A 57,671-nucleotide genomic window follows, 5' to 3' on the forward strand; every position below is an offset into this window, starting at 1 on the left:
AGCCCTACCAGCTCCTCGGCGATGCCCGCGACCCACTCCCGGCCCGCCCTGGTCACGACGCCCGCCAGGACAGCGAGTACATCCGCTGCGGCACGTCCTCGATCTTCGTGTGGGTCGAACCCTGCGCGGGTGGCGTCGCGTTCAGGCACTGTCCCGGCGGACCCGGATCGACTGGGCCGGCCAGGTCAAACAGTTACTGAGCGTGGACTACCCCGACGCCGAGACCGTGGTGCTGGTGATGGACAACCTCAACACACAACATCGCCTCGTTGTACGAGGCGTTCGAACCCGAAGAGGCATTCGCCCTGGCCCAACGCCTCGAGATCCACCACACGCCCAAGCACGGGTCATGGCTCAACATCGCCGAGATCGAACTCTCCGCACTGACCCGGCAATGCCTCGACCGCCGGATCAGCGACCTCGACACCCTCAACACCGAACTCTCAGCCTGGCAGAACGCCACCAACACCGACCAGCGTCAGGTGAACTGGCAGTTCACCACCCACGACGCACGCATCAAACTGCGCCACCTCTATCCCAAAAACTAGCCGCGACAGTCTACTAGAAGTTCGATGAAGATCTTGGTGAGGGTTGTCCGGCCGCCAGGCCGGACAACCCCTGTGGTCATGTAGTGGCCGGTGCGATGTGCCAGGTGCCACTGGTGTGGGTGAGTCCGAGGTTGATCAGTCGGCGGAGGTTGAGGGCGGCGGCTCGGGTGTGGAGCCAGGTGTCGTTCTTGATGGTGCCGCGGTAGCGCAGGCGCCGGTTGCCGTGGTGGACGAGCCAGGCGACGGCGCGTTCGACGGGCCGCCAGTAGTCGGCCTCCGCCAGCCGGGTCGGTGGCGGCCTGGCGGCGAGCGGCTGTCTGGAGGTTGTGGTGGGGCCGGATGGTCAGGATGCGTCCGGCCCCGGCTTTGGTGCACCGCTCGCGCAGGTGGCATCCGGCGCATAGGTCCCCGAAAGAGGCTTTTGCGTTGGTGCTGCTCCGCCGGGGTCGGACAGGGCGACGGTGTGTCCGGCCGGGCAGGTCACGACGGCCGTTTCGGTGTCGATGGCGAAGTCGTCGGTGAAGCCGCCGGGGACGGCAGGCCGCAGCGGGGCGGGTTTGAGGAACAGCTGGTGCCCGGCCTCGTGGAGGGTCTGGCGGACATCGCCGGTGGAGTAGGCGGTGTCGCCGAAGACGTCCAGCGGGTTGTCCTCGTCGGCAAGCAGGTCCAGACCGACGGCGGCCTCGTGGTGTTCGGCTCCGGAGCCGGGCCGCAGGGCGACCGCGGTGTATAAGCCGGTCTCGGGCTCGATGGCCAGGTGGGCCTTGAAGCCGTCCTGCTGGTGGCTGCGCGTCTTGTGGACGTGCCGGGCTTCTGGATCGGTGGTGGAGACCATCCGGTTGGGGGCGGTGCCCGGGTGATGCGCCAGCGTCCGTCGCGGCCGTCGGAGTCCTCGGCGGGCTCGACGTCCTGGCCTACGACCAGGGCCAGAATGCCCACCGCGTTTCTCTCCGAGAGTTGCTGTTCGGGCAGGTGGCCCAGCAGCCGCAGCGCGTCTGTGACCAGGGCGTCGACCAGTTCGGCGCGGGCCTGCTCGTCGTTCCAGGCGATGCGGGCTTGCCGGGGTCGGTGTAGTCGTGCGCGGTGCACTGGCAGCGGCGACTGCGCCGGGGACCTCGCGGATCACCGCGCGGACGGCGGCGATGATCTGGGTGACGGTGTCCTGGGTGGCGACCGCGTCGTCCAGCACGGTGGAGTCCAGTGCCCGGCGGTGCTTGCCCTTGAGGACGCCGGTGGCTTTCACGACCTCGCGCACGGCGTCGAAGATCCGGTTCGGGCGGGCGGAGCGGGACAGCCGCATGGCGGAAGTAGGCCAGCAGCGACGGGTCGAATGCCATGTCGTGAAGTCCCAGGCCGCATGCGGCCTTCCAGCGCAGGTCGCACCGCAGTTCCTGGACCGTCTCGAAGTCCGACAGCCCGTGCAGGGCCTGCAAGGTGATCGCGGCGGCCAGGATTTGTGGCGGCATGCTCGGCCGTCCGTTCACCGACGGGTACATGTCCGCGAACATCTCAGCCGGGAACAACTCGCCGCGATGCTCGGCCAGGAACGCGAACACGCTCCCGGCCGGGATCAGATCCCGGCAGGTTTCCCACACGTCCGGCCCGACGGTCTCGCCGACCCACTCGCCCATCGCCACAAGACGAGTCTGGCCGCTGACGCGGCAGGGCCAAAACCCAAGATCTTCATGAGCCTTCTAGGCTTGTTCTTTTTCTTTCGGTCTCGAACGGTGTCTCGAACTGGGTCGCTCACCTGGGGATTCGCCGGACGTGGGGGCGGCCTTCGTCTGATCCTGTGCTCCGACCAAGGTGCACGTGACCACGACGAAGGCCGTGAGGGTGAGTCTGCTGCGTGATGCTGTCCGGAGTGAAGCGTTCGCGGAAGCGTCACGCTTCCGGGGCGAGTTCTACGAGTGTCTGACGGCTCGGCGCGACGAGTTGTTCGAACTCACCGACGCGGTGCTGTGTGCGGAGGGCGGTGAAGTCCCCGGTGGATCTGACGCTGCTGCCCGAGCATCGTCGTGGGCACGGCGCGATGTACGGCGGACTGAACCACGGACGGATCGATGTCGGCCGGCTGCGGACCGTGCTGGCCGGGCTGTCGCTGCCGCGTTTCGACGGCGGGCGCCTGGTCCTGGCGGTCGACGTGTCGCCGTGGCTTCGCTCGGACGCGCCGTGCTCGGCCGAGCGGCTGTTCTGCCACGTATACGGCCGCGCGAAGACGGCGTCACAGTTCATTCCGGGCTGGCCCTATTCCTTCGTGGCCGTGCTGGAGCCGGGCGCCACGTCCTGGACCGCGATCCTGGACGCGGTCCGGCTCGGCCCGGCGGACGACGCGACCGCCATCACCGCCGCCCAGCTGCGGGGCGTCGTGGAGCGGCTCGTCACCGCTGGCCAGTGGCAGACCGGGGACCCGCATATCGTGATCGTCAGCGACGCCGGCTATGACGTCACCCGCCTGGCGTGGGTCCTGCGTGACCTGCCCGTCGAGCTGGTCGGCAGGGTCCGGTCCGACCGCGTCATGCGGTTGCCGAAGCCGTCCCGCCGGCCGGGGACGAATGGCCGGCCGCCCAAGCACGGCCCGGAGTTCCGCTTCACCAGGCCGGAGACCTGGCCCGAGCCCGCGATCACCACCGTCACCGACACCAGCAACTACGGCAAGGCCGAGACTCAGGCATGGGACCGAGTCCACCCAAGGCTCACCCACCGCTCGTCCTGGCTCGACCACGACGGTGAACTACCCCTGGTTGAGGGCACGTTGATTCGACTGAAGGTCGAGCACCTGTCAAAGGAACGAGACGCGCCGCCGGTGTGGTTATGGTCCTCGAAGACCGGCGCCACCCCGGACGATGTGGACCGTTTCTGGCAGGCATTTCTCCGTCGATTCGATCTGGAGCACACCTTCCGCTTCGCAAAACAGACCCTCGGCTGGACCACCCCGAAGCTCCGTACTCCCGAGGCGGCGGACCGCTGGACCTGGATCCTGATCGTCGCTCACACCCAGCTCCGGCTCGCCCGACCGCTCGCTACGGACCTCCGCCGGCCCTGGGAGAAACCCACCACCCCGGACCGGCTCAGCCCGGCCCGGGTCCGCCGGGGGTTCAGGAACATCCGCGCTCACCTCGCCTGCCCGGCCCGCGTTCCCAAACCCCAAGGCGCCGGCCCCGGACGCCCACCCGGCGCCAAGAACAGACACCGGGCACCCCGCTACGACGTCGGCAAGACCGTCAAACGCCCCGAGACCCTCAAGGCCATCGGCAAGCCCGGAAGATCTTGGTAGATAAAGAACAAGCTAGGTGTATTGACCCGCAGGGTTGTTCACGCGGGTCAATACACCTAGGCCCCCGGGTCGGCGATCCGGTCCGCGAGACCGCCGACCTCGCGGACGAAGTAGCGGTGCCCGAGCGACCGGTAGACGTCGTCGCCCCGGACCTGCGAGATCGCCGCGGTCTCCAGCAGCGCCAGCAGGCCCAGGCCGATCACCGCCGCCTCGGCGTCGGAGACGGACTCGCGCGCCTTGCGGATCAGGCGCACCAGCTCGTTCAGCAACTCCGTACGACTCTCCTGGCGCAGCGCTTCCGCTTCCTGGCTCATGCCCGCCGACGACACGAAGAACACGGTGGCGGCGGAGCGGTGTTCGCCCAGCCAGGCCAGCAGCGTGGTGACCGCCGCCCCCACGTCCGAGCCGGGCTCGTAGGCCGCCGTGAGCGCCTCCAACTGCTCGCGCAGCCCGGACGCGAACCCCCGCATGGCTTCCGACAGGACCTGGTCCTTGGAGGAGAAGTGGTAGTACACCGCCGCCGAGGTCATCTCGGCGCGAGCGGCGATGTCGGCCACCGTCACCTCGTCCGGCGGCTGCGTGGCGAACAACTCCGTGGCCGCCTCGATCACCCACTGCTTGCGCGACGGACGATGGGCGGCGCGGGTTCCGGATGTCGTCATGGTGTCAAGTATGCCGTCACCTGGTTCTTCAGGAGGCACGCAGGTTACTGGAACTATGTGGGGTGGGCGGCCGGAGTTACTGGATAGAATCATCAGTACCCAGGGCCCGAGGACGCGGGGGCCACGGCAGTCGGCAGGGAGCAAGATGGCCACCACGAAGAACGGCAAACAGCCTGCCCACCGACCCTCGCGGCGGCAGCACATCATCAGCGCCGCCGTGCGGGTGTTCGGCCGCAACGGCTTCGCCGAGACCAGCATCCAGGACATCGCCGACGAGGCCCAGGTGGTCCCCACAGCCGTCTACTACCACTTCGACGGCAAGGACGAGCTGCTGGAACTCGCCATGCGCCGCGTCTTCGACCAGCTGAACGAGGTCGTGGAGGCGGCCCGGCCGGCGACCGAACCGGGTGACGCGGAGAGCCTGCTCCGAGTCATCGACGCCGTGTGGGAATGGGTGGAGCAGAATCCGGACGAGGCCCGCATCTACCAGGTCCAGGTCGCCTCCGCGAGCGGCAACGTCAAGGTGCTGCGGGACGAGTTCGAACAGCGCCACATCCAGCGCGGCTACGACTATCTGCCCGAGGGCACCACACGCAACCCCAGGACGGCGAAGGCCCGGCACGCCGCGCAGGCGCTCGCCGTCCGCACGCTGATCAGTACGACCATGCTCGTCACCGCCCTGCGGGCGGAGGGAGGCCCACTGTCCCAGCTGCCCTCCCGGGCCGTACTGGAGGCGGTCAGGTCGCTGGCGCTGCGCATCGTCGCCGCCGAGCAGACCCCCACGAAGCCGGCCGGGGCACGCGTCTGAGGCGGCCGTCAGGACCCGTGCACCTCAACCGTCAGGACCGAGCACGCGCTGATGCCGGGTGCCCCGTAGACGTGGGTGAAGCCCACTCGGGGACCGCCCGGCACCTGCAGACCGGGCGCCCTGCCCTGCAACTGCCGCACGACCTCGTGGAACTGCCGCAGCCCCGACGCGCCGACGGGCTCCCCGCCCGCCAGACAGCCGCCGTCGGTGTTGACCGGAATCCGGCCCGTGGGCTCCGTGGCCCCGGCGGCCAGCAGCTCCTCCTGTTCACCGTGGCCGCACAGCCCGGTCTCCGCCAGGTGGATCAGTTCCGATCCGCTGTCGGTGTCCTGCAACTGGGCGACCTGGACGTCCGCCGGCCGCACCCCCGCCGTGCGGAAGGCCGCCCGAGCGGCGTCGACGCTGGGGCTGTGGTGCGGTCCCGGCGGCAGCCAGGGCGAGAACACCTCGAACGAACCGAACCGCCGGGTGCGGAACGCCAGCGACGCCAGTCTGACCGGCCGTTCGCACAGATCGAACGCCCGGTCGCCGAGCGCGAGGACCAGCGCCACCGCGCCCTGGCCGGGCGAACAGAACATGTACTGGGTGAGCGGGGGACTGACCTCGGCGGAGTCCAGGATCTCCCGCTCCGTCAGCGGCTTCCGCCGCCAGGCCAGGGGGTGGTGCGAGCCGTTGCGGAAGGCTCGCGCGGCGACCGTCGCCAGCGCCCGCTCCGAGATCCCGTGCTCGTACAGGTACCGCTGGGTCTTCAGTGCGAAGAACTGTGTCGTCAGCATCATCCCGGTCTCGGCGTACCAGTCACCCAGCCCGTAGCGCGCCGCGGAGACATGGAACGCCCCCCGCTCGTGCTTGTCGAACCCGACCGCCAGGCCCAGGGAGGCCTCGCCCGCCCGGAGCGCGTTGGCCACCGAGAGCACCGTGGAGGCGCCGGTCGCGCAGCCGTTCTGCACGTTGACGAACGGCACCCCGGTCAGGCCCAGTCGGCCCACCAACGTATCGGGCTTGCCGGACACGTCGGAGCCGCCGGCCGCGTAGCCGATGTCCTCCCAGGCGACGCCCGCGTCGGCCAGCGCCTCGCGCACCGCGTGCTCGGCCATGTCCATTGCGGTGACGCTCTCGTCGCGGCCGAAGGGACGCATGCCGCATCCGACCACGTAGACCTCCTGCGCGCGGCTCACCGCCCGGCCTGCCCGTCGGAGCGGAAGGCGAAGGTCAGTACCTCGGTTCCGTCCTCGTCGTGAAACGCCGGGACCGTGGTGAGCCGGACCGGCAGCCCGATCCGGATGTCCGCGCGGGGCACCGCCAGCCGCGCCTCGACCAGCACCGGGCCGAGGTCCACATAGCCGACGTGGTACGGCTGGTAGCCCCCGGCCGGCGGCCGGTACGGCGGCTTCGGTGGGAACGCCTGGAGCGTCCACGACCAGATCCGACCCCGCACCGGCAGCGCGTGCGCGGACATGTTCCCGGCCGGACACTGGGGGCACGAGGCCTGCCGGGGGAAGACGACCGTGCCGCAGTGGCCGCAGCGCGCTCCCACGAGCCGCGCCGGATCCACGCTGTCGAACAGGTTCTCGTCGATGAGTCTGGTGGTTCTCATGCGCCCGCCTTCCACGTCACCAGCCCAGCAGCCCGGCGAGCCGTTCCCGATGGTGTGCGGCGCCGCCCAGCAGGACCGCGTCCGACTGGGCGCGCCGGAAGTACAGGTGCGCGTCGTGCTCCCAGGTGAAGCCCATCCCGCCGTGGAACTGCACGCACTCGGCGGCGACGGAGACGAACGCCTCGCCGCACCACGCCTGTGCCACCGCCGCGGCCTCGGCCAGCGCCTGCGGCGATCCGTCCGCCCGGACCGCGCGGACCACGGCGGACCGTGCGGCCTCGACCTGGAGCAGCATGTCGGCGCAGGCGTGCTTGACGGCCTGGAAGCCGCCGATGGCCCTGCCGAACTGGGTCCGTTCGCGCACGTGCGCCACCGTCATGTCCAACGCGGCCTGCGCTCCGCCCAGTTGTTCGGCGGCCAGAGCCACCAGGGCCACGTCCAGGGCGCGGGAGACGATGTCCGCCCCTTCGCCGCCGACGGTCAGCGGCCGTGCCCGCGCAGCGGAGAAGGTGACCACCGCCTGCCCTCGGCTGAGGTCCAGCGTGGGCACCCGGCGCACCGTGACTCCCGGCCCACGGGGGTCGGCCAGGAACACGTCCACACCGTCGGGCCCGGCCGCGGCCACCACCAGCGCCTCGGCGTCGGCGCCGTCGAGGACGAACGGCGCGGTGCCCTCCAGCAGCGGGACGCCGCCCCGCCAATGGACGGCCACCGGCACGGCATCGGCCCGCCACGCCCCGTCGGGCGCGGCCACCGCCAGCGCGTGCACGGTGCCCTCGGCCAGGGCCGCCGACGCCTCGTCGGCGGTACCGCAGCCGGCCAGCACCTGCCCGGCCAGCACGGTGGAGGAGAGCAGCGGAACCGGTGCGAGTGTCCTGCCCAACTCCTCGCAGACCGCGGCGATCTCGGCGAGGCCGCCGATGCCTCCCGCCGCCTCCGGCAGGCCGAGCGCAGCGAGGCCGACCTGCCGGCCGAGGGTGTCCCACAACCCGGCGTCGATGCCGGGCGCCTCCTCTGACAGCCCGCGTACCGCGGTGGTGCCTCCGGCGTCCGCGCACACCGACCGAACGGTCTCGCGCAGGTCCGCCAGCTCTGTCTCCGACAGGGCAGCCGCCCCGGTCATGGTGCTCGTCATCGTGTGCTCCCGCTCTCGTCGCGCCGTTCCGCGTCCCCCCGTCGGTCCAGGGCACTGTGCGCGGCCGCCATCCGGGCCACCGGCACGCGGTGCGCGGAGCAGGAGACGTAGTCGAGGCCGAGGTCGTCGCAGAACGCGATCGACTCCGGATCCCCGCCGTGCTCACCGCACACGCCCAGCTTGATGCCGGGCCGCACGTCCCGAGCCCGCTCGACGGCCAGGCGGATCAGGGCCCCCACCCCGTGCGGGTCGAGGTGTGCGAACGGGCTGGCGGTCAGGAGCCCGCGTTCCTGGTACGCGACGAGCACCTGCCGTTCGACGTCGTCCCGGGAGAACCCGTAGGTGAGCTGCGTGAGGTCGTTGGTGCCGAAGGAGAAGAACTCGGCGTGCCCGGCGAGTTCACCGGCCAGGAGCGCGGCCCGCGGGGTCTCGATCATCGTGCCGAGCCGGTACGGGACCCGCACCCCGGTGCGGGCGGCGACCGTGTCGGCGGCACCCCGCACATATGTGGCGGCGGCCGCGAGCTCCTCCGGCAGGCTGACGAGCGGGATCATCACCTCCAGCTCCGGCCGGACCCCGGTGGCGGCGACATCCGCCCAGGCGGCGAAGAGGGCCTCGGCCTGAGCCGGGTAGAGCCTCTCGTGCAGCAGGGCCAGCCGCACACCGCGCAGCCCGAGCATCGGGTTCGCCTCGCGCAGCGCGGCGGCCCGCCGCTCCTCGTCCGAGTCGAGGGCCTCCCCGGGGGCGGGCAGGAACTCGTGCAGCGGGGCATCCAGCAGGCGCACGGTCACCGGGCGGTTCCCGGCCGCGGCCAGCAGCGCGCGGAAGTCCTCGTGCTGGGCACGCTCCAGCGCCGACAGCGCCTCGTCGCGGGCGGCTGGGTCGGCGGCCAGGAGCACGCGCCGGATCAGCGGCAGCCGCTCGCCGAGGAACTGGTGCTCCGTACGGCACAGCCCCACACCCTCCGCGCCCAGCGCCAGGGCCGTGTCCACCTCGGCGGCCGTGTCGGCGTTGACCCGCACACCCAGTCGGCGCACGCCGTCCGCCCACTCCAGCAAGGTGGACAGTTCGGGTGGCGGTCCGGCCACACTGACGCGCAGCGTGCCCGCGTACACGGCGCCGCTACGGCCGTCCAGCGAGATCGGGTCGCCCTCACGCAGCACCCGCTCCCCGATGCGGACCGTCCCGGCGGCGAGGTCCACGCGCAGCCCCTCCGCGCCGCACACCGCCGGTGTGCCGGCGCCCCGAGCCACGACGGCGGCATGCGAGGCGATACCGCCGCTGCCGGTCAGCACGCCGGCGGAGACCAGCATCCCGGGGACGTCCGCCGGTGTCGTCTCACCGGCCACGAGCACGACCCGCGTGCCGTGCGCGGCCAGTTCGAGGGCACGTTCACTGGACAGCACGGCAGCTCCGGTCGCCGCCCCGGGGGACGCGGGCAGACCCCTCGTCAGGAGCTCCTCCCCACCGGTCAGCCGTAGTTGCGGGTGCAGCAGTTCCTGCACCTGCGCGGGAGTGATCCGCCGGACGGCCTCCGCGCGGCCGAGTGCCCCGTCACGGGCCAGGTCCGTGGCGAGGCACACCGAGGCCCGCAGCGGAGGGCGCAGCTGCGGCGAGGCGGCGAGCAGGGAGATCTCGTCGTCGCGCACCTCGAAGTCGACCGACACCGGCGCGCGCAGATGCCGCTCCAGGGTGAGCAGGGAGTGCTCGAGGAGCGCGGTGCCACCCGCGAGCCGGTCCAGTGGCTCTGCGGTGTCCGGGGGCGGGGCGCTGCGACGCACCCCGCGGAAGAACGAGCCCCGCGGGGCGAGACGCCCGGTCTCGGGGTCGCGGCTGGTCGCCGTGCCGTAGCCGGAGCGGTCGGCCGGGCCGATGCGCAGGGCCTGGACATGCAGGGCGACGGCCAGGTCGGCGGGGAGCCGCTGGGTGCGGCGGGATCTCCTCGCACGCGGCGAGTCCCACCGGGCGAGGAGGGCACGGGCGGCCAGCGCGAGCTGCCCCGCCGGCTCGTCGGGGAACGGGCGGGACCCGTGTTCCGCCGCCAGCGACAGCAGTACCTCCACCCGTGCCCGTGGCGTCGGCGTGTCCAGGAGCGCGTCGTCGAGCACCGCGCCGGGCACGTCCAGGGAGTACTCGGCGATCATGCGCACGGTGTCGGCCCACACCTCGTGCAGCGCGTCCGCACGCCCGATGACGGCGCACAGGTCGTTGGCACGGGCCGGGGTGACGCCGAGACAGGCCAGGTCGGGCGGCAGTCCGGCGATCTCGGTCGGCGCGCTCGCCGAAAGGCGCAGCAGCAGCGGCCGGGACGTGTCCTCGATGCGCCGACCCGAAAGCTGTTCGACCAGGTCGACGGCGGCCCGGGCGGTGTCGGGATCGCACAGCGACCCGGCGGCGCCGGCGGGCACGGTGAGCCCCGGCACGACCGGCAGACCCAGGGCCACCAGGCGGTCCATCGCCGCCCCGTGCGCGCCCAGTTCGTCGGCATCGAGGCCCCGGGTGCGTCCCTGACCGTAGGGCACCAGGGGTCGGCCGGCCGTCCCGGACGGCGCGACGGACAGCCGGGACTGTGCGAGCGGCCCCGCCTCGCGGTCGGTGACGCTCACCCCCTGCTCCCTGTGACCAGCTCCTCTTCGAGGGCCTCGTCCTCGGCCCTGCTGATGCCCAGGACGAGCAGCAGCTCCTGGTGCAGCCGCATCCACACGGTGTGGTAGGAGTCGCACAGCGGCGAGGCCAGCCACTGCGGCGCGCCGTCGTCGAAGCGGTCGAGGGCCTCCTCCAGGGCCGTCAGGTACCGTCCGCTGCCCGTGAGCACCCGGTCCAGCCTGCGCAGCACGGGCTGAATCGCCTCGTGCACGTCTTCCAGCGACTCGCGCACCCCGGCGTCGTACACCTCGTCGTGGTGGTCGTTGACCGAGCCGTCGGGGCGGCACTGCCACGCTGTGCACACGTCACGGATCTTGCGGTTGACCGGCAGGAACGCCTTGTACGCCGCGGTGATCCGGTCCTCCTGCTCGGAGCCCGGGGGGACCCGCAGGATCCGCGCGGCGGCCGTCTTGGCGCGCTCGGTCGGCAGCACCACCGGTCCCTTCACCATCGCCAGCCCGGCGTCGACCAGCGGGCGGTGCTCGGCGTCCGGTCGGCCACGCCACATACCGCGCAGAACGAGGTCGAGGACACCTTCGGTGAGGGTCTCGTCGAATGCGTCCGGAAGGTCCACGGCAGCAGATTGCATCGCCACACCATTTCCCCGGTTCTGTGGTGACCGGTTCCTCGGTTCTGTGTTGCCCGGAGGTTACGCCCCGGCGGGCACGTTAGTGAAGAGGAACTCAAGAAACACTTTCCGTCTGCCTGGCCCCCGCCCGGCCGTCATCCGCCTTCGGACGGCTGCCCGCGGCGAGGAACGACGCCATGCGGTCCTGCGCCTGACGGCCGTCGGCCAGGGCGGCGATCAGCCGCGCCTCCTCGGCCAGACGCAGGCGCAGCTCCTCCCCGTCGCCGACGCGCAGCAGACCCTTCGAGGCCCGCAGCGCGTCCCCGGCGCCGGCGGCCAGATCGGCCGCGATCCGACGCGTCGCGTCGTCCAGCTCCCCGTCGTCCACGGACCGGGAGACCAGGCCCCAGCGTTCGGCTTCGTCGCCGGTCAGGACGCGATTGGTGAGGATCAGGTCCGCCGCCCTGCGGGGGCCCAGCAGGCGTGGCAGGAACCATGAGGCCCCGCAGTCCGGTGTGAGGCCGATCGCCGTGTACGCCAGCCGGAACCGTGCCGACCGGGCCGCCACGACGAGGTCACCCACCAGGGCGAGGCCGACCCCCCCGCCCGCGGCCGCGCCGCGCACCGCCGTCACCAGCGGCACCGGCAGTTCGTACAGGGCCTGTACCGCGGCGTGCGCGGCACTCGCCACGGCGTGCACGTAGCTGCCGGTCCGCGCACCGCGGCCGGCGAAGGCACGCAGGTCACCGCCCACGCAGAAGCTGCCGCCCGTCGATCGCAGCAGGACCGCGCCGCCCGGGTCCGCGGCCACCTCGGCGGCCGTGTCCCGCAGCGCCTCGGCCGTCCCCAGATCCAGGGCGTTTCCCCGGCCGGGATCGTCCAGCCTCATCTCCACGACTCCGTCGGGGTGCCGGACGATCCTGACCGGCTCGGTACCTGCAAGGACGCTCATCACGCTTCTCCTGCCGTCTTCCCGTCGCCGGGTGCTTCCCGGCAAGATACTGAAGACGCTATACAGTTTCCATGATGCGGGCGGGTACCGAAGCCCGTACGCCCGGCGGCGGGAGGCCACGTGCCCATCCAGTTCGATATCGATCCGGCTGTCGCGCAACTTGCCGCGTCCACCGCCGAGTTCGTTCGCGAGATCGTCATCCCCGCCGAGCGCGAATGCGGCGGGTCCGTGCACGACGCCCCCGAGGCACTGCGGGAAACCCTGCAGAAAGCCGCCCGGGAGGCGGGGGTGTTCGCTCCGCACGTACCGAGGCGCTGGGGCGGACACGGGCTCGACCTGCGCGGCCAGGCGGTGGTGTTCGAAGCGGCGGGCTACTCGCTGCTCGGACCGCTGGCGCTGAACTGCGCGGCCCCGGACGAGGGCAACATGCACCTGCTGGAGAAGGTGGCCACCGACGAGCAGAAGCAGAGGTATCTGGCTCCGCTCGCCGCGGGCGAGGCCCGCTCCTGCTTCGCCATGACCGAACCCGCTCCGGGAGCCGGCGCCGATCCCCGCGCCCTGCGGACCACCGCGACCAGGGTCCCCGGCGGCTGGCGCATCGACGGGCGCAAATGGTTCATCACCGGCGCCCAGGGTGCCGACTTCGCCATCGTCATGGCCCGGACCTCCGGCAGCCCCGGCGACCCGGGCGGCGCCACCATGTTCCTGGTCGACGCGGACACCCCCGGCATGCGTCTCGTCCGGTCCATCGAGACCCTGGACGAGTCGCTCTTCGCCGGGCACAGCGAGATCGTCTTCGAGGCCTGTGTGGTGGGGGAGGACCAGGTGCTCGGCGCGGTGGATCACGGCTTCGAAGGTGCCCAGGTCCGGCTCGGCCCCGCCCGGACGACCCACTGCATGCGCTGGCTGGGAGCCGCCCGCCGCGCCCAGGACGTCGCACTGGAGCGGGCCGGCAGCCGGATGGCGTTCGGCTCCGCGCTGGGAGACCTCGGCATGGTCCAGCAGATGCTGGCCGACTCCGAGATCGACATCGAGGCGAGCCGCGCCCTGATCCTGCGCACCGCCTGGGAGCTGGACACCGGCTCCACCGCCGCCTCTCAGCTCACCTCGGTGTCCAAGACCTTCGTCGCGGAGGCGGTGAACCGGGTCGTGGACCGGGCGGTGCAGATCTGCGGAGCGCTCGGCATCTCGGCCGCCGACGCCCCGCTGGCCCGCCTCTTCAGGGAGGTCCGGCCGTTCCGCATCTACGACGGCCCCTCGGAGACCCACCGCTTCGCCATCGCGCGCCGCGCGGTACGGCCCTACCGACAGCCACGCCCGACCACCGCCGACGGCTGACCGTGCAGCGGGGCGCCTGACGAGAGCCCTGCCCGGCCGACCGAGGCGATGTTTCCCCGTTTCCCCACCCGAAGCCCGGCTCGTCCGCCGCAGCACTCCAGGCGATCCGGTGCGCCTGGAGTGCCGACGTGGTCGCGTGACCGTGGCGGGCTCGGCCTTCCGCCGAGCCCGCCACGCCGGCTCCCTCCTCCCGGAGCCGGACTCGTGTCACGCCGTCAGCGCTGCAGTGTCAGCAGACCCGGACGGTAGGGCAGGAGGCCGTAGTCGCCGCCGGAGTTGGGGTTGCGCCCCTGGTAGAGCAACTGCAGATTGCAGGGATCGACGGTCATGGTCTGATCGGCACTGGTGCGGATCAGTTCGCCATGGCTGATGTCGTTGGTCCAGGTGGCGCCACTGTTGGCCTTGCCGGCGAAGGGATTGCTCTCGGTCGCGGCCTGGGGCGTCCATGAACCGTTCAGACTGGTGGCCGTGAACGAGCGGAAGTACCGGCCCTGCGAGCCGATCGCCTCGACGATCATCAGGTAGCGGTTCTGGCCCTGGAGCTTGTACACCTGCGGGGCCTCGAACAGGTTGTTCGTCGTGTCGCTCATGATCGTCGTGTACGAGGATCCGAAGCTGCCCGGGAAGTTCCCGATCGGCATACTGGCCCGGTAGATCTTGCCGTTGTCGCCGGCGAAGAACAGGTACATGTTCGTCCCGTCGGCGATGAGCGTCTGGTCGATGGGGCCGGTTCCGGAGCCGGAGATGCTTCCGGTGAAGAGCGGCTGCTCGGCGGACCAGCCGTTGGGGTTGGTCGGGTCGCTCGACGTCCGGTAGGAGAAGGCGGTCCTGCCCCACTGGTAGGCGAGCACCCAGACGTTCTTCGGCGCGAAGTAGAAGAGCGTGGGTGCGACGGTGGAGGACGACATCGCGTTCTGGCCGGCCGAGCCCATCTCCGACCAGTTGGTGAACGGGCTGAAGTTCATCGAACCCCACCTCGTGCCCGTGTCGTGCGTGGTCGCGTAGACGAGTTGCCTGCCGTTGTGGGGGACGACGGTGAAGTCCTTGAGCGAGACCCAGCCGGACCTGGGCTGTGCCAGCGCGCCCGTCGACGACCAGCGGTACGACGACGGAAGGTCGCACTGGCCGGGGGTGCCGGAACCGACCTTGACGAGCTGCCACTGCTGGTTGGTGCCGCCCCAGTCGTCGTACTGGACGACGTTGGCGTTGTCCGCGGTGGAGGAGCCCTGCACTTCGAGGGCCTTGTTGCTGTGGCGCGAGATGAGCCGGACGTAGCCGTCCGAGCTGTCCGCCAGCCGCCACTGCTGGTTGGCGGCGTTCAGGTCGGTCCACTGGACGATCGAACCGCCGTTGGAGGTGGACCAGTTGTAGAGGTCCAGCACCTTGCCCGAGTGGCGGGACTTGATGCGGTAGTAGCCACCCCCGGCATCGACGAACTGCCACTGCTGCTGGGCCTGATCGTTTCTGGTCCACTGGGTGATGCGGGCGCCGTCACCGGTCGCCATGTTGTATACGTCCAGGGCCTTGCCGCTGTTGCGGTTGACCAGCACATACGAGGCGTTGGGGTCGACGGTCGCCGCGCTCGCGGGCTGGGCGCCGAGGAAGGTGACCACCAGCACCAGAGGCGCGAGAGCAGCGAGTAAGCGTCTCAGGGGGACCGGGGAGGGGCGGCGAAACCGCATCAGGGGCCTCCTTTAGGGGCGGGTGAGGTGACGCCGATGAACCGCGGAGCGGCCGTATCGAAGGCAGGAGGGCTTCGAAACATTCGAAGCTATTCCCGAACCTTGTCGGCACAAGCTAGGAATGCAAAGCCCTCCGGTCAACCCCTGTCGCCGATCTGACCACAAACCGATCCTCTGTTTCGGGCGGCGCGGGGCGACGCTCCGAAAGGGATCGCCCCGGATGTCCGCGGCGCCGCTCGCCCTGGCAGAGGCCGCACTGAGCGGCGGAAGGGCCGGCCGGCCACGGTGGCGCACCCGAAAGTTGCGGACAATGGGCGGAAACTTTCTCGTTACCGAGTATTGACGATCCACCGTCAATCCCTCAATCATCCCTCTCTGGGCGACCGGATGCAGTTCGAGATGTCGAACCGTCTCGACCCCGGGCTCACCCGTGGCCGCACGCAAGATCCACACCCCCCACAGATCAGCGCATCGCGCCACCCGCACCACCCCGGTCCGTCCCGGCGAGGCTCGCACCAGGGCATCCGGGCCTGCATACGCGACACCCCACCGCCGAACCGCGATGAAGTGCCCGCGCCGCAGCGCTGCCCCGCCGTGCCCCACCCGACGGCGGACCGGGCGCCGTCCCGGCACCGCGGCTGCCGGTGAGGTCCGTGCTGCGCGGGTTCCGGCCCGCCCCACGGGTTCGCCGCGCAGGCCCGACCGCCGCTTCCCCGAGCTCCCGCCCTATCCGCGCATATCCGTGACAGCCGCTTTGGAGGAGAGCCATGGGCTTGTACGCCCTTCCCAGACACCAGGTCCGCCGGAAGATCCGCGGCCTGCAGCTGGCGTTCGTCGCCGGCGTCCTCGGTACGGTCGCCGCGCTGGTCCCGCCGCCCGCACACGCCGCCGAGAGCACGCTGGGCGCCGCGGCGGCGCAGAGCGGCCGCTACTTCGGCACCGCCATCGCCTCCGGCAGGCTGGGCGACTCGACGTACACGTCGATCGCGAACCGCGAGTTCAACTCGGTGACGGCCGAGAACGAGATGAAGATCGACGCCACCGAACCACAGCGGGGCCAGTTCAACTTCACCGCCGGTGACCGCGTCTACAACTGGGCTGTGCAGAACGGCAAGCAGGTGCGCGGGCACACCCTGGCCTGGCACTCCCAGCAGCCCGGCTGGATGCAGAGCCTCAGCGGCAGCAACCTGCGCCAGGCGATGATCGGCCACATCAACGGCGTGATGGCGCACTACAAGGGCAAGATCGCCCAGTGGGACGTCGTGAACGAGGCCTTCGCCGACGGCAATTCGGGAGCCCGGCGCGACTCCAACCTCCAGCGGACCGGCAACGACTGGATCGAGGTCGCCTTCCGCACCGCGCGCGCCGCCGACCCGGCAGCCAAGCTCTGCTACAACGACTACAACGTCGAGAACTGGACCTGGGCCAAGACCCAGGCCATGTACAACATGGTCCGGGACTTCAAGCAGCGCGGTGTGCCGATCGACTGCGTCGGCTTCCAGGCGCACTTCAACAACGACAGCCCCTACAACAGCAACTTCCGCACCACCCTGCAGAGTTTCGCCGCGCTCGGCGTCGACGTGGCCATCACCGAACTCGACATCCAGGGCGCCTCGGGCACGACCTACGCCAACGTGACCAACGACTGCCTGGCCGTGCCGCGCTGCCTCGGCATCACCGTGTGGGGTGTGCGCGACTCCGACTCCTGGCGGCCGCAGCACACGCCGCTGCTGTTCAACTCCAACGGCAGCAAGAAGCCCGCCTACACCTCCGTCCTCAACGCTCTCAACGGCGGCTCCAACACGCCCGCTCCGGGTTCCGGTCAGGTCAAGGGCGTGGGCTCCGGCCGCTGCCTCGACGTGCCCGGCGCCTCCACCGCCGACGGCACCCAGCTCCAGCTCTGGGACTGCCACGGCGGCACCAACCAGCAGTGGACGCCCAGCAGCTCCGGCGAACTGCGGGTCTACGGCAACAAGTGCCTGGACGCCGCCGGTACCGGCAACGGCACCAAGGTGCAGATCTACTCCTGCTGGGGCGGCGACAACCAGAAGTGGCGCCTGAACTCCGACGGGACCATCGTCGGCGTCCAGTCCGGGCTGTGCCTCGAGGCCGCCTCGGGCGGCACCGGCAACGGCACCCAGATCCAGCTCAACTCCTGCTCGAACAGCGGCAACCAACGCTGGACCCGCACCTGATGGGGCCTGCCACGGACGAAAGGGCGAATCGATGAAGACCTCCGGTGCGGCTTCCCCCGCCCCTCCACGCAGACATCGTTGGTGGTCCCGGGTCGCGGCCGTGGTGGCGGCGACCCTCGCGATCGGCATGCTGGCCGCGGTGAATCCGGCGCCGGCCGAGGCGGCGACGGTGGACCCCAATGCCTGGTACGTCCTGGTCAATCGCAACAGCGGCAAGGCGCTGGACGTCTCCGGCACGTCCACCGCCGACGGCGCGCGGGTCACCCAGTGGACGCGTAACGACGCAGCCGCCAACCAGCAGTGGCAGTTCGTGGACTCCGGCGGCGGCTTCTACCGCCTCAAGGCCCGGCATTCGGGCAAGGTTCTCGACGTGGCCGGCGCCTCGACCGCGGACGGCGCCGCGATCCAGCAGTGGGCCGACCACAACGGGGCCAACCAGCAGTTCCGCCTGGCCGACTCCGACGGGGGCCATGTCCGGCTGATCAACCGCACCAGCGGCAAGGCGGTGGAGGTGCAGGGCGCCTCCACCGCAGACGGCGGCAACGTCGTCCAGTACACCGACTGGGGCGGCGCCAACCAGCAATGGCAGATGGTCAAGCTGTCGTCCGGTGGTGGCGGTGGTGGCGGATGCGGCAGCGCCCCGACCCTGACGAGCGGTACGCACACGATTCAGAGCGGCGGTAAGAGCCGCAGCTTCATCCTCAGGGTTCCCGCCAACTACGACAACAGCCGCCCCTACCGGCTGATCTTCGCGTTCCACTGGCGGGGCGGAACCGCCGGCGACGTCGCCTCGGGCGGCACGAGCGGGAGCGCCTGGTCCTACTACGGCCAACAGGAACAGTCGAACAACGGCGCGATCCTCGTCGCCCCCCAGGGCCTCGGCAACGGCTGGGCCAATTCCGGCGGTGAGGACATCACCTTCGTCGACGACATGATCCGGCGGATCGAGGGCGGCCTCTGTGTCAACCCGGCACAGCGCTTCGCCACGGGATTCAGCTGGGGCGGCGGCATGAGCTACGCACTCGCATGCAGCCGGGCGAACGTCTTCAGGGCTGTCGCGGTCATCTCCGGCGCCCAGATCAGCGGGTGCAGCGGCGGCACCCAGCCCATCGCCTACTTCGGAATCCACGGCATCAGCGACTCCGTCCTCAACATCGGGCAAGGACGGTCCCTGCGCGACACGTTCGTCAGGAACAACGGCTGCACCTCCCAGAGCCCGCGCGAGCCCGCGCCGGGCAGCCGAACGCACATCACCACCACCTACTCGGGCTGCCGTGCCGGATACCCGGTCCAGTGGGCCGCGTTCGACGGAGGCCACATACCCGGTCCGGTCGACGGTTCCGCCAACGAAAGCGGCGTCACCACCTGGACCAAAGCAGAGATCTGGAGGTTCTTCGCACAGTTCCAGTGACACGCCCGCACCATGGGGTGGAGCCAGGACGACCCTGGCTCCACCCCGTCGACGTCCGTCCCACCCAGTCCGTCCCACTGCGACGGCCTCGAAGAGCTGGTGCAGTTGTGTGGAGACCCCGACACCAGCAGGTACGTCGGTCCCGGCGCCTTCACACATCCGCTCCTCCAGCCCTCGCGTCGCCGGACCGGTCAGCATGCGCGAACCGGTCGGCTCGCGAGGCCGGCCTTCGTCAGCCACTGCTTCGCGACCGTGCCGGCGTCATCCCTGTCGTTGACGAGCTTCTTCGTCAGGTCCTCCTGGAGGTCGGCGGTGGTGAGCTTGGCGGAGACGGCGTTGAGCGCCGCCTCGGCCGTGTCGTCGCCACCACCGCGAGACCGCCGCCGAGCAGCACCGCCAACAGCAGTGCGGCTCCCGTCAGTTGGAGGGTCTGCGGTAGAGCGTCGGCCAAGGTGGCGGTCCCCGGGCGGACCGTGGAGACCGCATCACCGACGCGACCGTCCAGGCGCGCAACGAGGTACTGTTCCGGCGCCTCGGCTGGCAGCGGGTGCGGGACACGACGGTCGCGGGCGTGCCGCACGTCCTGATGCGCTGGCCGATCGGCCGCGTCGCCGCACTCGCGGCGGCCACGAAGTCCCCCCTCGGACCGCTCCTCACCGCGCTGGCTTCGCCCCCGGGCTTCGTCGGCGACGACGGAGCGCCCGTCCCCGGCACCGACGTGATCGCGGCGTGTGACGCGATCGTGCCGTCCATGGTCGAAAGGGACCCCGAGTGGGCGGGCTGGTGCGCGGTCCTCGTGAACGTCAACGATCTCGCGGCGATGGGCGCCCAACCGCTCGGGCTGCTGGACGCCGTCGGCGCCCGCGACGCCGCGCACGCCGCCCGCGTACTGTCCGGACTGACCAGGGCGGCACAGGCGTACGACATCCCGGTACTCGGCGGACACACCCAGCTCGGCGTCCCGGCCGCCCTGTCGGTGACCGCCCTCGGCCGCACGGACCGGCCGGTACCGGGTGGCGGCGGCCGCCCCGGACACGCCGTACGTCTCACCGCCGACCTCGGCGGGAGCTGGCGTCCGGGCTACCGCGGCCGCCAGTGGGACTCCACCACCCACCGCCGAACCGACGAACTGCGCACCATGACCGGGGCGGTGGCCGCCGCGCGGCCCACCGCCGCCAAGGACGTGTCGATGGCGGGCATCGCCGGCACCCTCGGCATGCTCGCCGAGGCGAGCGGCTGCCGCGCGGTGCTCGACGTGGCCGCCGTGCCCCGGCCGGAGGCCGCGACCGTGGGCGACTGGTTCACCTGCTTCCCGGGCTTCGCGATGCTCACGGCCGACGAACCGGGCACACCGCCCCTGCCCGCTGGGCCCGCCACGGGTGCCGTGTGCGGGGAACTCACCGATGGAGAAGGCGTCGGGCTGCGCTGGCCCGACGGAGAGATCACCGAAGCGGTCATGTCCACCGTGACCGGGATGGGGACCGCATGACCACCCTGCGTATGGCCGCCGTCGCCGCCGAGTTCGGCCGCGACCTGGAGGAGGACTTCCACATCGCCGAACGGCTGATCAAGGAAGCCCGGGAGGAGGGCGTACGCCTGCTGGCGCTGCCCGAGGCGTGCCTCGGCGGGTATCTGCTCAGCCTCGATGACCGCGCCGAACTCGACGAGGGCCCGCCCGCGCTCGCTCTCGACGGCCCCGAGCTCCGCCGACTGGCCTCTCTGGCCGGGGAGATGACGGTCGTCGCCGGATACTGTGAAGCGGCCGGGGAAACCCGCTACAACAGCGTCGTCTGCCTCACCGGCGACGGCGTCCTCGGCAACCACCGCAAGGTCCACCAGCCGCTGAGCGAGGACGCCAGCTACGCCTCCGGGGACCGCTTCCGCGCCTTCGACACCCCGGTCGGCCGGATCGGCATGATGATCTGCTACGACAAGGCGTTCCCGGAGTCCGCCCGCGCGCTCGCGCTCGACGGCGCCGCGATCGGGGTCTGCGTCTCCGCGTGGCCGGGATCCCGGACGAACGCGACCGCCAGCCTCGAAGAGGACCGCTGGAAACGCCGCTTCGACCTGTTCGACCGGGCCCGCGCGCTGGAGAACCAGATCGTGTGGCTGTCGGCCAACCAAGCGGGCACCTTCGGGTCGCTACGCTTCGTCGGCAGCGCCAAGGTCGTCGATCCCGGCGGCGAGATCCTCGCCGACACGGGCGTCGCCGCCGGCGTCGCCGTCGCCGAACTGGACGTCGCACAGGCACTGGAGACCGCCCGCCGGTCGATGGGGCACCTGCGCGACCGGCGGCCCGAGACCTACGACGTACCCACGGGAGCAGTCACCGCATGAGCACGATCCGGATCGCGGCCGCGGCCGCCCACTTCGGCCGCGACCTGGAGTTCGACCTCGCCCGCGTCGCCAAACTCGTCGACGACGCGCGTGCCTCCGGCGCCGGACTGCTCGTCCTGCCCGACGCCGCGCTCGGCGGCTACCTCGCCGACCTGCGCCACCCCGACCCCGAGGCCCTGCCGCCGGCCCTGAAGCCGGACGACCCGCTGATCCTCCAGGTCGCCCGCCTGGCCGCCGAGATGGTGGTCTGCCTCGGCTACTGCGAGGACGGCGGCGACGAGCGCTACAACGCCGCGGTCTGCGTCAACGGCGACGGTGTCCTCGGCCGCCACCGCAAGGTCCATCTGCCGGCCGGCGAGGTCGCCGCCTACACGCCCGGTGACCGCTTCGACGCCTTCGACACCCCGGTGGGCCGGATCGGCATGCTCATCGACTACGACAAGACCTTTCCCGAGTCGGCCCGCTCGCTGGCCCTGGACGGCGCGGAGATCCTCGCCTGCCTCTCCGCCTGGCCGACGTCCATCACCAACCGTGCCCCGCGCATGGCCCAGGACCGCCAGGCCAAGCTCTTCGACCTGTACGACCAGGCCCGTGCCGCCGAGAACCAGGTCGTCCTCGCCTCCTCCAACCAGACCGGCGCCATGGGGGGCATGCGGTTCCTCGGCCAGTCCAAGGTGGTCGGCCCCGGCGGTGACATCCTCGCCCGCACCTGGGCCAAGGCCGGCCTGGCGGTCGCCGAGATCGACGTCGCCGAGGAGATCGACCGAGCCCGCCGCATTCTGCGCCACCTCGACGAACGCCGACCCGACGCCTACCGGGAGAACCCGTCGTGAAGATCGCTCTGCTGAGCTACTCCACCAAGCCGCGCGGCGGCGTCGTGCACACCCTCGCCCTCGCCGAGGCGCTCGCCGCGGCCGGGCAGGACGTCACGGTGTGGACGCTGGGCCGCGGCGGTGACGAGGGCTTCTTCCGGCCGGTCGACCCCGCCGTACGGCTGCGGATCGTGCCGTTCCCGGACGGCCCGCCCGAGGAGTCCGTCGGCGAGCGGATCCTGCGCTCCATCGCCGTCCTGGGCACGGCCTTCGAGCCCTTCGCGGCGGCGTACGACATCGTCCACGCCCAGGACTGCATCAGCGCCAACGCGGTCGGCGGCCGCTGCGTGCGCACGGTCCACCACATCGACCACTTCACCACCCCCGAACTGGCCGCCTGCCACGAGCGGGCCATCGTGGAGCCGTACGCGCACATCTGCGTGTCGGCGGCCGTCGCCACGGAACTGGCCGACGGCTGGGGCATCGAGGCGGCCGTCATCCCCAATGGGGTGGCCTACGACCGTTTCGCCACCACTGATCCGGCTGCCCGCGCGAACTGGCGTACCCGCCTGGGCCGTTACGTCCTCACCGTCGGCGGCATCGAGCCGCGCAAGGGCTCGCTGGACCTGCTGGAGGCGTACGCCCTGCTGCGCTCCGCGCACCCCGACGTACGACTGGTGATCGCGGGCGGCGAAACGCTCTTCGACTACCGCGACTACCGGGCCCGCTGGGAGGCACGGGCAGCCGAACTCCGCGTTGAGCCGATCGTTTTGGGGCAGGTCGCCGAGGACGAGCTGCCGCCCCTGGTGGCCGCCGCCTCCGCTTTCGCCTTTCCTTCCGTGAAGGAGGGCTTCGGACTCGCCGCGATGGAGGCACTCGCCGCGGGAGTTCCGCTGGTCACACGCGACCTGCCCGTACTGCGCGAGGTGTTCGACAGCGCCGCCCGTTTCGCGACCACCCCCCAGGATCTGGCCACTGAGCTGGGCGCCGCGCTCACGGACGACACCGCAGCGCGGCGGGATGAGGGCCGCCGACTCGCCGCCCGTCACACCTGGACCACCGCAGCCGAACGCCACCTGGCGTTCTACGTCTCTCGACATGGTGGCCGCCAGGAACGGCCCGCTCCGGCCGCGAGGACGGTGGCGCGGGGCACCTGATCCCTCACGGAACAGGGCCCCTTGACGAAGACGTCGGGAAGGCGGCCGCGGTCGCACGCGTGGGGACCGCGGTTCAAGAGGAGGGCGACGACCGCAGAGTCACCCGTCTGCCGCCGCCGGTGGAGGCGTTGACACCGAAGCACGGGTGCCGGCGGTTCGGCGCTGTTTCCCGGTGTCGACGGATCGCTGCGCTCATGAAAGTCGCGCAGGATGCGTCGCAGCGGACCCGTATCGGGTTCGAATACGAGGTTCGGCATCTGCTGTTGGTGTCCCTGGGGTCGCGGTAGCGGACTTCCGTAGGAAGGGTCCACCTTCCACATGGCGTCTTTCATCTTCTCCAGTCCCAGCTCGTGCTGGGCTGGTCACTCCTCGCGGCGGGCGATCACCCGGAAGGCGTTGGAGAAGCGGCTGCGGCGGATCAGCGGGGCGAGGAGCCGGTCCAGGGCGTACATCGGGAAGCAGAACGGTATGCCCGCCCAGAAGACCGTCTTGGTGACCGCGGCGCCGAGACGGCCCGGGGGCTCGGGCAGCCAGGGCTCGTCGCGGAACGGCAGCAGCCGCAGCACGTACAGCCCTACGAGCGCGGTGAAGTCCACGGGGATATGGGACTCCTCGCGGTCCGTCGCCACCACCGTGAAGCCCAGCTCGGTGAGGGCCCGGCGCAGGTTCCGCATGGTCACGAAGTGCTGGTGCTGAGGCTGGAACCACGGCAGCCAGTACCGGCCGAAGAGCCGGCCGAAGGGCGACTCCGGGTTGGGTACCTCGATGATCAGGTGGCCGCCGGGGCGGAGCACGGTGTGAACCGCGGCCAGTTGGGCCTGCGGGTCCGTGGTGTGCTCCAGGCAGTGGAACATGCTCACCGCGTCGTACTGGCCGGCGAGTTCGTCCGCGAGGTCGGGCAGAAAGCCCTGGTAGGCCCGCTCGATGCGCCCCGACCGCTGCGCCCCGAGCACATGGGCGCCGATGTCGAGCCCGTCGAAGGCGGTGCCGGGCAGTGCTTCCTTGGCCGCCAGGCAGAAGTCACCGCCCGCCGTGCCGACGTCCAGCCAGCGCTTCGGCCGGGCGTGCCGCCGCATGGCCACGGCCCGGTCGTGGTTGCGTTTCCTCGCGGCGTCGCTGTCCAGGGCGCCGCCGATCTTCTCGGCGTACAGGCCGTCGTAGAAGTCCCGGTAGTAGAAGTCCAGTCCGGCCGCGCTGAGCTGCGGGTTCTGGAAGGTGTGCCCGCAGTCGCGGCACTGGTCCAGGGTGAAGGTGCCAGGCTTTCGCTGCAGGTGGTCCTTGGTGCGCAGGCGGCGACGCAGCTGCCGCGCCCCGCACCAGGGGCAGTCGGTGCGGCGCGGCTCGAAGAACCGGGCGATGCCGTCGGCCAGCTCTGCCTGGTACGCGGGGCGCAGGCGGGCGACGCGTTCGGCGTCGGAAGCAGGGGGCGGTGGGGCGGGTGTGTCGGGGGTGTCAGGGGCTGGTTCGTGGTGGCCATGTCCGTGGTCTCCTCTCGTTCCACTCTTCGGCACGGCGGTCGCCCTGCCGGTCGCTCGCTCACCGCTCCCGTGACTCCTGCGGCTCCCGTGGTTTCTGTGCCGCGAACTTCTCCAGGTACGCCGCCGCAGCAGCCGCCCCGCCCGCCGCACGGAAGGAGTCCCCGACGCGCCGGGCCGCCGCGCGGTAGGCGGGCCCGTCGAGTACGGCGTCGAGGGCGGCACCGATCCGTCGGCGGTCGGCGCGCCCGAAGCGCACCCGCACTCCGGCGCCGGCGCCGGTGACCTGGCCGGCGATCAGTGGTTGGTCGTCCCGGATGGGCGCGACCACCAGCGGTACGCCGTGCCACAGGCACTCGGCTACGGTGTTCTGCCCGGCGTGGCTGACCATCGCGGACGCCCGGCGCAGGAGCGGCAGTTGGGGGATCCGGGGCAGCACCAGGAGGTCGGCGTCGGACTCTTGGTCGAGTACCCCCCCGGGGTCGGCGAATACCGCCTGCAGCCGCCGCCCGCGCTCCCGCGCGGCGGCCGCGCACTCGGCGAGGAAACGTGCCCCCAGGCCGGTGTTGGCCGTGCCGAGTGAGACCAGGACGGTGGCCCGGTGCTCGTCGAGCCACTCCCAGGGGAAGTCGGCGGCCGGGCGCCGGGTGAACGCCGGACCGACGTACCGCAGCTGCGGCAGCTGAGGGCCCGGGCCCGCGAGTTCGGGGGTGGTGAAGGAGAGCACCAGGTCGGGGGAGAAGCGCGGATCGTGGGTGCGCCCCGGGTCGCCGAGGCGGGCGCGCAGCTCCGCGACGAGCCCGGCGGTCCACTGAGCCACCTTCGGCATGCCGTCCAGGGCGTCGCTGAACTCCGCCGGGGTGGTCGACGCGGTGGCATACGGCACCCCGAGGCGCTCGGCGACGAGGGCACCGGCGAGGGTCTGCTGGTCGGCGACGACGACATCGGGCCGGAACCCCTCGACCGCGCGGCGCACACCGGGCGCCATCGCCCCGGCGAGCGGCACGAGGAACTCCTCCCACAGGAAGCGCAAGGCTGCGGCACCGCGCAGGGCAGCCGGACGTTCCGGGAGCGGGGGCACGTCGCACGGGTACACCTCGGCGTCGGGTCCGGCCAGTTCCCCGACGAACCCGGGCAGTCCGGCCCAGGCGGCCCGGTGCCCGCATCTGGTCAGCTCGGCGGCCACGCTGACCGCCGGGTTGACGTGCCCGACCAGGGGCGGCACGACGAACAGAAAGCGGCTCACGGCGCGACCAGCTCCCGGTGGCCGTCCCGTAGCCAGTCGAGCAGCAGCGGGACGACCGTCTCGGGGGTGCCGACCAGCACGGAGTGCCCGTGCCCGGGCACCGTCACGGTGCGGCAGCGGGGCAGCAGCGATTCCAGCCAGGGCGCCATGTCGGCCAGGTCGGAGGTAGCGCCGTACACCGCGCAGACCGGCACGTGCAGGCTCTGCCAGGACTCCTCGGCGGGGACGGGGCAGGACGCGATGTCCTCGGCGATGGAGGTGCCGTGCAGCAGCCGGGTGGCCCAGCGCACCAGGCGGGCCTCGTGGCGGCCGTAGGTCTCCTCGATCCACGGCAGGGTGCGCTCGTCGTGGAGCTGGTGGGCGGAGCCGGCCAGGATGCCGCTCATCTTCTTGGCCCAGGCGGCGGTCGGCGGCTCGGACTCCAGCATCAGGATGCCGGCGACCCGCTCCGGGCGGCGCAGCGCGTAGGCGAGGGCGACGGTGCCGCCGAAGGAGTTGCCGATCAGGTGGACGGGCCCTTCCAGGGCGAGGGCGTCGAGGAGTGCGTCCAGGTCGCCGCTGAAGTCCTCGATGCCGTAGCCGCGCGGCGGGCGGGAGCTGCGGCCGTGGCCGCGCTGGTCGTACATCACGACGTCATGTCCGGCTGCGGCGAGCGCGGGCGCGATGGTGAAGTAGTAGCTGGTCAGGTTGTCGGTGGCGATGCCGTGCACGAGGACGACCGTCTGGGGCGGCCCGGTGCCGGGGTGGGTGCGCCGCTCAGCCGCTCCACGTTCAGCCGGATCCCGCCCGCCTCGATCGTGGTCACCGCAGGCACCCCGCGATGTACTGGACGAGTTGTCCGACGGTCAGTCCGACGATGTCGGAGAGTTCGAGCGAGGCGAACCAGGCGGGGAAGTCGACCCGGTCGCCGTAGCGCCCGCCCAGCTCGGCGGTGAGCGTGACCAGGTCGATGGACTCCAGGTCGAGGTCCTCCACGAAGCGGGTGTCGGAGGTGATCGGGGTGTCGTCCAGTTCGAGGTCGTCGAGGACCGTGTGCAGCGCGTCGGTGATCTCGGCGAGGACGGCGGCGTACGCGGGGCCGGTGGTGGCGGGGCTGGTCATGATGGGCGCTCCTCGGTCCAAGCGACGGTGTAGGTACGGGTGGGCAGCCCCGGCGGGTTGGTCACATCGGTGAGCCGGATGCGCCGCAGCCGGCCGGAGGGCGCCCGGACCGTGAGGGCACGGGCGCCGTCTTCGACCTCGACCGCCGTGAAGTCCCGCGGCCGGCCGCCCAGTCCGGTGCCCTCGGCCTTGGCCGCGGCTTCCTTGGCGGCCCAGAACCGGGTCAGCGGGCCGGGGCCGCCGCCGAGCCCGGTGAAGAGCGCCCGCTCGTCCGGGGCGAGGATGGCGTCGTAGGCCGTTTCGGGGCGCTCGACGATCTCCTCGATGTCGATGCCGGTGCCGGTGCCAGGGCTGTCGGCGGCGGGGTGGACGAGTGCGACGGCGGCCTCCCGGCAGTGCGCCAGCGACAGTTCCAGAGGCGGGAGTTCTCTGCCGTGTACGCCCTCGGGGCGCGGTCTGCCGCCAGGGTCGTTGGCGACCCGTATCTCGGCGGGGAAGACGGGGCCCGCGCCGTGCGCCCACAGGTGGCGGCGTACGGCGTCCTTGGCGGCGATCCGGCCGAGCAGCCACTGGCGCCGGCCGCGCGGGGGGTGCCCGGCGTACTGCTCGCGCTCAGGGCCCGCGAGCTGGCTGCGCATGAATATCTCGCGGGATGCGGGGTCGGGCCAGCGTTCGAAGACCAGCTGCCAGCCGCCCTCCTGGGTTTCCGACAGAGTGTTGTGCTCGGGCCATCGTTTGACCGGATCGACCTCGGGCGGCGAGTCGAAGCGCCGGTCCCGCCAGCCGCGGATCTCGGCCCAGACCTCGCCGTCGCGGGCGAGCTGCGCGTCAGCCACCAGGACGGTGTCCGTCACGGTGGTGACCCTGATGTGGCAGTCGAGTGCGGTGCCCTGTTCCGGGGGCGGGCCGTGGAAACGGATCTCCTCGACGCCCGTCGGGAAGACGATGGTGCGGTCGGGGTGCGTGGCCATCAGCCAGTAGCCGAGCAGCTGACCGACGTTGTCGAGGAGCGCGCCGGGCGCGGACGGGGTGGTCAGGACACCGCGGACGTGCCGCTCGCCGAGCGCGCCGATCTCGGTGACGCCGCGGAACCGCGGGCCGTGGAACATCCAGCGGGCGTCGTACATCTGCCGCGCGGACACAGCCGGACGGCTCTCCGGGGCTTCCGTCCGCCACGGCCGTGGGCGGGGCGCGGTGTCGTGCCCGTGGGCGGTCTCGACCGTTGCGCGGGCGTGGCGCCCGAACTCCACGGCGTACCGCCCCTGTCCCTCGGGCCGGACCGTGACCGTGGCCTCGGTGGGCGGGGCGGCGACGGTCCACTGCAGAAACCGGGCGTCGTGCACGGCCACGGCCCTCCCTGGGCCGGGCACGGCGTCGATCATGTGCTGCACCAGGGTGGTGGCGGGCACCACGGGCCAGCGGTCGGCGATCTCGGGCCAGTGCGCGGGCTGCCGGAAGAAACAGTGGTCGGCGAGGTACGGCATGGTGTCGAGTGAGATGCGCAGGGTGATGGCGCGGGGGGTGGCGGCAGGCGGCACCGCCCCGGTCGCCGAGGGCTCGGGGGCGGCGCCGCGGGCGCGGTGCGGCGCGGGGCCGCTGCCGCGGCGAACAGCTCCGCCAGTTCCGCTGCCGTGTCCGCCGTCTCGCCGAGCAGCGAGCGCAGTTCGGCCGCCACGGGGCTCCGCGCGGCCACGGCCGCGAGCCGGTCCATCCCGGGTGCGGGTGCCGCGCGCAGGGTGCTGCGGAGCCGGTCCCGGGTGGCGGCGTCGAGCGAGACGAGCCCGGAGCCGAGGGCGAGGGGACGGTGACGGGGGCAGGGGCGGGACGGCTCGCGGGCTCTCCGTGGCCGTACGGAGGGTCTCCGCCGTAGGGTCGGTCTCCGCCGTACGGGCAGGCGCCGCCGTCGACCGAGGCGTGGCCCCCGCCCGCAGCGCCGCGAAGTCCGGTTCGGCACCGTGCGACCAGAGTCCGGCCGCCACCCGGTACAGCTGCGAAAGCCCGCTGTGCCGGGGCGTGTTGGCGCTGAGCGTCAGGCACGCGCGGCTGGTGAGGGTGTCGTCCACGAGAGCCGGCAGCTGGCCCTGGCCCAGCTGTACGAAGGCCCGGAACCCGGCGTCGTACAGGGCCGTGGTGAGCTGCCGGAAGCGGACCGGTTCGAGCAGGTGGCGCAGGAAGAGCGCGCGCGCCGCGGCCTCGTCGGCCGGGAAGGGCGCGGCGGTCGTGGCGGACCAGACGGGCACCCGGGGCGGGTGCAGCGTGAAGCCGCGCGCGGCCTTCTCGATGGAGGTGAGGTACGGGGCGAGCATCGGCGTGTGGAAGCCGGACTCGAAGGGCAGCAGCCGACCGAGCACTCCCGCGCCGCGCAGCCGCCCGATGAGCGCCTCGACCTGGTCGTGAGGTCCGCAGGCGACGGTCTGGTGGGGCGCGTTGTCGTGCGAGACGACGACGTCCGGGTACGCCGCGAGCTCGGCATCCACCTGGTCCGCACCGGTGCCGAACGCGGCGAAGGCGAGCCCTGGGACGCGCAGCGTGGCCGGGTCGAAGTCCCGCAGGAAGGCGTCGACCTCGGCGTCCGCGTACATCCCGCCGACCGCCATCGCCGTCCACTCCCCCACACTGTGCCCGGCCAGCGCGTCCGGCCGGACGCCGATCCGGGCGAGCGCTCCGGCGAGCAGCCGGCCGAGGCCGACGACGGCCGCGCCGTGCCGGGCGACGTCGCCCACGCGGGCGTCCGGCCAGTGCGGCGCCGGCAGGTCGAAGTGGCGGGCGACGTCCTCGGCCCGCGGCTCGAACTCGGCCTCCAGCCCTGGGCAGAGGAAGGCGATCTTCCCGCCGCCCATGCCGAGTACCGGCCGCGGCGCGCACCAGACGTCGCTTCGGCCGCCCCAGGTCCGGGCGCGGGCGACTGCCTTGCGGGCCAGGGCGAGGCGGCGGTCGGTGGGGTCCAGGACGGCGACGCGGGCGCCCCCGGCTCCCCTCGCTCCGCCCTCGGCGGCGGCCGCGCGCAGCGCGGTGTCGTCGGCGTCGAGCAGTTCGGCGAGGTCCTGCGGGGTCGCGGCTGCGAGCCGCAACAGCCGGGGCGGCTCGGCCACTTCGGCACGGTCCGAGGAGGCAGCAGGCCCAGCGCCCGGGCCGCCGGGTGCCGGGGCCGCAGGCGCGACGGCCGGAGCCGATGCCGGTGCGGGAACCGACGCCGGGGCAGGCGCCCATGCGGGGGCAGGTACGGGCTCCGGTACCGACTCCAGGACGACGTGGGCGTTGATCCCGCCGAAGCCGAAGGCGCTGACCGCGGCACGTCGGACGTCCCCGTCCCAGGTCCGGGCCTGCTGGGCCGGAGCGAAGCGGGTGACGCGGAGCGCCGGGTGCGGGTCGTCGCAGTGCAGGGTCGGCAGGAGCATGCCGTGGTGCACCGCCAGGGCCGCCTTGACGAGGCCCGCCACACCCGCCGCCGGCATCGTGTGGCCGATCATCGACTTCACGGAGCCGATCACGGCGTCGGGCCCGGCGTCCGGGTCCGGCGGCCCGAACACCTCGGCCAGCGCGGCCAGTTCGGCCCGGTCGCCGCCGGGGGTTCCGGTGCCGTGCGCCTCCAGGAGGCCGAGCGACCCCGGTGCCGCCGGGTCGAGCCCCGCCGCAGCCCAGGCGAGCCGGACGGCGCGGGCTTGGCCGCCGGGGTCCGGGTTGACCAGGGAGCCGGCCCGGCCGTCGCCGGCCACGCCGACGCCGCGGACCACGGCGTAGATCCGGTCGCCGTCGCGCCGCGCGTCCGCGAGCCGTTTGAGTACGACCACGCCGGTGCCCTCGCCCATCAGCACGCCGTCCGCGTCCCGGTGGAACGGGCGGATCCGCTGGGACGGCGACAGCGCCCGCAGCCGGCTGAAGACGGACCAGAGCGTGATGTCGTGGCAGTGGTGCACGCCGCCCGCGAGCATCACGTCGCAGCTGCCCGCGGCGAGCGCGCCGACGGCCTGGTCGAGTGCGACGAGCGAGGAGGCGCAGGCCGCGTCCACGGTGTAGGCGGGGCCACGCAGATCGAGCCGGTTGGCGACCCGGGACGCCGCGAAGTTGGGCACGAGGCCGATCACCGACTCGGGGCTCTGCTCGCCGCCGAGCGCGGCCGTGAACGCCATCCGTACCGCGTCGAGCCGCTCGCCGTCCAGCTCGGGCAGTAACTCGTGCAGGGTGCGCACCAGTTGGGCGGACGTACGCATCCGTTGGTCGAGTCGGGCGAGCCCGTCGCTCAGATAACCGCCGCGGCCGAGCACGACACCGACCCGGGAGCGGTCTTCGGGCAGTGCGGCCTCCCCCGCGTCGGCGAGCGCGGCCGCGGCGGTGCGCAGCGCGATCAGCTGGTCGGGTTCGGTGCCGGGCACGGAGTCCGGCATGAGTCCGAAGACGGTCGGGTCGAAGGCGGCGAGCGCGTCGAGCCCGTCGACGAAGCCGCCGCGGCGGCAGTAGACGCCATCGAGGCCGCGCCGTCCGTCCGGGTCGTAGTAGGTGTCCGCGTCCCAGCGGGCCTTGGGCACCTCGGAGATGGCGTCAGCGCCGGTGACGAGGTTGCGCCAGAACGCGGCCAGGTCACAGGCGCCGGGCAGGGTCACCGCCATGCCGACGATGGCGACGGGCTGCCGCTGCTGCGGGGCGGTCGGTCGCATCGTGGGGCTCACCGGCCCGACGCCGTCAGGACGACCTCGTCGGTCTCCGGCTCGCCCCAGGCCAGCTCCCGCAGCAGCGCGAGCACGCCCTCCTCCGGGTCGATCAGCTCGATGCCGCGGCGCGCGTACTCCCGGCCCAGCTCAGGGCCGACCATGCCGCGGTGCGCCCCAGCCGGCGCCCACGGGCCCCAGTGCACGGTGACGGTACGGCTGCCGGTGCCGGCACGCCAGAGGCGGCCGAGGCGGGCGAGTGCGTCGTTGGCGGCGGCGTAGTCGGCCTGGCCGCGGTTGCCGTACACCGCCGCGACGGAGCCGAACATGACCGTGAAGGCGGGCAGTTGGGGAAGTCGCCGGAGAGCCGAGAGCAGTGCGCGGGCGCCGTCCACCTTGGTGCCGTAGACCCGTTCGAAGGAGACGGGGTCCTTCTCGGAGAGCAGCCGGTCCTCGATCACTCCGGCGGCGTGTACGACCCCGTCGATCCGGCCGTACGTCGCGTACGTCTCCTTGACCGCCTGCTGCACGGCCTCCGCGTCCCGCAGGTCGAGTGCCCGGTACCTGGCCCGGCCGCCCGCGTCGTGTACCTCGGCCAGGGTCGCGGCGATCTCGCGGCGGGCCAGGACGCGGCCCGCTTCGCGGTCGATCTCGGCGGTGCTCAGACCGCCCCGGGCGGCGAGCGCTGCACGCAGCGCGGGTAGGTCGGTGGCGTGGGCCAGCTCGTGGTGCCCGCCCGTGCCGTCGTCGAGCGGCGTACGCCCGAGCAGTTCGACCCGGCAGCGTGCGGCGGCGGCAAGGGCGAGGGTGAACCGGGCTGTGATGCCGCGTGCGCCGCCCGCGAGGACGACGACCGATTCCGGGCCGAGCCCGAGTGCCGCGGCTGCGGCGGCGCCGGAGGAGGCGGGCCCGGCGCCGGAGGAGACGGGCGGGCCCAGAGGGCTCTCGTACGGTACCGGGGCGCGGCGGAGCCCGCAGGTGCGCAGCACGACGGGCTCCCGGTCGGGCGCCAGCAGTTCCCCGACGAGCGCCTCGGCCTGCTCGGCGGCGGGCTCGTCGGGGTCGAGCTCCACGGTGCGGACCACGGTGTCGGGGTATTCGCGGGCCGCGGTGCGCACGAAGCCGTCGAGGCCGCTGGTGTCGTCGGGGAGACGGGGGCAGAGCAGCCGGCGCGGGCCGCGCAGCAGCAGTTCCTGGAGCACGGTGAGCTTGGCGGGCAGCAGTTGCTGTTCCGCACCCGCGAGAGCGCCCAGGTGCAGCACTCCGTCGACCGGGCCGGTGTGCCCGGCGAGCTGTGCGGTGTCCGGGCCGCCACGGGCGGCGAGCGCGCCGAGTGCGGTGAGCCGGGTGACGAGTGCCCGTGCGAGTGGCGTGTCGCCCGCGACGATCAGGAACCGCTTCCCGCGCAGCTGTACCGCGCCTTCGGCGCCGGGCACGGGCGCCGGGTCGAGCGGGGCGGGCCGCAGCAGATAGCGGTGGGGAACCTGGCCGGTGAGCGGGGCGGGGCTCCCGGCGGCGGGGGCCGCGGTGGCGAGGCGGGTGCCGGGTCCGGTCGGCGAGCGCCTTCGCGCGGGCCCGCAGCCAGTCGGCGATCCCGGCTGCGGTGCGCTCCCGGGTCAGCTCCTCCAGGTCCGCGTCCGGCAACGACCGCAGATCCGCACCCGAGCCCAGCAGCCGCCGTCCCAGCTCCCCGGCGATCTCCGTCCGCTTGATCGAATCCACACTCAGATCCGCCTCCAGATCCGACTCCGCCCCCACCATCTCCACCGGATATCCCGTACGTTCCGCGATCACCGCCAGCACCTCGGCCAGCACATCCACCCCCACCGGAGCGGGAGCGCGGGCCGGAGCCGCAGCGAGAGCGGCCGGAGCCGGGGCCGGAAGGGGTTCGGGGGCCGGCGGAGCCGCCTGCGGCGCGGGCGGAGCCCCGAAGTAGCCGAGGAGCACGTCCCGTTGGGCGGCCAGCATCTCCCGGCTGTTGCGCAGGAACTCCCGGAGCAGTTCTTCCCGTTCGCCCGTCGTCGTCGCCTCACTGGTCCGCTCTCTGGTCCCCTCTCTGGTCCGCGGGATGCCCGAGGTGCGCCGGGCAGGGCGCAGCGCTCCCGGCACCGGCCGGCCGTCCGCCGTGCGTACGAGGTGGCCGTCGACCGTCCAGCCGGGCCGCACCGGCACGGCGGCCGGGTCGGCGAGTGCCGTGTCGCGTCCGCTGAAGAGCCGTGCGGGCGCCACCGGGACACCGGCCGCGGCGAGCCGGGCCAGGGCTTCCAGGTGGCCGCGCAGGCCCGCGTCGGGGCGGGGTTCGAACGGGACGGCGACGTGCGGCCGGTCGCCGAGGATCTGGCCGACCAGACCGGTGAGCACGGTGCCGGGCCCGCACTCGACGAAGATCCGCGCCCCGGCGTCGTACATCGCCTCGATCTGCTCGGCGAAACGGACGGGGGCGGCGATCTGCTCGGCGAGGTCGGCCCGTATCTGGGCGGGGTCCCCGGCATAGCGGGTGCCGGTGAGATTGGCCCAGACCGGGAACTCGGGGCCGCGCACGGTGTACGCCGTCAGGATCTCGGCGAAGCGGGACACGGCCCCGGCGACCAGCGGGCTGTGGAAGGCGCAGGCGACGGGCAGCGGGCGGACGGCGAACCCGGCGGCGGTGAGCGCGTCGACGGCTTCGGCGACGGCGTCCCTCGGGCCCGAGAGCACGCTCTGCGCGGGCGCGTTGTGGTTGGCGACGACGACCCGCTCGGCCAGGCCTGCGCCGGCGAGCACCCGGGTCACCTGCTCGGCGGAGGCCACGGCGGCGGCCATGGTGCCGGGATCGGGCCCCTGTGCGCCGGTCGCGGCGAGGATCGCCTCGGCCCGCTCCCGGCTGAGGTCACCGAGCGTGTCGGGGTCGAGGGAGCCCGCGGCGCAGAGCGCGACGAGTTCGCCGTAGGAGTGCCCTGCGGCCATGTCGGGGCGGACACCGACCGCGGTGAGGGTGTCGTACGCGGCGAGGCCGACCGCCCCGAGCGCGGGCTGGGCGTGGCGGGTGTCGGTGAGCCGGGCGACCTGTGCGGCGCGTTCGGCGGCGTCGAAGGCGGCGGGCGGGAAGAGGGCGGCGGCCGGGGCGTGGTAAAGGTGGCGGCCGAGTTCGGGGAAGGCGGTGAACAGTTCGGCGAACATGCCGGGGCGCTGGCTGCCCTGGCCGGGGAAGAGGAACGCCACCTTGCCACCGTCGTTGCTTTCGCCGTTGCCGTTGCCGTCGGGCGCCCCGGCGGCGGCGCCTGTGGCGGGGAACACTCCGCTTCTCCCGGGCGTGCCGTCGAGGAGGTCCCGTATCAGGTGCGGGAGTTCGGTGACGGACTCGGCGACCACGGCGCCGAGGAGCGGGCCCGGGCCGGTCTCCGCGCACTGTGCGGCGGTACGCGCCAGGTCCCGCAGCCGCCAGTGGCCGCTCGCCGCGAGGCCGGCGAGTTCCTCGGCCGCTGCGCGGGTGCGGAAGACGAACAGCTCGGCGGGCCAGACGTCGTGGCTCTGGCGCGGCGGCGCTCCGGCGTCGGCGTGGGCCCGCAGCACCACGTGGAAGTTGGTGCCGCCGAATCCGAAGGCGCTCACCCCGGCGACGCGGCGGGCGGCGGGCTCGGCCCAGGGCCGGGCCTCGCTGTGGAAGACGAATGGGCTGTCGGGGCCGGTCCAGACGGGGTTGGGCACGTCGACGTGCAGGGTGGGCGGGCGCACCCCGGTATGCAGGGCGAGCGCGGTCTTGATCAGTCCGGCGAGACCGGCGGCGCACTTCGTGTGTCCGATCTGGGACTTGACGGAGCCCACGACGCAGTTGCCGGGCGCGGCCCCGGCCTCCTCGAACAGCCGGGTGAGCGTGCTGAGTTCGGTGCGGTCGCCGACGACGGTGCCGGTGCCGTGGGCCTCGATCAGGCCGACCTCGGCGGGCGAGACGCGGGCCTGCGCGTAGGCGCGTTCCAGGGCGGCGCGCTGGCCCTCGGGGCGGGGCGCGGTCAGGCCGAGGGAGCGGCCGTCGCTGGCGCTGCCGACGCCCTCGATGACGGCGTAGATCCGGTCGCCGTCCCGCTCGGCGTCGGTGCGGCGCTTGAGCACGAGACAGGCGACGCCCTCGCCGAGTGCGATGCCGTCGGCGGCCGCGTCGAACGTGCGGCAGCGGCCGGTGGGCGACAGCGCGTGCGCGGAGGAGAAGAGCAGGTAGTCGTTGATGCCGTTGTGCAGGTCGGCGCCGCCGCACAGGGCCACGTCGGCGGCACCGAAGGCCAGTTCCTTGCAGGCGGCGTCGACGGCGGCCAGGGAGGAGGCGCAGGCGGCGTCGACGGTGTAGTTGGCGCCGCCGAGGTCGAGCCGGTTGGCGATCCGGCCGGCGATGACGTTGGCGAGCATGCCGGGGAAGGAGTCCTCGGTGAGCTTCGGGAACTGCTCCTCCAGGTCCTCGGGAAGACGGCCGATGTACGAGGGCAGGACGCTGCGCAGCGTCGCGGCGCCGGAGATGTCGCTGCCCGCCTCGGCACCGAAGACGACGCAGGTCCGCTCGCGCGGGAAGGCCCGGCGGTCGAGCCCGGCGTCGGCGAGCGCCCGCCTGGCCGCCTCCAGGGCGAGGAGCTGGACGGGTTCGATGGCGGCCAGGGAGGCGGGTGGGATTCCGTAGGCCAGCGGGTCGAAGGGGATCGGAGGCAGGAAACCGCCCCACTTGGACGCGGACACGTCGTCCGCCTCGGCGTCCGCGCCGAAGTGCAGCGCGGGATCCCAGCGGGTGTCCGGGACCTCGGTGATCGCGTCGGCGCCGGCGAGCACCTGGGCCCAGTAGGCGGGCAGGTCGGGGGCGCCGGGGAACATGCCGGCCATGCCGACGACGGCGATGTCGAGCGGTTCGGGAGCGGGGGCCGGGTTCCGTGCGGGTACCGTACCGCCCGCGTCGCGTACGTCTGCGGAGAGTTCGGCGGTGCGGCGCCCGTAGAAGTCGGCGGCCCCGTCGGTGACCGCGTGGTGCAGGGCGTCGACGGTGGTGACGGCGGAGCGGAGCACGGCGACCTCGCCGGCCATGAACATGCCCGCTTCGCGCTGGCGCTCCTCGTCGACGTCGAGCAGCTCGTGGCCGACCCGCTCGACGCCCTTGCTGGCGATGCGCAGGCGGCCGACGTTGAGCCGCTCCAGCTCCTGCCAGACCTGCCGCTCGGGTATCCCCTGAGTCCGCAGTTCGTCCTTGACCTCCTGGTACGTGTCGCTGAACGCGCTGGGCAGGCAGCGGGTGGCGTGGCCGGGCGCGGTGTGCAGGAGCGTGGTCGACGTGGCGTCCAAGGCCGCGCGCTGGAACAGCGGCCGGATGGCGCCGCACTCGACGGCCTCCTCGGTGAAGAGGTAGCCGGTGCCCATCAGAACGCCGACGACGGCACCGCGGGTGGTGAGCGGGGCGGCGAGCGCGGCGACCATGGCGGCGGAGCGCTCGTCGTGGATGCCGCCCGCGAACAGCACCTGTACGTCCTGTGGGTCGGCGGCGTCACCGCCATCGGCGTGACCGTCGTCGGCCGCCGCGTCGAGGAAGTCCTCCAGGACGGCCAGTTGCGCCTCCCAGAGCGGGAAGCTGTTGCGCGGCCCGATGTGCCCGCCGCACTCGGCGCCCTCGAAGACGAAGCGCCGGACGCCGGCCGCCAGGAACTGGCCGAGCAGCCCGGGCGACGGCACGTGCAGAAAGGTACGGATGCCCTCGGCCTCCAGAGCGGCCGCCTGGGAGGGACGGCCGCCCGCGATGACGGCGTGGCTGGGGCGCAGCTCACGGACGGCCTCCAGTTGGGCGGTACGTATCTCTTCCGGAACGAAGCCGAGGATGCCGACGCCCCAGGAGCGGTCGCCGAGCGCGGACCTGGTCTGCTCGAGCAGGGTGCGGGTCTGCTCGGGCCCGGCCAGGGCGAGCGCGACGAACGGCAGTCCGCCGCCGTCCGCGACGGCCGCCGCGAACCGTGCCTGGTCGCTGACCCGGGTCATCGGGCCCTGGACGACCGGCAGCGCGGTGCCGAGCGCCTGGCACATCGGCGAGCCGCCGCGCAGCACGGCGCCGTCGTCGGCCACGGCGGCGTCGATGCCCTCCGTGACGGCGGCGAGGGCGCGGTCCACGGTGCCGTACCGCTCGGCGAACCGGGCGGCGAGAAAGGCATCCTGGCCCAGCGGCAGGGGCCGGTCGCGCAGGACGGCCGGGAGGCCGGGGCGGCTTCGGTCGAGCACCCGGCAGCCGTCGACGACGACGGTCTCGGTGCCGTCGGCGGCGCGCAGCAGACCGGCGGCCGCGGGGGCCGTACCGGCCTCGTCGAGCAGTGCGAGCTGGATGTCCAGTACGACTCCGCGGGCGCCTGCGAGCACGGCGGCGGCCGCGGTGTGCGGCCCGATGCCGCCGCAGGCCCACACCGGCAGGTCGGCCGGTACGGCGCCGAGGACGCGCTGGAGCAGCATGAAGGTGGAGTGTTCGCCGCAGGGGCCGCCGGACTCCTCGCCGCGCACGATGAGCCCGGTGACACCGTCGGCCACGGCCCGGACGGCCTCGTCGGTGCCGCGGACCTCGGCGAGCACGGCGGGGTCCGCGGCGGCGGCGCGGGCGGTGGCCCGGACCTCGGCGACGGTCCAGGGCGCGTCGGGGGCGAGGAGCACGGTGCACGGTCCGGCGGCGGCCGGGTCCGCGGTCCGCCGCGTTCCGGCGGGCGCCGGGGCCCACAGCTCTTCGGGGCGCAGCGCACAGTCGGCGGGGACCCGCACGCCGTGGCGGCCGGGAGCCCACTGCCGCAAGAGGGTCAGGGCCTCGCGGGCGGCGCGGGCGCCCGGGCCGAGGTCGAGGACACCGGACCCACCGGCCCGGCAGACGGCGGCGACGAGGCGGGGGTCCGGTGCACCCAACGGGCTGACGCCGATAACGGTATGCGTCATGGGGGGAGGCTCCTCTGTGCGATCGGGGGGGTGTGCGATCGGGACGAGCGGATTCGGCGCACGCCGCGCGCTCTGGAGCTGATGACCCGTCAGATACTAACGGGTAGTCAGTTATCTGGCTGCACCCCCGACACCGATCTCAGTGAAGAGGAACCGCAACGAGCCGGACCCGGTCGCCGCGGAGCTCGGCCATGTCGTCGATGTCGGAAATCGACATGATCGCCGGCCGTGACCGCACGCCTGTCCGCGCGGCCTCCCGTAGCTGACCTCGCCTCCTGCGTCGCCTCCCCGCGGCGCGGTGTTGATCAAGGGCTACGGGGCGTTCGCCCTCCCATCTACCCGCCCCACCGCAGGCGATGAAGCCGCCCTGGGTCGCTGACGCGTAAATAGGTGCAGGTCAGGGCGGTGGTGGGCAGGTCTGGGTGCCCGGTGGCCGTGCTGGCCACCGGGTGTCCGGGTTTCTTGTGTCAGGCTGCGTGCTCCCTCGGGTTGAGGGTGACGGTGTAGCCGAGTTGATTGAGCTGGTTGATCGCGCGGCGGGTGGCGCGTTCGGGGTCGCGCTGGGTGAAGTAGGTGCCGCCGAGTTCGTGGTAGGGGAGGTGGTTGGTGAGCATGTGCCAGATCGCGGTGATGATCGAGTGTTCGACGGCGACCAGGGCCCTCAGGGGGCCGCGGCGGGCGGTCAGCCGCTTGTAGCGGGCCTGGAGATAGGTGTCCTTGGTTCTGACCGCGCCGAAGGCGGCCAGGCCGAGGGCGCCCTTGAGGTAGGGGTTGCCGGGCCGGACCTTGGTGTTCTTGGTGCGGCCGGCGGACTCGTGGTGGCCGGGGCAGACGCCGGCCCAGGAGGCGAGGTGTTTGGCGGTGGCGAACCGGGTCATGTCGCCGCCGGTCTCCGCGATGATCACTTCGGCGACGGCCCGGTTGATCCCGGGGATGGTGTCCAGGAGGTCGAGCGCAGGACGAAAGGGGGCCATCGCCTCCTCGATCCGTGCGTCCAGCTGCCCGATCGCGTCGGTGAGCTGGTCGTAGTGGTCAAGGTGCAGCCGGGTCAGGAACGCGTGGTGGGCGCGGAAGCGTCCGGTCAGGGCTTCGGTGAGTTCGGGGATCTTGTTGCGGAGCTTGCGTTTGGCCAGCTCAGCGAGGGCCTGCGGGTCGCGTTCCCCGGCGATGAGGGCTTCGAGCATGGCCCGGCCGGAGACGCCCATGATGTCGGCGGCGACCGCGGCAAGCTTGATCCCGGTGTCCTCCAGCAGCTTTTCCAGCCGCTGCACGATCTGGCCGCGCTCGCGGGTCATCTGGGTCCGGGCCCGGGTCAGGTCCCGCAACTCGCGCACCGGCTGCGGCGGGACGAACGAGGCACGGACCAGGCCGTGGGCGCCGAGCTGGGCCAGCCAGGCCGCGTCCGAGACGTCGGTCTTGCGGCCGGGCAGGTTCTTGACCTGCCGCGCGTTGACCAGGATCACGTTCAACTCGTCGGCCAGCAGGTAGTAGAAGGGCTTCCAGTAGTCCGAGGTCGCCTCGATCACCACCAGGGTGACCTGGGCGGCGAGCAGGTGATCGCGCAGGGCGAGCACGGCGTTCGTCGTCGCGCCCCAGGTCGTGGTCTGGTTCGTGAACGACCCACGCCGTTTCGTACTCGGGGTGCGGATGCACGCCTTGGCGTCCTTCTTGCTGACGTCCACACCGGCGCAGCGTTCGTGCAGTACGTCCATGTCCAGAGCCCCTCCCTCAACGGCCGAGCGGTACGCCGTTCCGGGAGGGCCAGGGTGAATCAGGAATTCTGACGCACGTGCTCACAGCAACACTCCACGGTTCCCGCGGACGGCCCTCGGCACCATGCTGACCTGCGAGCTCACCGGCATCACAGAGACCTCGGTTTCGGCCGGAACGAACCCCACCAGCCTCCCGGACCGGCATCAGCCCACGTCAGGGCACACAAGGAGCACCTCGGCGCGCGCCACGGCATTTACCACGCCCCCGGCGCGCACCGAAGGCGCGCTGCGCTGCTGACCTGGGATGATGGGACTTCTTCAAGGTTCCGTGTCACAGATCGAGAGAACACCCGCGAGAGACCACGGCCCCCTGCCGGGGCCGTGTCCGATTCGCTCCTGCCCGCCGCCGTCCTGGTCGCGTTCGCGGCAGGCACGGATGACCGTGGGGGCCCGTGCCTGCCGCGCTTGCGCTGGGTTGCATCCGCTGGGGTTACAGCGGGCAGGTGATCTGGAAGACGACCGTCTTGGGGTCGTTGGGGGTGGGGCAGAGGAACTGGTCGTAGCGGGTGTCGTTGTCGACGAAGCGCTTCAGCCAGGAAACGCTGTACTGGGCGATCGTGGTGTTCGGGTCGGTGAAGGTGAAGTGGTCGGTGTCCTTGAGCACGATGAGTGACTTGTCGGGGACGTTGGTCAGCCCGTTGTAGAAGGGCAGGGCGAAGTCGTCGACGGAGGCGACGGTGTCACCGTCGGCGCCGAAGATCATGGTGGGGACCGTGATCCGGCTGGAGACGTTGCTGAGGTCCCAGGGTGCCAGCGGGATGGCAGCCTTGAGCGACGGGGTGCTCGCCGCGCTCTGCAGCGAGCCGCCGCCGCCCATCGACCAGCCCATCACGGCCAGCCGGCCGGGGTCGATCCGGTTCTTCACCGTGCTCTGGGCCGTCAGATAGGTGAGTGCGGCGAGTTGCTGCCTACTGCGGTCGGTGGGGAAGTCCCACAGCGCATTGGTGTTCAGGGTCATCACCACGAAGCCCTGGGAAGCCAGCCGGGGTCCGTACCAGGCGATGTCCGACTGCGAGGCGAGGAAGCCGGGCATGATGACGATGGCACCGAAGGTGCCCTCGCTGGTGTCGGTGGGGTAGTAGACGGTGCCGCTGTTGAAGCCTTGGCCGCTGCCTGCCGGCACGGTGACCGAGCCGATGTCGAAGGGACCGGTTTCGGCGGTGATGCTCTCCAGGGTCGGGACCGGGCCGCGCTCGTAGGGGTTCTGGGAATCAGCCTGGGCCGGGGTGGCGAGGGCGGTCGCCATGACGACCGCGACGATCGCCGTGAGCGCTCGGAACGGGAGCAGTTTCACGGGGGTCCTCTCGGACAGGCTGTCAGTTGGTGTAGACGGCGGGAGAGTCGCTGACGCTGCTGTCGACCACGGGGGCGTAGGCGGCGGTGAAGTAGCCGTTGGCCGTGCACAGTGCCGAGCCGGAGACCTTGGTGAACTTCTGGTTGCTGAAGGTCAGACTGTTGTCGCTGTTGGAGCTCACCGCGGAGAGGCCGGGCGCCTGGTAGACACAGGTGATGGAGCCCAGCAGAGTGGAGAGCGCCACCGTGGTCTGGATCGCCCTGCCCGGGGCCGCGGTCACCGTGACGGTGCCGTCGGAGGAGGCGGCTGTGTTGTAGGGCAGGTCATCGACGGTGATGCTCTGCACCCCGAAGACGCCGAAGACGTTGCTCGTGCAGCCGTTGAAGGTCTGTGAGGTCGCGGACTCGGTGGCGGTGCCCGGGGCGGCGGGGTTCGCCGTCACCGTGGCGGAGAGCGTCGATTCGGTGCAGGTGATGCCGGAGGTGCCGTTGCTGCTGGTGGCGAGGGTGGCGTTGGTGCCGCTCGCCAACGATGCGGTGAGTACGTCGCCGACGGAGACGGCGTTGCCGTCGGCACTGCCGTAGGTGAGCACGGCGGTGTCCGCCGGGGCGGCGGTGGCCGGGAGGATGGCCAGGGCCGTCGAGACGGCTGTGGCGACCAGGGTGGAGACGGCGTATCTGCGCATGCGGGTTCCTCTTCCACTTGCATGGGTGACGAGCAGGGTCGGGCCGCTGCCCCGGGGGGAGTGGGGCAGCGGCTCGCGCATTGCCGTTCCCGGGTGAGATGGAACGGCCGGACCGGCCCGGTCTCTGACTTGGCGTCAGAGACTCGGTGCACTTGTTGCGGCCTTGCAGGGTGCGTGACACTGACGGCCCCGGCTGCTCTACGACCGCGGGCCGCACGAGAAGAAAACCTGTGAGAGTTGTAAACCTGACGGGTATTCAAGTCAAGGCGCGCGTACAAGAAGGCGCGCGCGCAAGTTCGAGGAAGGATGCGGAATGGCAGCAGGCTCGTCGGCACGGCCTCCGCTGGTGCTGCCCGGTACCCGCACGGGACGCGATCCGGAGCGTTCCCTGCGGCGTGGACCGAGCCGAACCCCGCCCGAGGTGGTCGCCGCCAACCAGCGCGACCGGCTCCTGGACGGCTTCGTCCGCACCGTCGCCCAGGTCGGCTACGCCCGCACCCGGGTCAGTGACATCTGCCAGGCGGCAGGCGTGACCAGGCCGGTCTTCTACGAGCTGTTCAAGGGCAAGGAGGACGCCTTCCTCGCTGCCCACCAGTACGGCACCTCCCTGGTCTTCAGCGCCATGGAGGAGGCCCACGCCCAGGCCTCCGACTGGCCGGGCCGGGTGCGCGCCGGGCTCGGCGCGCTGCTCGGCATCCTCGCCAGCGCGCCCGAATTCGCCGTCATGGCCATCGTGGAGATCGACGCGGTCGGCCCGGCCGGGCGGGAGGCACGCGAGGAGCTGCTGGCCCGCTTCCGGGACTTCTTCACCGACCTGCCCGAGGTCGAACTTCCCATCCCGGCCGAGGAGTTGGTCGACATGGTGATCGGCGGGGTGTACTCCGCGATCTACCGGCGGATCGCCGCCGACCGAACCGCCGAGCTGCCCGGCCTGCTGCCCGGCCTGGCCTTCTTCGTACTGGCCCCCTTCCTCGGCCCGGAACGCGCCGCCGCCGACCTCGCCGACCCGACGCCCTCCGCCAACCCCGTCCCAGCCTGCCTGGCCCCGGAGAGCTGATTCCGAATACAGCGGAAGATCGCCTCATCGCCCCGGAACGGTCCATTCCTGTCGCACGCGCAAGCTGTGACACGCGTCCACCGGAGCGATGAGGCACCAGCCATCCCAAGGCCCCCACCCAATGAGCGACTCCTCAGCCTGGTACCAGGCCCGATTGCGTGCGAACTGATCGCCGTGCAGCAAGACGGCCTGCTCAGCCCCGGCCGCGCAACGGCCCTCTCGTGCTGGTCGAGGTCTGCCCGCGCGAGGGCTTCGAGCCCGGCCGGTTCGGCGGGCGTGTAGAACTCCAGCCAGTCAGGATCGGCGTCGCTCGGCCCCTTGGCGTGAAGGCGGTGAGCACGCACGATCACTTTCTCTGTGGCGCTCGGGTCGCCCAGCAGCGCCCAGCCACCAGCCTCCCGCATCGCGAACAACGAGAGCATCCGCGCCGAGCCGTACGACTTCACCGCTGTCTGCGCGCCCTGGGCTGCGGAGATCACCTCGCGGGGACGGCCTGATGCCCTGGCCAGGAGCGAGACGCAGCCGAAGGCCTGCCCCTCAAGGCCCGGGTCGTAGGCGATCCGGGCGGCGGCCAACGCCTCGTTGCAGAGGCTGCGGGCGTCGGCGGGGAGGCCGGAATCGTAGGACAGCCACCCGGCCGCGATCGTCAGATGGCCGTCGCCGACCGCAGCCGACTGCCGGTCCTCTCCGTGAACACTCGTGTGTTCAACCACTGATAGGCGGTGTGCAGCGCCTGGGAGGCACTGCGGAGAAGAACGACGGAGCCGTAGTCATGGTCGTGCGTGTAGATCTTGCTGACGGCTTGGTCGACGGCGCGGACGTCGCTGACTCCGATCCGGCGCGGTGGCTTGTCCGCGGCGGCTCGATCAGGATGAGGGACAGAGCAGCGCCCGCGCCGTCTGTCACGAAGGCTCGGCGGTCCACCGCTTGCTCCTGTTCCGGCCCGTTCGCCACGGCTGCCGACGCGACCTGCCGCGCCGGGCTGCTGACGACGGGTGGGATGTGCCCGATCTCACCGTGGAGTCGGCGGTGGTGCCCGTTCCGCGCTCGCGTCGGGGACCGTGGTGATCACCTTCTTGCCGCGGACCGCTCCGGTGATGCCGAGTTCACGCATGAGACATTCGACCGTGCAGCGGGCCACCGCGACACCCTGGCGGTTCAGGTGTCGCCAGATCTCCCAGGCGCTGTGGACACGGTAGTTGGCCTCGTACGCCTCGGTGATCAACGTCTTGAGCTCGGCGTCGCGGACGCCAAGTTCCTGGACGGCGTCCGAGAGCAGGCCAACCGTCTCATCGAGCAGTCCATGCAGGAGTGGGAGCGCATCAGCCGGGGCGCGGAGTCTGAGGGGTGAGTCGGGGTTTGGTCCGTGACCGGTCCGCAAGCGCTGGTCAGGAGTGGGACGACAGTGGGAGGAACTGGGAGTTATGACGTAAGTCGGTCCTTGCTCTGGGTGGGCCGAGAGGAAGGCGTCTGACGTGTAAAGCCCCAGGTCAGACGCCTTCTTTCGTGTCTCTAGAAGAAGCCCAGCTTCTTCGGCGAGTAGCTCACCAGAAGATTCTTGGTCTGCTGGTAGTGATCCAGCATCATCTTGTGCGTTTCGCGACCGATGCCCGACCCCTTGTAGCCGCCGAACGCGGCGTGCGCCGGGTAGGCGTGGTAGCAGTTCGTCCAGACGCGGCCCGCCTGGATGGAACGGCCCGCGCGATAGGCCGTGTTGGTGTCGCGCGTCCAGACTCCCGCGCCCAGCCCGTACAGCGTGTCGTTGGCGATCTTGATGGCGTCGTCGAAGTCGTCGAACGGGGTCACGGAGACGACTGGACCGAAGATCTCCTCCTGGAAGATCCGCATACGGTTGTCACCCTCGAAGATCGTCGGCTGGACGTAGTAACCGCCCTGCAACTCGCCGCCGTGCTCGATGCGTTCCCCGCCGGTCAGAACCTTGGCACCCTCCTGCCGCCCGATGTCCAGATAGGAGAGGATCTTCTCCAGCTGGTCGTTGGAGGCCTGAGCGCCGATCATGGTGTCGGTGTCCAGCGGGTGCCCGGTCTTGATCAGCTCGGTGCGGGCGACGGCCGCCTCCATGAACTCGGCGTAGTTGCCGCGCTGCACCAGCGCCCGCGACGGACAGGTGCACACCTCACCCTGGTTGAGCGCGAACATCGTGAAGCCTTCGAGCGCCTTGTCGCGGAAGTCGTCATTCGCCGACCACACGTCGTCGAAGAAGATGTTCGGCGACTTGCCACCGAGTTCGAGCGTCACCGGCGTGATGTTCTCCGAGGCGTACTGCATGATCAGACGCCCCGTCGTCGTCTCACCCGTGAACGCCACCTTCGCCACCCGCGGACTCGACGCCAGCGGCTTGCCCGCCTCCACCCCGAACCCGTTGACGATGTTCACCACACCCGGCGGCAGCAGATCCGCCACCAGGCTCATCCACACGTGAATGGACGCCGGGGTCTGCTCGGCCGGCTTGAGCACGACCGCGTTGCCCGCCGCCAGCGCGGGCGCGAGCTTCCAGGTCGCCATGAGGATCGGGAAGTTCCACGGGATGATCTGGGCGACCACCCCCAGCGGCTCATGGAAGTGGTACGCCACCGTGTCATCATCGAGCTCCGACAGCGAACCCTCCTGCGTGCGGATCGCCCCCGCGAAGTACCGGAAGTGGTCGATGGCGAGTGGGATGTCCGCGGCCAGCGTCTCCCGCACCGGCTTGCCGTTCTCCCAGCTCTCCGCGACCGCCAGCTGCTCCAGGTTCGCCTCCATCCGGTCGGCGATCCTCCGCAGGACGTCCGAACGCTCGGTCACGGACGTGCGCCCCCAGCCGGGCGCGGCCGCGTGCGCCGCGTCCAACGCGCGCTCCACGTCCTCGCTCGTACCCCGCGCGATCTCGGTGAACGGCAGCCCGTTCACCGGACTCGGGTTCTCGAAGTACTGACCGCGCGCCGGCGGCACGTACTCACCTCCGATGAAGTGGTCGTAGCGCGCCTCATAGGAGACGACCGCGCCATCCGTACCGGGTGCTGCGAAACGGGTCATGAATACCTGCCTCCCGAGAAGCGCCACCCGCCGTTGGGGCGGCTCTCGTGAGGAGGCTAGAAACCGGAATGTTGCAACGACGTTGCGCCCCGCCCGCCCGCCCCGCCCCGCCCCGCCCCGCGGCCCGAACGTCCCCTACTGCCGCCGAGGCCGAGGCCGGGGCCGAGGGCGTGCCCACGACGTCGGCACCGACAGCTCCGACTCCAACTCGCGCAGCCGGGACCGTACGGCCGGTGTGGGGCGTACGGCTGCCAGCGCCCGCCACACCTCCAGGTCGTCCTCGCCCCAGGGGGCGTGCGCCCAGTCCGCCAGAAGGTCGGGGTCGTGCCCGGCTATGAGCGCCGTGCGCAGCCCGTCGGCGAGCCTGCGCCGCAGCCGGACGACAGCCGGCGCCTGCGAGCCCGGCAGCAGCGGGCCCGCGTACGCCGACGCGGCCGCCGTCACCGCACCTGTCTCCAGTCTCCGTTCCACCACCGCCACATCGGACTCGAGGGGGACCATCAGCCGGTACGGCCGTGACCCCAGCAACCCCGGCACGAGGAGACGGCGCAGCCGCGCCAGCTCGGCCCGCAACGTCACCGGCGTCACGGACTCGTCCTCGTACAGTGCGCAGAGCAGCTCGTCGCCGGACAGGCCCTCCGGATGGCGGGTGAGCAGCACCAGGATCTCGCTGTGCCGACGGCTGAGCCTGATCTTCCGCCCTCGGACCAGGAGTTGGGCCTCGTCCCGGCCCAGCGCGGCCAGTTCGAGCGCGTCCGCCGACGCCCCGGGCGGGGTGAGCAGGGCGAGCTGGGACTCGGCGGCCCGCGCGACCGCCTGCACGAACCCCAGGCTGTGCGGATGCGCGAGGCCGTCACCGCCGGTGATGTCGACCGCACCGAGCACCCGTCCGGTCCGTGGATCGTGCACCGGCGCCGCCGCGCACGTCCACGGCTGCACCCGCCGTATGAAGTGCTCGGCCGCGAACACCTGCACGGGCCGGTCCACCGCCACCGCGGTGCCCGGAGCGTTCGTCCCGACGGCGGACTCCGCCCAGCGCGCACCCGGTACGAAGTTCATCCGGTCGGCCCGTCGTCTGGTCGCCGCGTCCCCCTCGACCCACAGCAGCCTGCCCTGCGCGTCGCAGACCGCCAGCAGATGCTCGCCGTCCGACGCGAACGTGCCCAGCAGCTCGCGCACCAACGGCATCACCCGGGACAGCGGATGCTCGGCGCGATAGGAACCGAGGTCGCCGTCCGTCAGTTCCACCCGGGCGGTGCCCTCCGGTCCGACACCCGCCTTCGCCGAACGCCGCCACGAGTCCGCCACCACAGCACGCACGGGCCGAGCCACCGTGCCCCGCTGCGTGAACGTCTCATGCGCGCGACGCAGCACGCGCACCCGCTGGACGGGGTCGGCTCCCGGCTCCAGAGCCACCCAAGGATCGGTCAACTCGGCCTCCCGGACACGTGCGCACGGCTGCAAACCATCGTCACCGCCGGACCCGCACCCCGACAAGCCGCGCGCGTCGGCAATGTCAGGCGGCGACGACCAGGCGTATGTAGCGGTCCCAGTCCCAGTGCGGCCCCGGATCGGTGTGGTCGGTGCCCGGGACCTCGTAGTGGCCGATGATGTGGGCGCGGTCCTTCGGGATGCCGTGCCTGTCGCAGATCGCGGCGGTGAGCGCCGCGGACTGTTCGTACATGGCGGAGGTGAAGTACTCGGGGCGGTCGATCCAGCCCTCGTGCTCGATGCCTATGCTCCGCACGTTGTAGTCCCAGTTGCCGGCGTGCCAGGCGATGTCGCGTTCCCGGACGCACTGGGTGACCCGTCCGTCGGCCGACCGGAGCAGGTAGTGCGCGGAGACCTGCTTCGCCGGGTTCCAGAAGACGGGCACCGTGTTCTTGTACGTGGTCTGCGTGACATGAATGATCACCATGTCGATGGAACGGCCGGACGGACGGTCGGCCGCGGTGTAGTTGGCCGCGCTCGCCGGCTCCCACAGGGCGGGCGTGTGGTCGAGGTGGGGCGACTGGGCGCCGGCCCGCGGGCTGGGGAGCAGCGCGTAGGGGATCGCGGCGAGGGCGGCGCCCCGCAGCAGCCGCCGCCTGCTCGGCAACGGCCTGGCTCGCTCCATGTGGCTCTGCCTCTCCGGTCGGTGGGTGGTCCTTGTGCTTGTGCTGGTCGACTCGCATCCGTACTCGAAGACGCAGTCGCACGTCGAACGGCTGCGCCTCACGTGGATCACGGTACGGCGAATCCCGGTCGGGCCGATCGAGCGTGTGGATACCGGTGGAAAACCAGCGAGTTGTGGATAACTCCATCACCCGACAGAGGGAACAAGTGGCGCCGCGCCACGGGCGCATCCCGGCCGTGCTACGACCGCACCCCGGCCGTCGCCGGATCGTCCAGCACCCCACGCACCACCGAGTGGGCCGCACCCAGCAGTGGGCCTTCCGGGCCCAGCCGGGACACGGTCACGGAACACGCCGGACCGGCCGTGCGCCGAGCCAACTCCCGCTCCAGCGAGGGCAGCAGCCAGGGTGCGAGGGCGGCCAGGGCGCCTCCCAGCACCACGGTCCGCGGGTCCAGCAGATTCACCGCGCCGGTCAGCGCCACACCGAGCGCGGCGCCGGCGCCACGCAGAGCCCGGTGCACATCCTTGTCGCCGCCCGCCGCCCGCTCGGCGAGGAACTCGACGCGGTGTTCGCCCGGTTCCAGCCCGGCCGCCCGAAGCACGGCCTCCTCACCGGCGTACTGCTCCAGGCAGCCGCGTCCACCGCACGCGCAGTCGGGGCCCTCCGGCCGGACGGGGACGTGCCCCAACTCGCCCGCGAATCCTCGTGTCCCGCGAAGCAGCCGGCCGTCCACGACGACCGCGCCGCCGATGCCAATCTCCGCGGAGACGTGCAGGAAGTCGGACGGTGTGCCGTCCCCGAGCCAGAGTTCCGCGAGTCCGCCGAAGTTGGCCTCGTTGTCCACGGTCACCGGGAGACCGGCGGGCAACAGGGCGCCCAGATCCGTGTCGTGCCAGTCGAGGTTGGGGGCACGGACCACCGTGCGGGCGTCGCTCGCCACCAGCCCGGGCACGGCGACCGCCAGCCCCGCGGGCCACAGGCCCTCGCCCTCCGCCTCGGCGACGACCCCTCGCACCAGCTCGGTCAGCTCGTCGATGACCGGCTCGGGCGCCCGGCCGCGGTTGGTGCCGTGCCGCACCGCCCGAACCCGTACCTCGCCCCGCAGATCCACGGCGCAGACCGCCAGGTGGTCGACACCGATCTCCGCGCCGATACCTGCGGGGCCGTGTCCGCTGAGGGCGAGCGCCGAGCCGGGCCGTCCGACCCGTCCTGGACGCTCAGGGCCCAGTTCCTCCAGGAGTCCCGCACGGATCAGCTCGTCCACCAGCGTCGACACGGCGGCCCGGGTCAGTCCGATGTGAGAGGCGACGGCGGCCCGGGACAGCGGCCCCTCGGCGTTGACGGTGTGCATGACGCGGGAGAGATTGCGGCGCCGCATGCCCTGCTGGTTGTCGGGCAGGCGGCGGCCGGAGCCGCTCGGGCGGGTTTCGTGCAGTGGTGCGGTCATGCCTCCCTCGGCTCCCGTCGGTGCGTCCCGGTGGATGTCCCTGTGCGTTTTCCTGTCCGTGCTCTGTAGATCATGCCGGAATCAGATTTTCCCACTCGGGACCCCCCTCGCCGGTCAGTCGCTGTCCGGTCCGTGATCCAGCAGCGGCGCCGCGTCGGACAGCACCCGGGAGATCCTGGCGAGCGTCTCCTCGTCCCGCTCCACGGCCTCCAGCACCGGCCCCCGGGTGGTGTCCCAGCGGCGGGCGACCGCGGCCGGGTCCTCGCCGGTGAGCAGCCCGGCGGCCTGTGCGGCAGCGCCCAGGGCGACCAGTTCCTTCGCCTCGGGGACCTGCACGGCACGCCCCGACAGGCGCCGCACGGTCTGCTGCCAGGCGGTGCCCCGCGCGCCCCCGCCGATGAGCAGCAGCGGTGCGGAGGCGTCCGCGTCGGAGTCGAGCACCAGGTCCAGGGCGCCGAGCAGGGAGTGGACGGCTCCGTCGTACGCGGCCTGCAGCAGCTGCCCGCCGGTCGTGTCGTGGCGCAGCCCGTGCAGCAGACCCGAGGCGTGCGGCAGCGCCGGGGTGCGTTCGCCGTCCAGGTAGGGCAGGAGGGTGACGTTCGTGCCGGGCTCCACGGCCTCGCGGTCGAGGCCCAGCAGGGCGGCGACCCGGTCGACCGCCTGGGTGCAGTTCAGGGTGCAGGCCAGCGGCAGCCAGTCCCCGTGCGCGTCGGCGAAGCCCGCCACCGTGCCGGTGGGATCCGCCGGGCGGCGCCTGGAGACGGCGTACACCGTACCGGAGGTGCCCAGGCTCAGCACCGGGGTGCCGGGGCGCAGCCCGAGCCCCAGCGCGGCGGCCGCGTTGTCCCCGGTACCGGCGGCGACCAGCGTCCCCTTGGCGAACGGCAGCTCATGGGCGTCCCGTACGGTCCCGGCGACCTCGCCCGGCCGGACCACACGGGGCAGCAGCGCCGGGTCCAGCCCGACATGGGCGAGCACCTCGGCGTCGTACTGCTCCGTCGCCGACGCCCACCACCCCGTGCCGGAGGCGTCGCCGCGATCGGTCGTGCCCTGACCGGTGAGACGCTCGGTGAGATAGTCGTGCGGCAGGCGCACGGCGGCGGTCGCGCGGACGGCCTCGGGCTCGTTCTCCGCCAGCCAGGCCCACTTCGTCACGGTGAAGGACGGCCCCGGCACGCTGCCGGCACGCTCCGCCCATGCCTTCGCGCCGCCCAGTTCCTCGACCAGGCGGGCCGCCTGCGGCGCGGAGCGCACGTCGTTCCACAGCAGCGCCGGACGCACCGGCTCGCCCCGGGCGTCGAGGGTGACGAGGCCGTGCTGCTGACCGCCGACGGACACCGCCGAGGCCTCGCGCGCCGCCTCCCCGCACTGGCGCAGCGCCTCGCAGAGCGCGTCCCACCACTGGCGGGGGTCGCTCTCCCGGCCGGCACCGGAGGACACGGTGTGCGGCGCCTGCCCGCTCGCCACGACCCGGCCGGTCGCCGCGTCGACGACCAGGGCCTTGGTGGACTGTGTGGACGAGTCCACACCGACGACGAGCGGACCCTCGGCAGCTGACATCGGGCTCTCCTTCTCACGCGGCTCATGACCGCCGCTGACGTGGCTGACGTCTCCGTCCGGCGACACCTTGTCTTCCCGGAGACGCGTCCTCATACTAATTTGTAAATCGCCATGACGAAATAGTCGGAGCGCAAGGAGCCGCGGCATGAACTACCAACCCACTCCCAACGACAGGTTCACCTTCGGCCTGTGGACCGTCGGATGGCAGGGCAGGGACCCGTTCGGCGACGCCACGCGGCGCGCCCTCGACCCGGTCGAGTCGGTGCAGCGTCTGGCGGAGCTCGGCGCCTACGGTGTGACCTTCCACGACGACGACCTGATCCCCTTCGGGTCCTCGGACAGCGAGCGCGAGGAGCACGTCAAGCGCTTCCGCGCGGCCCTGGACACCACCGGCATGACCGTGCCCATGGCCACCACCAACCTCTTCACGCACCCCGTCTTCAAGGACGGCGCGTTCACCGCCAATGACCGCGACGTCCGCCGCTACGCGCTGCGCAAGACGATCCGCAACATCGACCTGGCGGTCGAGCTCGGCGCCAAGATCTACGTCGCCTGGGGCGGCCGCGAGGGCGCCGAGTCCGGCGCCGCCAAGGACGTCCGGGACGCGCTCGACCGCATGAAGGAGGCGTTCGACCTCCTCGGCGAGTACGTCACCTCCCAGGGCTACGACCTGAAGTTCGCGATCGAGCCCAAGCCGAACGAGCCGCGCGGCGACATCCTGCTCCCCACCGTCGGCCACGCCCTGGCCTTCATCGAGCGCCTGGAGCGCCCGGAGCTCTACGGCGTCAACCCCGAGGTCGGCCATGAGCAGATGGCCGGGCTGAACTTCCCGCACGGCATCGCACAGGCCCTCTGGGCCGGCAAGCTCTTCCACATCGACCTCAACGGCCAGTCCGGCATCAAGTACGACCAGGACCTCCGCTTCGGCGCGGGCGACCTGCGCTCCGCGTTCTGGCTGGTCGACCTGCTGGAGAGTGCCGGTTACGCGGGGCCGAAGCACTTCGACTTCAAGCCGCCGCGCACCGAGGACTTCGACGGCGTGTGGGCGTCGGCCGCGGGCTGCATGCGCAACTACCTCATCCTCAAGGAGCGCGCGGCCGCCTTCCGCGCCGACCCGGCGGTCCAGGAGGCGCTGCGTGCCGCCCGCCTGGACCAGCTGGCCCAGCCCACGGCCGCCGACGGACTGCAGGCGCTGCTCGCGGACCGGGCGGCCTTCGAGGAGTTCGACGCCGAGGCCGCCGCCGCGCGCGGCATGGCCTTCGAGCAGCTCGACCAGCTGGCGATGGACCACCTGCTGGGTGCGCGCGGCTGATCGCGTCGCTCGATCCGGCCGGACCTGTTTCGGCCGGCTCTGCGCCTCCTCCGGTCGGTCTCTGCGCGGAATTCTTCGGAATCATGTGGTCCATGGCATGAGTCCGTAGCAACTCCCGCGCGGGGCTCGCGCCTTGGCCGTTTCGCGGCGACTCTGGACGGTATGGGCCTGCCTACCCCGTCGTCCCAGCCGCCGCGACCGCCGGACGGCACACCGCCGTCGAACGGCGGAGGATTCGGGCCCCCGCCAGGGGGCTACGGTCCGCCGCCGGGCGATCCGACCGGAGGCGGAGGTGGCTGGCAGCCCCCGAGTCAGGGCGGGGGCTGGCAGTCATCCGATCCGCCCGGTGGACCCTCGTCCGACGGGCGTCGCAGGCTCGTGCTCGTCGCGCTGGCCGTGATCATCACCCTCGGCGCCGTCCTCGCCGTGGTGCTGGTGGCCGCCAGGGGCGAGGGACCGGCGGACGACGAGCCGTCGGGCGGTGCCGGTGGCGGTACCAGCTCCTCGCCGACCCCGTCGCTGAGCCTCCCGTCAGGGCTGCCCAGTGATCTTCCGACGCTGCCCTCGGGCTTCCCCAGCGATCTGCCCAGCGGGATGCCGAGCGATCTGCCCAGCGGGTTCCCGACGGGGCTGCCCAGCGACCTGGACTCACTTTTCCCGGACCCGGTCGGCCACACCGGCTGACGGGTCGCACTCGGGCATCAGCCGGGGGGTTCGCCGACGACCGACGCCAGAGCCGTCGCCGGATCATGGGCCGCCGGGCCCGCCGGTGCCCAGCGGCCCCGCTCCTTGCGGTAGGGCCACCAGCGGCCGTCCCGCCCGAGGCGCAGCTGGGCGGACCCGCCCACGACGGTCCAACGGTTGTGCGCGGACCGCAGCGACGGCCGCTCGCCCTCGTCCCACGCCGTCTCCAGGGCGGCACGCGCGCGTGCGAGCGGCTCCGCCGGTACGTGCCACTCCTCGTCCAGTACGGCGAGACCCGCCGCCCCGCCGTACCGCCAGGCGCGGACGGCGAGCGCCAGTCCTTCCCGGCCGCGCCCCGAACCGTCGCCGAGCCGTGCTTCGATGCCCGGCCCCGGGCCGCCGGCGGCCAGCCGCACCACGTCCTGGTCGAACGTCAACTCGTCGTCCAGGGGCAGCCGCTCGTGACCGGGGCGGAGAGCCTCGGCCAGCAACCGGTGTGCCTCCCGGGCCGTCTGCGCCGCCAGGAACTCAAGTGCCGCCGGGTCGAGTTCCGGCGCGGGCCCGATCTCGGTGTCCAGGGAGGGCGGCAGGCCGGGCTCCACCGACGGCCGGGGCGGCTCGGGGAGCGGAGGCAGGATGTCACCCGCCGCGAACGCCTCGGCGGCGTCCACGTCGTCCCCGTGATCGTCCGCGAGGCTGCTCCCGAGGCCGCTGGACACCTCCTCACCGTCCGCGGCGGTCGCGGTTCCGCGCAGGTGGATCTCGTCCAGCAGCGCACGTTCGGCACGGCCGCGCATCAACAGCAGGACGAACGGGTCCTGATCCAGCAGGCGGGCCACCTGGTAGCAGAGCGCTGCGGTGTGTCCGCAGTGGTCCCAGGCACCGCAGTCGCACGCGGCCTCCAGATCGCCGAGTCCGGGCAGCAGTTCGACACCGGTCGTCGCGGCGTCCTCGACCAGATGCGGCGGCATCTCACGGTCGAGCAGGGCGGCCACGTGCCCGGCCCGCTCGACCGCCATGTCCAGAAAGCGGTCCCAGTGCTCCCCGGACAGCTCCTGCAGCAGGACGTCGGCACGGTGGCCTGTGCCGTCGCGGTCCTGGACGACCGCGGTGACGCGCCCGGGGCGCACCGACACCGCGCCCACGGCCCCCGCCCGAGCCAGCCGGCGCCCCGCCTTCACCTGCTCCCCGTCCAGCGCCGCGTCCTCGAGCGCCCGCAACCAGGCCCGGCCCCACCACGTCCGTGCGAAACCGGCGCCCCGTACGGGAGCCAGTGCGGCGAAGGTGCGCTCCTCGTCATGTCCCGTGCGTTCCGTCATCGCGCGTCCCCTCGGAGCTCCACCAGATCGGCCAGTTCGGCGTCGGACAGTTCGGTCGGCGCCGCGTCGCCCGCGCCCAGCACCGCGTCGGCCAACTCCCGCTTGCGCAGCAGCATGTCCGCGATGCGGTCCTCGATCGTGCCCTCCGCGATCAACCGGTGCACCTGCACCGGCCGCGTCTGTCCGATGCGGTACGCCCGGTCCGTGGCCTGCGCCTCCACGGCCGGGTTCCACCAGCGGTCGTAGTGCACGACGTGCTCGGCCCGCGTCAGGTTCAGCCCCGTGCCGGCCGCCTTCAGCGACAGCAGGAAGACGGGCACCTCGCCTTCCTGGAAGCGCTCCACCATCTCCTCGCGCTCGGGTACCGGTGTCCCGCCGTGCAGGAAGCGGGTGGGCACCCCGCGCGCCGCCAGATGACGTTCCAGCAGCCGGGCCATCCGGACGTACTGCGTGAAGACCAGAACGCTCGCTCCTTCGGACAGGATGGTGTCCAGCAGTTCGTCCAGCAGCTCCAACTTTCCCGACCTGCCCGGGATCCGCGGCCTGTCTTCCTTGAGGAACTGGGCGGGGTGGTTGCAGATCTGTTTGAGCCCGGTCAGCAGCTTCACGATCAGACCGCGCCGTTCCATGCCGTCGGCGGCGGCGATCTCCGCCATGGTCTCGCGCACCAACGCCTCGTACAGTCCCACCTGTTCCCTGGTGAGCGACACGGTACGGTCGGTCTCGGTCTTCGGCGGCAGTTCCGGCGCGATGCCCGGGTCCGACTTGCGGCGGCGCAGCAGGAACGGCCGTACGAGCCGGGAGAGCCGCTCCGCGGCGGCGGGATCCCGGGCGCCTTCGACGGCCTGCGCGTACCTGGTGCGGAAGGTGCCGAGGCGGCCCAGGAGACCAGGAGTGGTCCAGTCGAGGATCGCCCACAGCTCGGACAGGTTGTTCTCCACCGGGGTGCCGGTGAGCGCCACGCGCGCGCGTGCCCCGATGGTGCGCAGTTCCCGTGCCGTGGCCGAGTAGGGGTTCTTCAGGTGTTGCGCCTCGTCCGCCACGACCAGGCCCCAGGGCACGTGGCCGAGTCGGGTCGCGTCCAGCCGCATGGTGCCGTACGTGGTGAGGACGAACTCCCCGTCGGCGAGTCCGTCGAGACCGCGCCGGGATCCGTGGAAGCGGCGCACCGGCACACCTGGCGCGAACTTCTCGATCTCGCGCTGCCAGTTGCCCATCAGAGAGGCCGGACAGACCACGAGGGTGGGGCCGGCGGACGAGGCGTCGGACTGCCGGTGCAGATGCAGAGCGATGAGGGTGATCGTCTTGCCGAGGCCCATGTCGTCGGCGAGACAGCCGCCGAGCCCGAGGGAGGTCATCCGGGCCAGCCAGTCGAGCCCTCGCAATTGGTAGTCCCGGAGCGTCGCGGCGAGCGCGGACGGCTGTCCGACCGAGGCCTGTCCCTCGGGGTCCGACAGTCTCTCCCGCAGCGTCGCCAGCCACCCGGTGGGCAGGACGTCGACCATCCGGCCGTCGACCTCCGTCGAGCCCGTCAGAGCGGCACCGAGCGCGTCGACGGGCGACACCTTGCGGTCCTGCCGCGCACGGGCGTGGCGGATCTCCGCCGGATCCACCAGGACCCACTTGTCGCGCAGTCGCACCATGGGGCGGTTCGCCTCAGCGAGAACGTCGAGTTCCTGGCGGCTGAGCTGCTGATCGCCGAGCGTGAACCGCCAGTCGAAGGCGAGCAGCGCGTCGGCGGACAGGTACGACGGGGTGTCCGACGCGTTGCGGGCAGGGCCCTGCTCGTCGTCCGGTGGGCCGATGACCGCGCGGGCGGTCAAACCGCGGGCCAGTTCCCTGGGCCAATGCACCTCGACACCGGCCGTCGCCAGCAGCCGGGCTCCCTCGCCGAGCAGTTCGGTGATCTCCTCGTCGGCGATCTCCACCGCGTCCGGCACCGCCGCCGACAGCAGCGGACCGAGCGGAGCCCAGGCGCGGGCGGCCCGGCGCAGCGCCAGCAGGGCGTCCGTCCGCGCGCGCGGGCCGAAGGCGGTGGCGTCGGCCCACACCGCGGAGGCGTCCGCGACGAGCGCCGGATCGCTCACGCTGTGCAGTTGGGGGACGACACGGAACACCGGCTGCGTCCCAGCCGGATCGTCGGCGCGGAGCAAGTCGAGCCCGGGAATCTCGACGCGCAGGGACACGCGGACCCCGGCGTCGTGCCCGGCGGCCACGTCCGTGGCCCAGGCGCGCAGTTCGGGAACGGATCGAGGCTCACGGGCGGCGAAAGCACAGCCGCCCGCCGCGAGGCTCGCGGCGGGGGAGCGGGGCAGAGAGTCCACGACGGCGTCGAGGAACGCGCGCAGCAGCCGCTCCGGATCGGGCAGCCGGGCCGGCTCGCCGTGGTCCACGGGCAGCGCGTGCGCCTCGGGCGGCATCGCCGCGGCCAGGTCCCTGACCCGGTCCAGGTCCTCCGCCCGCAGCGGCCCCGCCCGCCAGGCGTCGTGCCCGTTCGAGGTGACGCCGGGCAGCAGCAGGCCTCGCGCGGCGAACTGGAGCGCCAGCAGGGCGGCGGCGCCCCAGAAGGCCGTCGACCGGTGGACACCGGTGGTGACACGCGCGCGCGTGAGCACCGGCAGCGCGGCGTGCACCGGCAGCGACACGACGGGCACCGTGACCCGTCGGACTCCGGGGCCGCCGGGCCGGACGAGCGGCAGCTTCCCTTCGGAGCCGTGGGCGACCCGGGGCGGTGTCGCGCCGTCCGGCCGCCAGAAGGCGACGAGGCCGGTGCGGGCGGGGTCCGCGGCCACGAAGACGGCGCTGCAACGGGCCAGTTCGGATACTTCGGGAAGGGTTGCCACGGGGGTCGGCGGCACAGAGATGCTGGACTCCTCAAATTTGACT

At 72.3% G+C, this 57,671-nt stretch carries 37 protein-coding genes and 5 pseudogenes; 14 read left to right on the forward strand and 28 right to left on the reverse strand.

Going from position 1 to position 57,671, the window contains the following annotated elements:
- Both E4N62_RS47400 and E4N62_RS47405 read left to right on the forward strand, forming a co-directional pair.
- A pseudogene (locus tag E4N62_RS47400) lies at window positions 1-200 on the forward strand (hypothetical protein); the annotation flags it as partial.
- A 60-nt stretch (window positions 201-260) separates the two neighbouring features.
- Window positions 261-548 carry a transposase gene (locus tag E4N62_RS47405; RefSeq protein ID WP_308186478.1) on the forward strand — a complete coding sequence of 96 codons (288 nt, stop codon included), beginning with the start codon at window positions 261-263 and terminating at the stop codon, window positions 546-548.
- 76 nt (window positions 549-624) lie between these two features.
- Here E4N62_RS47405 and E4N62_RS47410 read toward each other — a convergent pair.
- Window positions 625-2,179 (reverse strand): annotated as a pseudogene (locus E4N62_RS47410) (IS1182 family transposase).
- Window positions 2,180-2,384: 205 nt separating this feature from the next.
- On the opposite strand from E4N62_RS47410, the pseudogene E4N62_RS47415 reads away from it, so the two are divergent.
- Window positions 2,385-3,825, forward strand: a pseudogene (locus E4N62_RS47415) (NF041680 family putative transposase).
- A 56-nt stretch (window positions 3,826-3,881) separates the two neighbouring features.
- Here E4N62_RS47415 and E4N62_RS47420 read toward each other — a convergent pair.
- Window positions 3,882-4,487: a TetR/AcrR family transcriptional regulator gene (locus tag E4N62_RS47420; RefSeq protein WP_230224716.1), complete on the reverse strand. Its 606-nt coding sequence runs from the start codon at window positions 4,485-4,487 to the stop codon at window positions 3,882-3,884.
- Between the two features lie 145 nt (window positions 4,488-4,632).
- Between E4N62_RS47420 and E4N62_RS47425 the strand changes: the two genes are divergently transcribed.
- Window positions 4,633-5,295: a TetR/AcrR family transcriptional regulator gene (locus tag E4N62_RS47425; RefSeq protein ID WP_230224717.1), complete on the forward strand. Its 663-nt coding sequence runs from the start codon at window positions 4,633-4,635 to the stop codon at window positions 5,293-5,295.
- Between the two features lie 8 nt (window positions 5,296-5,303).
- On the opposite strand, the gene E4N62_RS47430 is transcribed toward E4N62_RS47425, so the two are convergent.
- From E4N62_RS47430 to E4N62_RS47455, 6 genes are all read right to left on the reverse strand, one after another.
- Window positions 5,304-6,473, reverse strand: a complete 1,170-nt coding sequence (locus E4N62_RS47430; RefSeq protein WP_230224718.1) for a thiolase family protein — start codon at window positions 6,471-6,473, stop codon at window positions 5,304-5,306.
- On the reverse strand, window positions 6,470-6,892 hold the full coding sequence (locus E4N62_RS47435; RefSeq protein ID WP_230224719.1) for a Zn-ribbon domain-containing OB-fold protein: 423 nt from the start codon (window positions 6,890-6,892) through the stop codon (window positions 6,470-6,472). The genes E4N62_RS47430 and E4N62_RS47435 overlap by 4 nt, the downstream gene beginning before the upstream one ends.
- Before the next feature lie 16 nt (window positions 6,893-6,908).
- The gene (locus E4N62_RS47440; protein ID WP_230224720.1) at window positions 6,909-8,027 is read right to left on the reverse strand and encodes an acyl-CoA dehydrogenase family protein; all 1,119 of its coding nucleotides are present in this window, start codon (window positions 8,025-8,027) and stop codon (window positions 6,909-6,911) included.
- Window positions 8,024-10,633: a putative PEP-binding protein gene (locus E4N62_RS47445; protein WP_230224722.1), complete on the reverse strand. Its 2,610-nt coding sequence runs from the start codon at window positions 10,631-10,633 to the stop codon at window positions 8,024-8,026. The genes E4N62_RS47440 and E4N62_RS47445 overlap by 4 nt, the downstream gene beginning before the upstream one ends.
- A complete protein-coding gene (locus tag E4N62_RS47450; RefSeq protein ID WP_230224724.1) occupies window positions 10,630-11,247 on the reverse strand; it encodes a hypothetical protein in 618 nt (205 codons plus the stop codon). Before E4N62_RS47450 ends, E4N62_RS47445 begins: the two co-directional genes overlap by 4 nt.
- A 109-nt stretch (window positions 11,248-11,356) precedes the next feature.
- Complete coding sequence (locus E4N62_RS47455; protein ID WP_230224726.1) at window positions 11,357-12,193, reverse strand: enoyl-CoA hydratase/isomerase family protein; 837 nt, start codon at window positions 12,191-12,193, stop codon at window positions 11,357-11,359.
- Window positions 12,194-12,313: 120 nt separating this feature from the next.
- On the opposite strand from E4N62_RS47455, the gene E4N62_RS47460 reads away from it, so the two are divergent.
- Window positions 12,314-13,531, forward strand: coding sequence for an acyl-CoA dehydrogenase family protein (locus tag E4N62_RS47460; protein ID WP_230224727.1), 1,218 nt, complete (start codon window positions 12,314-12,316; stop codon window positions 13,529-13,531).
- 215 nt (window positions 13,532-13,746) lie between these two features.
- Here E4N62_RS47460 and E4N62_RS47465 read toward each other — a convergent pair whose 3' ends face one another.
- The gene (locus E4N62_RS47465) at window positions 13,747-15,213 is read right to left on the reverse strand and encodes a non-reducing end alpha-L-arabinofuranosidase family hydrolase (protein WP_230224728.1); all 1,467 of its coding nucleotides are present in this window, start codon (window positions 15,211-15,213) and stop codon (window positions 13,747-13,749) included.
- A 767-nt stretch (window positions 15,214-15,980) separates the two neighbouring features.
- Between E4N62_RS47465 and E4N62_RS47470 the strand changes: the two genes are divergently transcribed.
- From E4N62_RS47470 to E4N62_RS47500, 6 genes are all read left to right on the forward strand, one after another.
- Window positions 15,981-17,408, forward strand: a complete 1,428-nt coding sequence (locus E4N62_RS47470) for an endo-1,4-beta-xylanase (RefSeq protein WP_230224729.1) — start codon at window positions 15,981-15,983, stop codon at window positions 17,406-17,408.
- Window positions 17,409-17,439: 31 nt separating this feature from the next.
- A complete protein-coding gene (locus E4N62_RS47475; RefSeq protein WP_268270634.1) occupies window positions 17,440-18,819 on the forward strand; it encodes an RICIN domain-containing protein in 1,380 nt (459 codons plus the stop codon).
- 571 nt (window positions 18,820-19,390) lie between these two features.
- A complete protein-coding gene (locus E4N62_RS47485) occupies window positions 19,391-20,308 on the forward strand; it encodes an MSMEG_0567/sll0787 family protein (RefSeq protein WP_230224730.1) in 918 nt (305 codons plus the stop codon).
- A complete protein-coding gene (locus E4N62_RS47490; RefSeq protein ID WP_230224731.1) occupies window positions 20,305-21,156 on the forward strand; it encodes a carbon-nitrogen hydrolase family protein in 852 nt (283 codons plus the stop codon). Before E4N62_RS47485 ends, E4N62_RS47490 begins: the two co-directional genes overlap by 4 nt.
- Complete coding sequence (locus E4N62_RS47495) at window positions 21,153-21,989, forward strand: carbon-nitrogen hydrolase family protein (RefSeq protein WP_230224732.1); 837 nt, start codon at window positions 21,153-21,155, stop codon at window positions 21,987-21,989. Before E4N62_RS47490 ends, E4N62_RS47495 begins: the two co-directional genes overlap by 4 nt.
- Complete coding sequence (locus tag E4N62_RS47500; RefSeq protein WP_230224733.1) at window positions 21,986-23,125, forward strand: MSMEG_0565 family glycosyltransferase; 1,140 nt, start codon at window positions 21,986-21,988, stop codon at window positions 23,123-23,125. The genes E4N62_RS47495 and E4N62_RS47500 overlap by 4 nt, the downstream gene beginning before the upstream one ends.
- 362 nt (window positions 23,126-23,487) lie before the next feature.
- On the opposite strand, the gene E4N62_RS47505 is transcribed toward E4N62_RS47500, so the two are convergent.
- The 11 genes and pseudogenes from E4N62_RS47505 to E4N62_RS47555 form a co-directional block, all read right to left on the reverse strand.
- The gene (locus E4N62_RS47505) at window positions 23,488-24,636 is read right to left on the reverse strand and encodes a class I SAM-dependent methyltransferase (protein ID WP_230224734.1); all 1,149 of its coding nucleotides are present in this window, start codon (window positions 24,634-24,636) and stop codon (window positions 23,488-23,490) included.
- Window positions 24,637-24,661: 25 nt separating this feature from the next.
- Window positions 24,662-25,846, reverse strand: a complete 1,185-nt coding sequence (locus E4N62_RS47510; RefSeq protein ID WP_230224735.1) for a glycosyltransferase — start codon at window positions 25,844-25,846, stop codon at window positions 24,662-24,664.
- Window positions 25,843-26,556 carry an alpha/beta fold hydrolase gene (locus E4N62_RS47515; protein WP_230224736.1) on the reverse strand — a complete coding sequence of 238 codons (714 nt, stop codon included), beginning with the start codon at window positions 26,554-26,556 and terminating at the stop codon, window positions 25,843-25,845. Before E4N62_RS47515 ends, E4N62_RS47510 begins: the two co-directional genes overlap by 4 nt.
- A 91-nt stretch (window positions 26,557-26,647) precedes the next feature.
- Entirely contained in the window at window positions 26,648-26,947 is a 300-nt protein-coding gene (locus E4N62_RS47520) for an acyl carrier protein (RefSeq protein ID WP_230224737.1), read from the reverse strand.
- A complete protein-coding gene (locus E4N62_RS47525; RefSeq protein ID WP_230224739.1) occupies window positions 26,944-31,602 on the reverse strand; it encodes a type I polyketide synthase in 4,659 nt (1,552 codons plus the stop codon). The genes E4N62_RS47520 and E4N62_RS47525 overlap by 4 nt, the downstream gene beginning before the upstream one ends.
- Before the next feature lie 8 nt (window positions 31,603-31,610).
- Window positions 31,611-31,757: a hypothetical protein gene (locus E4N62_RS49160; RefSeq protein ID WP_230224788.1), complete on the reverse strand. Its 147-nt coding sequence runs from the start codon at window positions 31,755-31,757 to the stop codon at window positions 31,611-31,613.
- A gap of 81 nt (window positions 31,758-31,838) precedes the next feature.
- A pseudogene (locus tag E4N62_RS49165) lies at window positions 31,839-33,029 on the reverse strand (SDR family NAD(P)-dependent oxidoreductase); the annotation flags it as partial.
- 295 nt (window positions 33,030-33,324) lie between these two features.
- A pseudogene (locus tag E4N62_RS47540) lies at window positions 33,325-38,502 on the reverse strand (beta-ketoacyl synthase N-terminal-like domain-containing protein); the annotation flags it as partial.
- Between the two features lie 467 nt (window positions 38,503-38,969).
- A complete protein-coding gene (locus E4N62_RS47545; RefSeq protein WP_230224741.1) occupies window positions 38,970-40,214 on the reverse strand; it encodes an IS110 family transposase in 1,245 nt (414 codons plus the stop codon).
- A 490-nt stretch (window positions 40,215-40,704) separates the two neighbouring features.
- Entirely contained in the window at window positions 40,705-41,568 is an 864-nt protein-coding gene (locus tag E4N62_RS47550) for a dienelactone hydrolase family protein (RefSeq protein ID WP_230224743.1), read from the reverse strand.
- 22 nt (window positions 41,569-41,590) lie between these two features.
- The gene (locus E4N62_RS47555) at window positions 41,591-42,253 is read right to left on the reverse strand and encodes a Tat pathway signal sequence domain protein (protein ID WP_230224745.1); all 663 of its coding nucleotides are present in this window, start codon (window positions 42,251-42,253) and stop codon (window positions 41,591-41,593) included.
- Between the two features lie 313 nt (window positions 42,254-42,566).
- Between E4N62_RS47555 and E4N62_RS47560 the strand changes: the two genes are divergently transcribed.
- The gene (locus E4N62_RS47560; RefSeq protein ID WP_230224746.1) at window positions 42,567-43,310 is read left to right on the forward strand and encodes a TetR/AcrR family transcriptional regulator; all 744 of its coding nucleotides are present in this window, start codon (window positions 42,567-42,569) and stop codon (window positions 43,308-43,310) included.
- A 1,012-nt stretch (window positions 43,311-44,322) separates the two neighbouring features.
- On the opposite strand, the gene E4N62_RS50025 is transcribed toward E4N62_RS47560, so the two are convergent.
- The 6 genes from E4N62_RS50025 to xylB form a co-directional block, all read right to left on the reverse strand.
- Entirely contained in the window at window positions 44,323-44,691 is a 369-nt protein-coding gene (locus E4N62_RS50025) for an IS3 family transposase (RefSeq protein WP_374117283.1), read from the reverse strand.
- 131 nt (window positions 44,692-44,822) lie between these two features.
- The gene (gene adh / locus E4N62_RS47570; RefSeq protein ID WP_230224750.1) at window positions 44,823-46,346 is read right to left on the reverse strand and encodes an aldehyde dehydrogenase; all 1,524 of its coding nucleotides are present in this window, start codon (window positions 46,344-46,346) and stop codon (window positions 44,823-44,825) included.
- A gap of 135 nt (window positions 46,347-46,481) precedes the next feature.
- Complete coding sequence (locus E4N62_RS47575) at window positions 46,482-47,777, reverse strand: GAF domain-containing protein (protein WP_230224752.1); 1,296 nt, start codon at window positions 47,775-47,777, stop codon at window positions 46,482-46,484.
- An 85-nt stretch (window positions 47,778-47,862) separates the two neighbouring features.
- Complete coding sequence (locus E4N62_RS47580; protein WP_230224754.1) at window positions 47,863-48,462, reverse strand: N-acetylmuramoyl-L-alanine amidase; 600 nt, start codon at window positions 48,460-48,462, stop codon at window positions 47,863-47,865.
- A gap of 239 nt (window positions 48,463-48,701) precedes the next feature.
- A complete protein-coding gene (locus tag E4N62_RS47585) occupies window positions 48,702-49,910 on the reverse strand; it encodes an ROK family transcriptional regulator (protein ID WP_230224756.1) in 1,209 nt (402 codons plus the stop codon).
- Window positions 49,911-50,024: 114 nt separating this feature from the next.
- Window positions 50,025-51,470 (reverse strand): xylulokinase, encoded by a 1,446-nt coding sequence (xylB, locus tag E4N62_RS47590; protein WP_230224758.1) that lies wholly within the window; start codon window positions 51,468-51,470, stop codon window positions 50,025-50,027.
- 145 nt (window positions 51,471-51,615) lie between these two features.
- Here xylB and xylA point away from each other — a divergent pair, with 145 nt between their 5' ends.
- Window positions 51,616-52,782, forward strand: coding sequence for a xylose isomerase (gene xylA / locus E4N62_RS47595; RefSeq protein WP_230224759.1), 1,167 nt, complete (start codon window positions 51,616-51,618; stop codon window positions 52,780-52,782).
- A 378-nt stretch (window positions 52,783-53,160) separates the two neighbouring features.
- Window positions 53,161-53,466, forward strand: coding sequence for a hypothetical protein (locus E4N62_RS47600; RefSeq protein WP_230224760.1), 306 nt, complete (start codon window positions 53,161-53,163; stop codon window positions 53,464-53,466).
- A gap of 17 nt (window positions 53,467-53,483) precedes the next feature.
- Here the strand turns inward: E4N62_RS47600 and E4N62_RS47605 are convergent, their stop codons facing one another.
- Both E4N62_RS47605 and E4N62_RS47610 read right to left on the reverse strand, forming a co-directional pair.
- The gene (locus tag E4N62_RS47605) at window positions 53,484-54,785 is read right to left on the reverse strand and encodes an SWF or SNF family helicase (RefSeq protein WP_230224761.1); all 1,302 of its coding nucleotides are present in this window, start codon (window positions 54,783-54,785) and stop codon (window positions 53,484-53,486) included.
- Window positions 54,782-57,643, reverse strand: coding sequence for a DEAD/DEAH box helicase (locus tag E4N62_RS47610; RefSeq protein ID WP_230224762.1), 2,862 nt, complete (start codon window positions 57,641-57,643; stop codon window positions 54,782-54,784). Before E4N62_RS47610 ends, E4N62_RS47605 begins: the two co-directional genes overlap by 4 nt.
- Between the last annotated feature and the right edge of the window lie 28 nt (window positions 57,644-57,671).

The organism is Streptomyces sp. MNU76 (genome assembly GCF_020982545.1).
Taxonomy (GTDB): Bacteria; Actinomycetota; Actinomycetes; order Streptomycetales; family Streptomycetaceae; genus Streptomyces.

Bases quoted from the DNA above. Each gene is read 5' to 3' on its own strand.
- E4N62_RS47420 (WP_230224716.1), bottom strand. From the start codon at position 4,487: ATGACGACATCCGGAACCCGCGCCGCCCATCGTCCGTCGCGCAAGCAG.
- E4N62_RS47425 (WP_230224717.1), top strand. From the start codon at position 4,633: ATGGCCACCACGAAGAACGGCAAACAGCCTGCCCACCGACCCTCGCGG.
- E4N62_RS47435 (WP_230224719.1), bottom strand. From the start codon at position 6,892: ATGAGAACCACCAGACTCATCGACGAGAACCTGTTCGACAGCGTGGAT.
- E4N62_RS47440 (WP_230224720.1), bottom strand. From the start codon at position 8,027: ATGACGAGCACCATGACCGGGGCGGCTGCCCTGTCGGAGACAGAGCTG.
- E4N62_RS47455 (WP_230224726.1), bottom strand. From the start codon at position 12,193: ATGAGCGTCCTTGCAGGTACCGAGCCGGTCAGGATCGTCCGGCACCCC.
- E4N62_RS47465 (WP_230224728.1), bottom strand. From the start codon at position 15,213: ATGCGGTTTCGCCGCCCCTCCCCGGTCCCCCTGAGACGCTTACTCGCT.
- E4N62_RS47470 (WP_230224729.1), top strand. From the start codon at position 15,981: ATGGGCTTGTACGCCCTTCCCAGACACCAGGTCCGCCGGAAGATCCGC.
- E4N62_RS47475 (WP_268270634.1), top strand. From the start codon at position 17,440: ATGAAGACCTCCGGTGCGGCTTCCCCCGCCCCTCCACGCAGACATCGT.
- E4N62_RS47490 (WP_230224731.1), top strand. From the start codon at position 20,305: ATGACCACCCTGCGTATGGCCGCCGTCGCCGCCGAGTTCGGCCGCGAC.
- E4N62_RS47495 (WP_230224732.1), top strand. From the start codon at position 21,153: ATGAGCACGATCCGGATCGCGGCCGCGGCCGCCCACTTCGGCCGCGAC.
- E4N62_RS47520 (WP_230224737.1), bottom strand. From the start codon at position 26,947: ATGACCAGCCCCGCCACCACCGGCCCCGCGTACGCCGCCGTCCTCGCC.
- E4N62_RS47525 (WP_230224739.1), bottom strand. From the start codon at position 31,602: ATGCGACCGACCGCCCCGCAGCAGCGGCAGCCCGTCGCCATCGTCGGC.
- E4N62_RS49160 (WP_230224788.1), bottom strand. From the start codon at position 31,757: ATGGTCGGCCCTGAGCTGGGCCGGGAGTACGCGCGCCGCGGCATCGAG.
- E4N62_RS47545 (WP_230224741.1), bottom strand. From the start codon at position 40,214: ATGGACGTACTGCACGAACGCTGCGCCGGTGTGGACGTCAGCAAGAAG.
- E4N62_RS47555 (WP_230224745.1), bottom strand. From the start codon at position 42,253: ATGCGCAGATACGCCGTCTCCACCCTGGTCGCCACAGCCGTCTCGACG.
- E4N62_RS47560 (WP_230224746.1), top strand. From the start codon at position 42,567: ATGGCAGCAGGCTCGTCGGCACGGCCTCCGCTGGTGCTGCCCGGTACC.
- adh (WP_230224750.1), bottom strand. From the start codon at position 46,346: ATGACCCGTTTCGCAGCACCCGGTACGGATGGCGCGGTCGTCTCCTAT.
- E4N62_RS47580 (WP_230224754.1), bottom strand. From the start codon at position 48,462: ATGGAGCGAGCCAGGCCGTTGCCGAGCAGGCGGCGGCTGCTGCGGGGC.
- E4N62_RS47585 (WP_230224756.1), bottom strand. From the start codon at position 49,910: ATGACCGCACCACTGCACGAAACCCGCCCGAGCGGCTCCGGCCGCCGC.
- xylB (WP_230224758.1), bottom strand. From the start codon at position 51,470: ATGTCAGCTGCCGAGGGTCCGCTCGTCGTCGGTGTGGACTCGTCCACA.
- xylA (WP_230224759.1), top strand. From the start codon at position 51,616: ATGAACTACCAACCCACTCCCAACGACAGGTTCACCTTCGGCCTGTGG.
- E4N62_RS47605 (WP_230224761.1), bottom strand. From the start codon at position 54,785: ATGACGGAACGCACGGGACATGACGAGGAGCGCACCTTCGCCGCACTG.